Genomic DNA, 55,990 nt, shown 5'->3' with positions numbered 1-55,990 from the left:
CGGCACGGGGATCGACTTACGGAATGTCTACCAGCCCCGTCTCGCCTGCATCGCTGCGAGCGGTGCCGTCACAGAGCGCCTACAGAACATCTTCATGTGACGGCGAGAGTCTTAGGTGGATGATGACGTCCCACCGACCTTCAGCGCTCTGATTAGACGTCGTGGTCAAGGTAGGCACGAAATGCGCAGGCGGCAAGCACTCTGTGTAGCCAGTATTCAACGGGGCCTCCGGACGCTCTCGTCTCCATTCGCGGCAAGGAGGGTCTGCAGAAGCGAAGCGAGCAATGCGCGCTCATCAGCCGACAGCGCCTCAAGCTGCCGCTCTTCGGTCGCTAGATGGCCTTCCACAACTTCGTCCACCATCTTCCGGCCCTCCGGCGTCAGCGTCACGATAACTTCACGCCGGTTCTGCGGGTCGGGGTGCCGCGTCAGGAGGTCTTTGGCTTGCAATGCGCTGAGCCGGTTGGTGACTGTCGCCGCGCTGGACATCGTTGCCGCCACGAGATCTTTCGGGGTGAGCTGAAACGGCGGACCGGACCGCCGCAAGGTGGCGAGAACGTCGAACTCGGAGTGGGTCAACCCCTGCGTCGCGAAGTACTCACGTTGCGCCCTACCGAGGATCTCTGCCGCTCGCTTGATCCGGCCGTGGATGCCCATCGGCTCGACATCGAGGTCAGGCCGCTCCCTGTGCCACTGGTCCAAGTAGTCACTCACCCGGTCCACACTGCTCCACCTTTCATCACTGAATAATTTGCCCCTAAACTATTTAGTGTACTACCCTGCCGTCAAGGCGACCATTTACTCTTGAAAGATTCGGTGATGAACTATGCGGCGTGGTGTTGGTCTCACGTTGGCGACGGCCAGTGCCCCTGCAGTGTGGGGTACGACGTACGTCGTGACGACGATGGCCCTTCCAGCGGACTCCGCACTGTGGTCAGGGGTGATCCGCGCGCTGCCCGCCGGACTGATCGCACTGCTCCTCGCCCGCACCCTCCCGCGCGGCGAGTGGTGGTGGAAAGCAGCGATTCTCGGGATTCTGAACATCGGGGCTTTCTTCCCCCTGCTGTTCGTCTCCGCGTATCTTCTTCCCGGTGGTGTGGCCGCAGTCTTCAGCGCAACGCAGCCGCTATTCGTCGCAGCCCTGGCCTTGCCGCTGCTGGGTGAGAAGCCAACGCTGTGGCGTCTTGGCTGGGGAGTGATCGCCGTAGCCGGCGTGTCGCTCATGGTGCTGGGACCGGAGGCCACGCTCAGTCCTGCGGGAATCCTTGCCGGACTTGCAGGCACGGCGTCGATGGGTGCAGGGACCGTGCTGTCGAAGAAGTGGGGCAGGCCAGTCGGGCCAGTCGCGTACGCCGGGTGGCTCCTCACTGCTGGCGGGCTGTTCGGCCTTCCCTTGGCATTCGCGTTCGAAGGGGCACCCCCACTGCTGGATGCGTACGCACTTCTCGGATACGCATGGCTTTCCCTTATCGGGGCGCTACTCACTTACGTCCTCTGGTTCCACGGGGTCGGCGGACTCCCCGCAGGCGCAGTCTCGTTCCTACCGCTGATCTCGCCGCTAGTCGCAGCAATCCTCGGCTGGGCACTCCTCAGCGAGACGCTCACCCTGGTCCAGATGCTCGGGTTCGCGATGGCGCTGCTGGCTGTTTCGGCAGCGCAGCGGCCCCCCGGCAGCGCCCAACCACCCCTCCCTCGGGAGATGACGACAACCCGAAAGGAAACAACACAGTGAAGATTCTGGTCATCGGCGGGACCGGCAACGCAGGACACCGCATCGCCCAGGAAGCACTCGGCCGCGGCCACTCGGTCACCCTCGCTTCCCGAGGAGGCGGTAGTAGCCCTCATGCGGGCAGTGAAGGACTTACTTCCTTGATTCTCGACTCAGCAGACGCCGAAGCGGTGACCGTAGCAGCACACGGCCACGAACTGATCGTCGGCGCTACCCGCCTAGCCGTCGGGAGAGAGGCAGACATCGTCGCCTCAACACGCGGACTTGCCGTAGGAGCACGCAACGCCCGGGTCCGTCTGCTCGTCATCGGCGGTGCAGGCCCGCTCCTCGTACCTGGAACGGACCGTCTGGCCATAGATGACCCGCGGTGGGTTCCCAGCGAGATCAGACCGATCGCGACGGCCAGCAACCAGCAGCTCGAGATCCTCCGCAAGCACCCCGACGCCGACTGGACCTACCTCGCACCGGCCGCGCACTTCGCCCCCGGCCACAGGACTGGACGGTACACGACAGCGGACAGCGAGCTCGTGATTGCATCCGACGGCTCCTCAATGATCTCTATAGAGGACTACGCCATTGCCCTGATGGATCTGGCCGAGGCTCCAGACGAACGGCACCGCGTCATCGCGGTAGGCCCTTCCGACTGACGATTCGTCGGCGTGCAGTTCATCGGAAGGGGATCGCTCATCGGGACAAGCGTCGAACGTAGCCAGCTTGACTCTGCACTAGGGGCCCCTGGTATCGAGCGGCCGAACTTCACGCAGGCCCGTCTCGGAATACGAAGCGATCGTCGCGAGACCACTGGTGCTCGTTGTCGCAGCGGTATCCCCGCAGCCACGCCTGCCTATCGACCACGCGGAGATAGAACCCCTTCGGGTACTCATCGTCATCGCTGATTGGGGCCGAAGCTATTGTCAGCGAGCCTTCCGGTGCATACCCCGAAGACATCAGGGGGTTGGACGATGTCGTCTGCTCGTGCAAGGCGAGGCGCAGATAAGGCCCGGTGTCTACAGGACAGAGTGACAAGCCCTGTTGCTCGGCCGCCCAAAAGATACGGGAAAGCGGCGCACCGTTGGCCAGACCGAGTTCGGCCACCGTAAGCTCGGTGACCACGATCGGTCGTGCCACCCGATCATCGAACGATTCGCTCGCGAGGAGAGCTTCTGCGTAGGCGTTGAGATGGATGCCGTGCGAACTCAGACTGCCCAGCAACTGAGATCGGGAGAGCCCTCCCACCCAGACCTCACGCTGTTCGACGCGCAGGGACTCAGACACGACACTCGTCGCAGTAGGGGGCCGCTTCACGCCAACATCTCATTGCAACAGTCTGACATCAATGCCTGACTAAGAAGTGTCCCTCTGGACACGAAGTGGACTGTGGATTTGATCGCTAAATGGCGGTCTTCTGCGATCACTTGGTGGCGGTTCGGGCCATGGACTCAGGCGTGTCCATTTGGGGATCCGCCACTGGGCGATCGGCTGCGTTAGGTTCGACGGTTCCGGTTAATCGCACGGAAGTACAGGACGGTTCCTGCGACCAGGGCTACGAGGCCCGCTGTAGCTGCAAGCACTCCGAATGTTCCGAGGAGGGTCGAACCGCCTGCACCGAGCATCAGGGCGAACCCGAAGATTAGGACGGCCGTGCCTATCGATCCGTACGTAGAGGCTCGATCCTTCATACGTTGAGTCTATCGGCCGGGTGCGTGTTCGTTAGCCGTTCCGCCGTTAGGCCACCAGCGGCATGATTTCGAGTCAACGACGCAGCGCTGTCCCGCGTGCCGTATGAGGAACCCCATCGGACGCATCCTCCGCTCACCTGGAGTAACAGCAACGAGCCTTGCGGAGCGTGCCGTAGGACCCGTCCGGTGATTTGTCCGGTCAGCGGGCGCTCTGTGACACATGTTTGGACAGGTCTGTTAGCCGCAGGGTGCAACCTTGGTTGCGCCGGTGACCATCACCCCGGTTGCCGGATGGTCAGCGGCCGAACCGCAGACGGTTAGGGCCGCAGCGGCATCCATTCGGACAGGTTGGCGCGGGAGCCGGAGGCGAGCACCTTCCCGGTCCCGACGGCGGCGTCCCAGTCTGTGAGTCCCGTGGCCAGTTCCAGCCAGGTCGCCGGATCCATCTCGATGACGTTCGGGGGAGTGCCGCGCGTGTGGCGCGGGCCCTCGACGCACTGGCAGACCCCGAACGGTGGGACCCGGACCTCCACGGAGTTCCCCGGTGCCCGGGTGGCCAGCTCCTCCAGGGTGTAGCGGACGGCGGTGGCCCGGGTGCTGCGGGGCAGGGCGGCGGCGCCCTCCGCCCCGGCCCGTCCAGCCGAGCGGGCGCTGGACCAGGACGCGAGGGCGGCGCGGCCGTCGTCGTCAGAAATGCGGCGTTTGACGGACATGACTGCTGCCGTGCCGTTCAGTCCAGCAGATCCAGGACGGGGCGGGCCAGCTGGACCCGGCCGACGGGCTGACCGCGGCCGAGGATCTTCGGAGCCACGGAGTCCAGGACGCCCGGCAGGGCCTCGAGGTCGATCTGCTCGGGGGCGAACTGGGCCAGCAGGACCAGGGCGACGAGGTTGCCGGCGCGCGTGCCGCCGTCGAGCGCCTTGACGGCCACCGCCGTGCCGTCCGGCGCGGCCATGACCATGACACCGTCCGCGCCAAGCTTGGCCAGCACCCCGAGCTCGCGGATCACCACGGTGTTCGTGTTCGTCTCGCCGTGCACGGCCCAGGGGTGCTCCAGCATGGCCGTGGCCACGGAGGCGGCATGCACCTCGGAGTCGCGGCGGTGCGGGGCCGCGGCGACGGTGCCGATGCCGCGGGCCAGGCCGGTCAGGGAGAGCACGGGGGCAGGGGCCCCGCAGCCGTCTACGCCCCAGTGGGCCACCGGTTCCCCGCAGTACTCCTCGAGGACGGCGGCCACCTCACGCTGGATGGGGTGGTCGAGGTCCAGATAGGTGCCCACATCGTGACCGCCGTGCTTGGCGGCGGAGAGGAAACCAGCGTGCTTACCGGAGCAGTTGTAGGCCAGCGGGGTCTGGCGGGGGCCACCGGGACCGGCGTCCCCGGCCATCTCGATGATGCCGGCGGGATCCGCGGGCCAGGCCGGTGGGCACTGCAGGAAGGACTCGTCCATGCCGGCGTAGGACAGGACCGTGGCGGCCGTCTGGCGGTGGCGGGCCGTCCCGCGGTGCGACCCGCACGCCAGCGCGATCTGTTCCTCGACCAGCCGGGCCCCATGCCGCAGGGACGCGATGGCCTGCAGCGGCTTGAGCGTGGAGCGCGGGTAGACCAGGGAGTCCGGGCTGCCGAGGGAGGCCAGCACCGAGCCGTCCGGCGCCGTCACCACGGCCGAACCGATGGTGCGGGACTCGATGAACCCGTTGCGGACCACGTGCACCAGTTCCACGGCCTCGTTGACCGTGAAGGTGGCCGAGGGCTTCCGAGCGGACTGGTGGGACTCGAACTGATCGGGATGCTGCTGGGGTGCGGGCATGGTCACTAGCTTGTCACTACTTCAGGCGGAGAGCACCCCGAGCACCGGTTCCGCGAGTTCGGCGCAGCCGACCGGCTGGCCGCGGCCGAGGACCTTCGGTGTCACGGCGTCGAGGACGTTCCGCAGCGCCGGCAGGTCCACCTGGTCCGGGGCGAAGCGGGCCAGGAGGTTCAAGGCCACGAGGTTGGTGGCCCGGGAGGCCCCGTCCAGGGTCTTGACCGCCACGGCGGTGCCGTCCGGAGCCGCCACCACCAGGACGCCGTCCGCCCCGGACTTGGCCAGCAGGCCGAGCTCACGCATAATCCGGGTGTTCGAGCTGTTCCGGCCCTGGACGGCCCAGGGGTGGCGGAGCATGGAGACGGCCACCTGGATGGCATGGTCGTCGATCGGCAGCCCGCGGCCGGCCCGTTCGGGCGCGGAGGCGACGCGGCCGAATCCGCGCGCCAGCCCGGCCAGCGCCAACCGGGGGGCGGGGCCGCCGCAGCCGTCCACGCCGACGTGCACCGGTTCCGTGCCGCAGTAGTCCTCGATCACCCGGAAGACCTCCTGCTGCAGTGGGTGGTCCGGTTCCAGGTAGCTCTCGGTCTCCAGACCGGCGGCCACGCAGGCGGACAGCCAGGCGGCATGCTTGCCGGAGCAGTTGAAGGCCAGCCGGTTCGGGCGGGGGCCGTCCGGGCGCCGGGTGCGGGCGGCCATCTTCAGCAGCTCGCGGCGGTCCTTGGGCCAGGCGCGCGGGCACTGCAACGCCGTCTTGTCCAGGCCGGCCGCGGCCAGGATCTCCCGGACCAGGGCGCGGTGGCGGGAGGAACCGCGGTGCGAGCCCGAGGCGATGGCGATGTGGCGGCTCTCCAGCGGGGCGCCGAGCCGCAAGGAGGCGATGGCCTGGAGTGGTTTGAGGGCCGAGCGGCCAAACACCACGGCGTCGGCCGGACCCACCGTGGCCAGCACGCCGCCGTCCGGGCCGGTGACCACGGCGGCGCCACTGTGACGGGACTCCACCTGTCCGTTGCGGGTCAGGTGGACCAGCTCTGCGGCGTCCTGCTGGGCGAAGACGCCGGGCGTGGTGCTGGACGCGCCGGGCGTGGTGGTCATGCTGTTGGTGAGGGCCATGCGCTCATCGTGCTCGAGGAGCATGAGCCCCAGATGAGGGACGCATGAGCTAACCCTGAGAACCCTGGCGGAAAGGGGTCCTGCGGGCGCCGCCTCAGCGCCCGCGGCGGGTGGCCCAGACGGTCACGGCGAGGGCCCCGGCCAGGGAGACCACGAGTGAGACCACGGCGGCGCCCACGTCCCCGCGTTCGAAGCCGAGCAGCCGGGTCCCGAACCACATGATCACGGCGCAGGTCAGCCAGACGATCACGAAGGTGTAGGTGGTGCGCAGGAGCTTTCCGGAGCCCCCGGAGCCGGCGAGGCGGGGTGCGCGGCCGTACGGGTGGCCGTACCGCTGCTGCCCTCTCTCGTGCCCGTCCGGGCCCTGCTCCCCGGGGCGGCCGCGGTGCTCCGGGAGGTGCCGGCCGTCGTCGGGCCCGGGCTGAGGAGACGTCATGAGCCCATCGTACGGACCGGTGCGGCCGGGGCGGGCGCACACACGCGCGCCCGGACGGCGCGGACGGTCTAGGCTTGGGCACCGTGAAGATCCTCGTCCTCGGCTCCGGCGGCCGCGAACACGCCCTCATCCGCGCCCTGCAGCTGGACCCTGAAGTCCAGGAGGTCCATGCGGCCCCCGGCAACGCGGGCATCGCCCTCGATGCCTCGGTGCATGCCGTGGACGCCACCGACGCCACCGGCGTCACTGTCCTGGCCGGTGAGCTGAACGCGGACCTGGTGGTCGTGGGCCCCGAGGCCCCGCTGGCGGCCGGGGTCTCCGATGCCCTGCGGCAGGCCGGGTTCACCGTCTTCGGCCCCTCCAAGGCGGCCGCCGAGCTCGAGGCCTCCAAGTCCTTCGCGAAGGACGTGATGGCCCAGGCCGGCGTTCCCACCGCCGCCGCCCACACGTGCTCCACGGTCGCGGAGGCCGAGGCCGCCCTGGACGCGTTCGGCGCCCCCTACGTGGTCAAGGACGACGGGCTGGCCGCCGGCAAGGGCGTGGTGGTCACCACCGACCGCGCCGAGGCCCTCGACCACGCCCGGTCCTGCTTCGACGTCAACGGCACCGTGGTCATCGAGGAGTTCCTGGACGGTCCCGAGGTCTCCCTCTTCGTCATCTCCGACGGCACCAATGCCGTCCCCCTGGTCCCGGCACAGGACTTCAAGCGCATCGGCGACGGCGACGCCGGACCGAACACCGGCGGCATGGGCGCCTACACCCCGCTCGACTGGCTGCCGGAGGGCTTCGTGGACGAGGTCATGGAGGCCGTGGCCCGCCCTGTCATCGCCACCATGGCCGACCGCGGCACCCCTTTCGCCGGCGTGCTGTACTGCGGCCTCGCCCTCACGAGCCGCGGCCTCCGCGTCATCGAGTTCAACGTGCGCTTCGGTGACCCGGAGACCCAGGCCGTGCTGGCCCGGCTGCGGACCCCGTTCGGCCGGTTCCTGATGGACGCCGCCACGGGCTGCCTGGCCGGGGTGCAGGAGCTGGACTGGTCGGAGGACTACGCCGTGGACGTGGTGGTGGCCGCCGCCGGCTACCCGGAGTCCCCTCTCAAGGGCGGTGCGCTGTCCGGCGTCGCCGCGGCGGATGCCTTGGAGAGCGTCTCGGTCCTGCACGCGGGCACCTCCACCGCGCCCGCCGGCGGACTGGTCGCCGCCGGCGGCCGGGTGCTGGCCGTCGTCGGGCTCGGGGAAGACCTCGCCGCGGCGCGGGCCCGCGCCTACGCGGGGGTGGACCTGATCTCCCTGGAGGGATCACAGCACCGCACCGACATCGGTCTCAAGGCCGAGCGCGGCGAGATCTCACTCCCGGACGGAAAGGCACGCTGATGACCGGATTCTCTCAAGGCTTCGACGCCCAGGCTGTGGAGCTGCCGGGCTGGCGGCACGCCTATTCGGGCAAGGTCCGGGACCTCTATGAGCCGGCCGATGCGGCACCGGGGGAGTCCGAGACGCTGCTCGTGGTCGCCTCGGACCGGATCAGCGCCTACGACTTCGTGCTGGAGACCGAGATTCCAGACAAGGGCGCGGTGCTGACCCAGCTGTCCCTGTGGTGGTTCGAGCAACTGCAGGTGCCCCACCACGTGGTGTCCCTGGACGTGCCGGAGGCCGTGGCGGGGCGCGCCATGGTGTGCCAGCGGCTGGACATGTACGAGGTCGAGTGCATCGCCCGCGGCTATCTGACCGGCTCCGGGCTGGCCGAGTACCGGGAGTCCGGCATGGTCACCGGGATCGAGCTGCCGGAGGGGCTGGTGGACGGCTCGAAGCTGGACCCAGCGATCTTCACCCCGTCCGCCAAGGCTGATGTGGGCGAGCATGACGAGAACATCACCTTCGAGCAGATGGCCCGGCTGATCGGGGACACCCCCGCCCAGCGACTGCGTGAGTTGACCCTGGACGTGTACCGCCGGGCCGAGTCGATCGCCCGGGACCGCGGGATCATCCTGGCGGACACCAAGGTGGAGTTCGGCCTGGATGCCACCGGGCGGATCGTGCTGGGCGACGAGGTCCTGACACCGGACTCCTCCCGGTTCTGGGATGCCGCCCAGTATGATCCGGGCCGCGCCCAGCCCTCCTTCGACAAGCAGTTCGTCCGCGACTGGCTGACCGGTCCGGACTCCGGCTGGGACCGGGCGTCCGGCCAGGCGCCGCCGGCCCTGCCGGCCGACGTCGTGGCCAAGACCCGCGCCCGGTACATCGAGGCCTACGAGACCCTGACGGGCCAGGCCTTCACCCCCTGACCACGCGGCGTAGCCACGCTGTGCGGGCCATCGTTGTGGGTCAGTGTTTTGCGGGCAATAGTTATGGGTCAGTGCGTGATGGTCGTCTGCTGGTAGAGCGTCATCCGGAGACGGCCCTCGTCCAGCCGGTAGTGGCTGGACATCAGGGCGGTGAAGGGCTCCGGATCACCGGGCCGGGTGGCCGTGGCCGTGTACACCAGAGCAGCTGAGTCCATCCCCGTGGGAACCAGCCGGGCACCATCCAGGTGATATTCGGACCACGGTGGAGCCTGGTCCAGGGTTGACGCCACGGCGTCCCGGTCCAGGACCATGCCGTTGACCAGCACCATGACGGCGTCGCCGGTCATCAACTCCCCGTAGAAGGTGCCGCCCCGGGCCGAGCACAGCGCGTCCCAGCCCCCGTGTTCGAGGGCCAGGAGGTCGCTGAAGGTCAACGTGGCCATGCCTTCAGGCTAATGGGCCCGCTCTCAGCCGACCAGGGAGTCCTTCCACGCCGCGTGGAGTTCGGCGAAGCGGCCGCCGGCCGCGATCAACTCGGCGGGGGAGCCGTCCTCCACGACCCGCCCATCGTGCACCACGAGCACGCGGTCGGCGATCTCCACGGTGGACAGCCGGTGGGCGATGATCAGCGCGGTGCGGTCACCCAGCAGCCGGGTGAGCCCCTGCTGCACGAGCCGCTCGCTGGGCAGATCCAAAGAGGAGGTGGCCTCGTCCAGGATGAGCACGGCCGGATCGGCGAGGAAGGCCCGGGCGAAGGACACCAACTGGCGCTGGCCGGCGGAGAGCCGCCCGCCGCGCTTGGTCACGTCGGTCTCGTAGCCCTCCGGCAGGGACAGGATGAACTCGTGGGCGCCCACGGCCTTCGCCGCGGCCTGGATCTCGGCGTCCGAGGCGTCCGGCCGGCCCAGGGCGATGTTCTCGGCCACGGAGCCGGAGAACAGGAACGCCTCCTGCGTCACCATGACCACATGGCGCCGCAGATCGGCCGCGGAGAGCTGGTCCAGGTCCACCCCGTCCAGTGTCAGGGAACCGGAGGACAGGTCGTAGAACCGGGCGATCAGCTTCACCAGCGTGGACTTGCCGGCCCCGGTCTGGCCGACCACGGCCACCGTCTGACCCGCGGGGATCGTCAGGTCGAAGCGTGGCAGGATCACCTGACCGTCCCCGTAGCCGAACTCCGCCTCCGCGAACTCGATCCGCCCGGCAACCTCCGGCAGGGGCACCGGATGCTCGGCCTCCCGCACGGTGGGCGCCTCCTCCAGCAGCCCGGACACCTTCTCCAGCGCCGCGGTGGCGGACTGGAAGGAGGAGTAGAACATGGCGACCTGCTCCATCGGCTGGAACACGCGCTTGCCAGCCAACAGCAGCGCCACGAGCACGCCCACGGCCAGGGTGCCGTCCAGCACCCGGAACCCGCCGAAGAGCAGCATGGCCACCACGGTCAGGTTCCCGGTGATCACCAGGGTCGGCTGCAGGATGCCGAAGAGGTTCAGGGACTTCAGCATGTCATCGCGGTACTTGCCGGCCAGCGCCTCATACGTCCGGTCATTGGCGTTTTCCTTGCGGAATGCCTGCACGGCGCGGATGCCGGTCATGGTCTCCACGAAGTTCACGATCATCCGGGCGGAGGACACCCGCGACTCCCGGTAGACCGCCTCGGAACGCACCTGGTACCAGCGCACCGCGATCGTCACCGGGACGAACGCCACCAGCAGGATCAGCGCCGAACGCCAGTCGAGGACGACGATCGAGATGCCCGTGAACAGCATGAACATCAGACCGGACACGAGCGAGGACACCCCTTGGTCCAGCAGCTCGCGCAGCGAGTCCAGGTCCGAGGTCTGCCGGGAGATCACCCGGCCGGACGTGTACTTCTCATGGAACTCGAGACTGAGCCGCTGCGTGTGCCGGAACACCCAGACGCGCAAGTCCAGCAGCATCGCCTGGCTCACCCGGGCCGCCAGCCACGTGTAGGTGCCCAGCAGCAGTCCCGCCGTCAGCGCGGCTCCCACATAGGTGCCCCCGACGGCGGCCACCACGGGTGCCGCGGAGCCGCCGGCCTCCAGCGTGGAGACGACCTGCGGCAGCCCCCAGTCGATGCCCCACGCGATGATCAGCGGGAACGACGCGCGGGCGGCATTCGAGATCACCACGAGCAGCGCCGTCAGGATGAGCTTCCACTTCACCGGCCGGGCCAGGTCCTTGAGCAGCACCCAGGAACGGGCCCTGACGTATTTCCGCTCCTGGACACTGAGGTCCAAGCGCTCCTCGCCCTGGGTGCCGAGAAGAGTCGGGTCGGGCCGCTGGGCCCCGCCGCGGGTGGAGGCATCAGCCGACTGACGGCCGCGGCGTTGAGTCCGGTCCGAGCGGCTCATGGTCGGTCCCCCTCGGTGCCGGTGCCGGTGCCGGTGCTGGTGCCTTGGTCTGCGTCCTTGTCCTTGCCCTGGCGAGGGTCGCCACCGCCGCCGCCGGACGGTTCAGGCGTGGGAACCACCGGTGTCATCCCGGTGATCACCCCGGAATCCATGACGGACTCAATGGACTGGTCCTCCTCGAAGCTGGAGATGATGAAGCGGTATCCCGCCGACCGGCCCAGCAGCTCGACGTGCGTGCCGACGTCCTGGATCGCCCCGTCGTGGAGCACCGCCACGCGGTCGGCGAGGGCCACGGTGGAGGGCCGGTGGGCCACGATCAGGGTGGTGGTCCCGGCCAGGACGGTGCGCAACCGTTGGGTGACGACCTCTTCGGTGCGGACGTCCAGTGCGGACAGCGGGTCGTCCAGGACGAGGATCTCCGGTTGGGCGGCGATGGCGCGGGCCAGGGCGATGCGCTGGCGCTGGCCGCCGGACAGGCTGAGCCCCTCCTCACCGATCTGGGTGTCCACGCCCTCGGGCATGGCGTAGGCGAACTGGGCCTGGGCGGTGTCCAGGGCCAGCGCCAGCAGGTCCTCGGCGGCCTGCGGGTCGGCGGCACCCGGACCGGCGATCTCCGCCGGGGCTCCCAACAGCACGTTGTTGCGGATCGAGTCGGAAAACAGGGTCGCGTCCTCGAAGGCGATGGACACCGTGCGCCGCAGGTCCAGCAGCGGATAGTCCCTGACGTCCACCCCGTCCACCAGCACGCGCCCGGACGTGGCGTCGTAGAGTCGGGGGACCATCTGGACGAGCGTCGACTTGCCGGAACCCGTCAGCCCGACCAGGGCCATCGTCTCCCCGGGCTTCAGGTGCAGGGTCACGTCCCGCAGGATCGGCACCGACTCCGCAGTGGCGTCCGGGTAGTGGAATCCGACCCCCTCGAAGGCGAGGCTCGAACCACTGCGTCCGGATCCGGACCCAGAATCGGGATGAGCGCTTGCGGCCGGATCCGCGATGTCGACGGTGGTGTCCATGACCTCGAAGTGACGGTCGATGGCGGTCTTCGCGGACAGGGACATGCCCATGAGCTGACCGACGGATTCGACCGGGCCGGCGAGCACCGCCGTCGTGGCGAAGAAGCCCGCGAGGGCACCCACGGTGAGGTCCCCGGTGGCGACGAGGTAGACGCCGACGGCCAGTGAGATGCCGATCACGGTCTCCGGTAGGGCGACGATCAGGGCGATGAACTGGGAGAGCACCGTGGCCTTGCGGACCTCCGTGCCGCGCAGGGTGTCCGCCTGGCCGCGGAACCCCTCCAGGGCCTCCCCGCCGCGCCCGAACGCCTTGAGCACGCGGATGCCGTGGACCGATTCCTCCACGGTGGTGGCGAGGTCCCCGGCCTGGTCCTGGGAGAGGCGGGACGCGCTGCGGAAGTCGTTGCGGAAGGAGAAGGAGCGCCACATGATCGGCACGGCACCGGCCAGGTAGATCAGCCCGAGGATCCAGGAGGAGTTGAGCAGCAGGCCGATGCCGACCACGATCGTGACGATCGAGACCACGAACATCACCGTGCCGAAGGCGATCCAGCGGCGCAGCAGGGACAGGTCTCCGACCGAGCGGGAGAGCAGCTGTCCGGAGGGCCAGGAGTCGTGGAAGGAGACCGGCAGTCGCTGCAGCCGGGTGAACAGGGCGATGCGGGCCCGGTTCTCCACCCCGGCGGCGGGCGGCAGGATGAAGTAGCGGCGGCCGAAGATCAGCAGTCCCTCGGCGATGCCCAGTCCGGCCATGAGCCAGACGGCACCCCACACGTCCGCCGGGGACCCGCCGGGACGCAGCACGGAGTTCACCAGTTGCTGGATGACCTGCGGGATGGACAGGGCGACCAGCCCGGCCAGCATGGCCGAGACGAGCCCGGCGACCCAGCGCCCACGGATACCGTCCAGGTAGGGGGAGAGGCGGCGGATGGCCTCGAGCATGGACCGCTCCCGGCCACCTGGGCCGCGATCATCCCGACGTTCAGTGGAGCCGCCGCGTCCATCCGGTGGTCCCTGACGGCCCGGCGTGCCACGCGATGAGTCGGTGCGGGCAGGCGTGGGCAAGGCAACCCCTCCAGACGTCGAACACGTGGCCGGCATCAAGGGATGCGGCGATCCACCATCCTACGGTCGCCGGGGGAGTTCTGAAAGACTCCTGCAATAACCCGTCCAGGCATCCCGGTCTCACGAATTGACCCTCTGGCGCCCCGGACAGCACCACTAGGTGCGACTTAGATGCGGGGGGCGGGGGAGACCACGTCCAGCACCACGGCCTCGGGGCGGCACGCGAAACGGACGGGGGCCTTGGGCGAGGTGCCGATGCCGGCGGACACCTCGAGCGGCACCGTCCGCCCGCCGGAGGACCACTCGGTCAGGCCGGAGGCCTGCCAGGTCGGCAGGTCGCAATTGGTGACGAGGGCGCCGTACCAGGGCACGCAGATCTGGCCCCCGTGGGTGTGGCCGGCCAGGATCACATCAGCGCCGCCGTCGGTCATGGCATCCAGGACCCGACGGTACGGCGCATGGGTGACCCCGATCCGCAGGGAGCGGGCCGGCCCGGCACCCGCCCCGGGGAAGCCGGGCCACTGGTCCCGGCCCAGGTGCGGGTCGTCGGTGCCGGCGAAGTCCAGCCGGATCCCGTGGAGCACCCGGGAGAAGTGCTGGTTGGACAGGTTGAGCCAGCCCCGGGCCTCGAAGGTGCTGAACAGGTCCTCCCACGGCAGCTCGGTCCGATTCGGATCCTGCCGGGACGGCCCGGCCAGGTAGCGCAGCGGGTTGGCCGGCTTGGGCGCGTAGTAGTCGTTGGATCCCGGGACGAAGACCCCGGGCACGTCCAGCAGCGGATCGAGGGCCCGGAGCAGGGGAGCCACGGACGCGGCCGCACCGATGTTGTCACCGGTGTTGACCACCAGGTCGGGCTTCAGGGCAGCCAGGCCGGACAGCCAGTCGAGCTTGTCCTGCTGGGACGGGATGAGATGGATGTCCGAGAGATGCAGGATCCGGAACGGGCGGGCCCCCGGCGGCAGGATGCGCAGCTGCTCGGTGCGCACCGCGAAGTTGCGGGCCTCCACGAGCCCACCCCAGGCCACCAGGCCGGCGCCGGTGGTGGCCACGGCGCCGGTGACCACCGCGGCCGCCTTCGCGGCCGCAATCCACCGTGCCCGACGGCGGCCGGCGGCCTGGCGCGCGGCCCTCACCTGTGCCTTCCCCATGATGGCCTCAGTCCTCGGTCGAGACGACGGCGTCCGGGTCGTAGTACGGCTGGGGGCCGGGGCGCCTGTCGACCCGGATGGTCTCTCCGCCCTCGCGGGAGCCCATGGTCCGGGGATCGGAGGCCGGGCCGTCATAGGCCGTGAACTCGTCCGTGGGGTAGGCCTCGGCCACGGTCCCCATGTAGTCGGCCCACATCGGTCCGGCGATGATGGAGCCCCACACGTCCTCATATTCGACGCCGCCGATGGTCTCGCCCTCCAGCGAGTCCAGGTCCCGGAAGTTGCCGACCCAGGAGGCGGTGGTCAGGCCCGTGGTGGTGCCGATGAACCACGTGGAGGACGAGGAGTTGTTCGTGCCGGTCTTGCCGGCGATCGGGAAGGTGATGTCCTGGGCGATGCGCTCCGAGGCGATGGCCTTGAGCGTGTTGTTCAGCTCCGCGACGTGCTGGGTGTCCGCGACCTTCTCGCAGGCCACCGGGGGCACCTGGTAGGAGTTGCCGCGGGTGTCCGTGACCTCGGTGATGACGCGGGGTTCACAGTAGTTGCCGTCGTCCGCGAAGGTCGCGTAGGCGGCGGCCATCATCAGGGGGGAGACCTCTTCTGAGCCCAGGACGAAGGACGGGTTCAGCGGGTTGATGGTCTCGCCGGTGCCGGCGTTCTGGATGCCCACGCGGCCCATCAGGTCCGTGATGCCGCAGAGGTCCTGCGCATAGGCGGCGGCCACCGTGGCCGTGTTGATGGACCAGTAGAGGCCGTAGTCGGCGCGCATCGGCTTGTTCATGTCCGCAATGGCGTTGCGGACGGTCCAGGCCGGGCGGTCCAGCAGCAGGGGGATGGTCCCGGACTGGCCACAGGAGCCCTGGAATTGGGTCCGGTTCGGGTAGGTGTTGGTCCGGGCGTCGAGCGTGTCCGTCATCGAGTTGCCGGACTCGATCCAGGACAGGAAGGTGAAGGGCTTCATCGTGGAGCCGGCCTGGAAGCCCGCGCCGCCGCCCATGGGCCGGTCCACGCTGAAGTTCAGGGTGGTGTTGGCATCGCCTTCCGCGGCCGGATCGTAGTTGGTGTTCTGGGCCATCGCCCGGACGTTGCCCGTGCCCGGCTCCACCGTGACGAGGGAGGCACCCACGGCGTCGTTCTCGCCGAACTCGGTGTACGGGGCGTTCTCCCGCGCGGCGCGCTCCGCCTCCTGCTGCAGGGTGGAATCCAGGGTGGTGGTGATCTGCAGGCCGCCGCGGTCCAGCAGGCGCTGGCGCGACTCGGCGTCCGGACCGAAGGCCTCGGACGTCAGGACGGTGCGCTGGACGTAGTCGCAGAAGTAGTTGCCGTAGTCGGCGGACATGCAGCCGGAGGCCAGCGGCGTGACGTCCAGGCCGAGATCGGACGCCACGGCCTCGTCGTACTCCGCCTGGGTGATGACCTCGTTGCCGAGCATGGCGGTGAGCACCGTGTTGCGGCGCTCGGTGGCGCCCTCCGGGTTGTTGACCGGGTTGTAGCCGTTGGGGGACTGCACCATGCCGGCGAGCATGGCGGACTCCGGCACGTTCAAGTCTGCGGCGTTCTTGTTGAAGAAGTAGCGTGCGGCGGCCTCGACGCCGTACACGCGGCCGGAGAAGAGCACGATGTTGAGGTAGCCCTCGAGGATCTCCTCCTTGGACATCTCCTTCTCCACGGCCACGGCCAGCTTCATCTCGCGCAGCTTGTCCGCCACGGTCTTGGTGCCGGAGATGGTGGTGCGCTCATTGTTCAGGTACTGCGCGTTGACCAGCACGTTGTTCACGTACTGCTGCGTGATGGTGGAGGCGCCCTGGGTCGAGTCGGAGGTGGCGTTGTTGACCAGGGCACGGGTCAGGCCGCGGGCATCCACACCGCCGTGCTCGTAGAAGCGCTCATCCTCGATCGAGATGATGGCGTCCTGCATGTTCTGCGAGATCTGGTCCAACTCGACCGGGACGCGGTTCTCGGCGTAGAAGGTGGCCAGCACGTTGCCGTCCTTGTCCAGGACGCGGGAGGGCACCGAGAGCGGCTCCTCCTTCAACTCGGCGGGCAGCTGGTCCAGCATCTCCCCGCCGGCGGTGGCCGTGGCCCCGCCCACGGCAGCCATCGGCAGCATCAGGCCGGCCGCAAGCACGCCGCACAGCGCACTGACACCGAGGAAGGCGACGATCTTGCCCAGCGTGGTGGCAGTGTCGAAGAAGGGGGACTTGCGATTGGCCATAATCACGATTCTACCGGCCGGATCACCCTCCGTGACGGACCTGAAGGAACGGGCCTCCCTGCGGTTAGGGTAGGTCCATGACAACCTGGGAATACCTCATCACGCCGCTGCCCCTCCACACGCCCAAGCAGGTGCTGGACATGCATGGTTCCGAGGGGTGGGAATTGGTCTCCATCGTCACCGGTCCCGAGGGCGGTTCCGTGGCCTACCTGAAGCGCCCGAAGCAGTGAACGGGCCAGCTTCCACCGACGCTGGCGCCGCCGGCACCATCGAGGCGCGCCTGGCCGAGCTCGGCCTGACCCTTCCACCGGTGGCGGCCCCCGTGGCCGCCTATGTCCCGGCCGTCATCGACGGGAACCTGGTGCACACCTCCGGCCAGTTGCCGTTCCAGGGCGGCCAGCTGCCGGCCACGGGCAAGGTCGGTGCCGAGGTGGAGCTGGAGGAGGCGGCCGAGCTGGCCTCCATCTGCGCGGTCAACGCCCTCGCCGCCGTCAAGTCCGTCATCGGGGACCTCGACCGCATCGAACAGATCGTCAAAGTCGTCGGCTTCGTCTCCTCCGATCCGTCCTTCACCGCCCAGCCCCAGGTCGTCAACGGTGCATCGGAGTTGCTGGGCCGGGTCTTCGGTGACGCCGGCGCCCACGCCCGCTCCGCCGTCGGGGTGGCCGTGCTGCCGCTGGACGCGCCGGTCGAGGTCGAGATGACCGTCCGGTTCCGCTGACGACGCCGGCCCCGCGCCGCACCATGGCCACGTCACCCTCCGAGCCCCGGCCGCCACAGTCCGGATCGTCGGCGTCCCGGCCCTCGCCGACCCCGCCGCCCGCCCGGTTGCCTCCGGCACGGACGCCAGCGCCGACGTCTGCACCGTCGTCTGCCCCGTCGTCAGCCCCGGCGGCTCCGCGGACCGGGCTGGCCGTCGGTCACGGGCCGGTGCGCCGCGCCGAGCGTGCCCTGGTGTCCCGGCTCTTCGAGCTGCCGGAGGATCAGTATGCGGCGGCCCGCAGCTGGTGGGTGCACGGGGAACGGCGGCCGCGGGCCGCGCGTCGCGCCTCCTCGGTGGCCGTGGTCCGGGACGGTCTGAACGGGGTGGAGACCCTCCTGCGCTACCGGGCCGGGCCCACCCCCCTGGGCTCGGTGGCGTTCCCGGGCGGGTCCCTCGACGCCGCGGACGAGGACGACTGCCCGTGGTTCGGCCCGACTCCGGCCCAGTGGTCCCGGGTCCTCCGGGTGGACGACCACCGGCTGGCCCGCCGGCACGTGGCCGGGGCGATCCGCGAACTGTTCGAGGAGACCGGGATCCTGCTGGCCGGGCCGGACGCCCACGCCGTGGTCACCCATCCCGGCGGTGGCGAGTGGATGCAGGCCCGAGTGGCCCTCGACCGTCAGGAGCTCTCCCTCCCGGACCTGGTCAACCGTCGCGGCTTCGGCCTGCGCACCGACCTGCTGCGCGCCGTCGGGCGATGGCACAGCCCGTACTTCTCCCACCGCCGCTTCGACACCCAGTACTTCGCGGTGGCAGTTCCCCACGGCCAGGACACCTCCCTGATGGAGGGCAAAGGCGTCTGGTCGGCGTGGGTGCCGGCCCGGTGGATCGTGGCTGGACGGGACAGCACCGTGCTGGGTGACGCGATCGGCCAGGAGGAGACGGTCGGCCGGACGCTGGGGCGTCTGACGGTGCCGGCGGTGGAACTGTTGCTGGAGCGGATGGCCGAGGCGGGATCCACGGTGGAGTTCCTCATGGACCTCACCATCCGCGGCGGCGTGCCCGAGTTCACGCCGGAATTGCACGGCGGCCCGGAGCGGACCACCTCGGCGGTGTCGACGGCGCCGGGGGACGACGGCGGCGACGACGGCGACGGCGGCGGCGGGTTCAGCCTGTCCGTCGACTTGCCCGGCGGCCAGTGGGCCCGTGCCTGAGCGTAGCTCGAGGGTTGAGGGAGGCTCACTGGTGAACCGACGCAGTGCGGCCGGAGCGGCGGGAGCGCTCTGACCCTCAGAAACGACTGAGGGGCCGCCGTGGCGGCCCCTCGAGGTCAGTTCAGCAGTGGCTCAGCACTGGTTCAGCCGTGGCCAGCCGGAGTCCGGTTCCGGCCGGTTGACTAGCGTGAGCGCTGGCGCAGGCGCTGCAGGTCCAGCACCACGACAGCACGGTTCTCCAGGCGGATCCAGCCGCGCTGGACGAACTCGGCGAGGGCCTTGTTGACGGTCTCGCGGGAGGCGCCGACCAGCTGGGCCAGCTCTTCCTGGGTGAGGTCGTGGGCCACGAGCAGGCCGTCGTTGGCCGGGCGGCCGAAGCGGTCCGCCAGGTCCAGCAGGGCCTTGGCCACCCGGCCGGGCACGTCAGAGAAGACCAGGTCGGCCAGGGACTCGTTGGTCTTGGACAGGCGCTGGGCCAGGGCTCGCAGCAGCTGAATGGAGACCTCGGGGGTGGACTGGATGACCTTGCGCAGGTTGTCATGGCGCAGCCCGGCCAGGCGGGCAGCGGACACGGCCGTGGCGGTAGCGGTGCGCGGGGCGGGGTTGAACAGCGCCATCTCGCCGAAGACCTCACCCGGGCCGAGGATGGCCAGCAGGTTCTCCCGGCCGTCCGGGGCGGTGCGGCCCAGCTTGATCTTGCCGGACATGATGACATACAGCTGGTCGCCCTGATCACCCTCATGGAAGGCGGAGGCGCCGCGAGAGAGCTCTACCTCGGTCAGCTCGGAGGTCAGTGCAGAAAAGACCTCGTCATCCAAGTTGGTGAACAGCGGGGCCTTGCGCAGTACCTCGAGATCCATGTGTCCTTCGTCCTCACTGTCGACTGGCATGCCGGACATCTGCGACATGCGGGGAGTGTGTGTGATCCATTCTGCCCCATCTGCGGCAATGGTAACGGTAAAGTGGGACGCTACGCGTATACGGGGGCGGACGCAGGAAGAGAGACTCCTTGTTTTTAGGACTGACCGTGCTGGACTGGGTCCTGATCGTCGTCCTGTTCGTGTTCCTGATGGCCGGCTACCGCCGCGGGTTTTTGGTGACCCTCGGGACCATGGTCGGACTGGTGGCCGGGGCGATCGCCGCGTTCTTCTCCATCCCGCTGGTCTCAGCCTGGATCACCGAGCCCGGGTGGCGCATCCTCGCCATCGTGGCCGCTGCGCTGGTCCTGGTGCTGCTGGGCCAGGGGATCGGCGCTGCCCTGGGGCGGGCCATCCGCCTCCGCATGGCCCTGCCGGCACTGCGGACGGTGGACCGGCTGGGTGGTGCGGTGGCCAACACGGCCGTGGCCGCGGCGCTGATCTCCCTCGTGGCCTTCTCCGCGTCCTCCATGGGTCTGGCGCCGGTGACCTCGGCGATCTCCGAATCCCGCGTCATCACCACGATCAACGACGCGGCCCCCGAATCGGCCAAGTCGCTGGTCGCCCGGGTGCGGGCCGCCGTCGCCGGCACGGACATGGTGCCGGTGCTGCCCGAGCCCGTCACCACGGAGACGCCGGCGGCCGCGACGTCCACCCCCGCACCAGGACAGGCGCTGCAGGAGGCTCGCGCCTCCGTGGTGCGCATCTCCGGAACCGCCCTGGTGTGCGGCCAGAACCAGACCGGATCCGGTTTCGCTGTGGCCCCTGACCGGGTGGTCACCAACGCCCATGTGGTCTCCGGACTGACCGAACCCTCGGTCGAATCCGCGGACGGTGCCGTGCACGCCGGGCGGGTGGTGCACTTCGACGCGGCACGGGACGTGGCCGTCATCGCCGTGGACGGGGCAGACCTGCCGCCGCTGGACGTGGGCGCCGAGCTGGCGGACCAGGAGGCCGGCTACATCATGGGCTACCCCTCGGGCGGACCCTTCCAGATGGACCCGGCCCTGGTCCAGGCCCGCGGCGAGGTGACCGTCAACAACGTCTACGGCGCCGAGCCCGGGCTGCTGGACATCTACCAGCTGGAGGCCGACGTCCAGCTGGGCAGCTCCGGTGGTCCGCTGTTGACCCCGGACGGCGACGTGGCCGGTATCGTCTTCGCGCGCGCCACCGGGGACATCGAGGTGGGGTACGCCATCACCGGTGAAGAGGCCGAACAGGCGCTGACGGAGGCCGAGGAGATGGTGGACACCGTGTCCACCGGTCAGTGCATTCAGGGCAACTGAGCGCTGCTTTGCCCAGCAATCTCCGGCTGACTAGTGTCAACCGGTGTCCACATCGTGCATGAACGGCCTGACTGGTCTAACGTGGTCGCCATCACATTTTCGCACCGTACCGCCGACCCGCCGCCGTATCACCCTCAGAACTGCACCGGGTCGCGTGGGCTGGGTTACTGACCGGGAGGATCTCCGTGTCAACGCAGACCGCATTACCCCAAGGTGGCAAGGCGAGCCGCGAGCAATTCGCGACCCGCTGGGCCTTCATCTTCGCCGCCATCGGCTCCGCCGTGGGCCTCGGCAACATCTGGCGCTTCCCCTACGTCGCCTACGAGAACGGCGGCGGCGCCTTCATCGTCCCGTATCTGATCGCGTTGCTGACCGCGGGCATCCCGTTGCTGTTCTTCGACTACGCGATCGGCCACCGCTTCAAGGGCTCGCCGCCACTGGCCTTCAAGCGCCTGAGCAAGTGGACCGAGTCCATCGGCTGGTGGCAGGTGCTGATCTGCTTCGTCATCGGCGTCTACTACGCGGCCATCATCGCCTACGCCGCCATGTACACCTGGTTCTCCTTCGGGGAACGCTGGGGCGATGACCCGGAGGCCTTCTTCTTCGGTGAGTACCTGCAGGTCCCGGAGGGGGTCGCCCCGACCCTGGAGTTCGTCCCCGCGGTCTTCTGGCCGATGCTGGGGGTTTGGGTGATCCTGCTCGTGGTCCTCGGTGCCGGAGTCAAGAAGGGCATCGCGATGGCGTCGCTCATCGGTATCCCGGTGCTGGCCGTCATGTTCATCATCCTGGTCATCGTGGCCCTGTTCCTACCGGGCGCCCCTGAGGGCCTGAACGCCCTGTTCACCCCGAACTGGTCGGTGCTCACCGATCCGCAGGTGTGGATCGCCGCGTACGGTCAGATCTTCTTCTCGCTGTCCGTGGGCTTCGGCATCATGATCACCTATTCCTCGTACCTCAAGCGCCGGACCAACCTGACCGGTTCGGGACTGATGGTCGGTTTCTCCAACTCGAGCTTCGAGATCCTGGCAGGCATCGGCGTGTTCTCCGCCCTGGGATTCATGGCCCAGGCCAACGGTGTGGCCGTCGCGGATGTGGTCACCGATGGCATCGGACTGGCGTTCATCGCCTTCCCGACCATCATCTCCCAGGCGCCCGCAGGGGCCCTGATCGGGGTGCTGTTCTTCGGTTCACTGGTGTTTGCCGGCTTCACCTCGTTGATCTCCATCCTCGAAGTGGTGGTCTCGGCCGTGAAGGACAAGCTGGGTTGGAGCCGCGTGACGACCGTGATTGTCGTCGTGGGAATCTCCGGGATCATCTCCCTGCTGCTGTTCAGCACCACCTCCGGCATCAACGTCCTGGACGTCACGGATGCCTTTGCCAACAGCTTCGGCATCGTGGGTGCTGCCCTCGTGGCTGTCGTGACGGTCTCGTGGGTGCTGCGCCGGCTGGACCGCATGGTCAGGCACCTGAATGCGGTGTCCTCCTTCCGTGTCGGCTGGATCTACAAGGCCCTGGTGGCCGTGGTCCTGCCGATCGTGCTGGCCTACATCTGGATCTCCGACGTGGTGCTGAAGGCCACGGAGGGCTATGGGGACCTGCCGGCCTGGTTCGTGGGCACCTTCGGCTGGGGCATGTCGATCGCTCTGGTCGTGGTGGCGATCCTGTTGTCCCTGCTGCCGTGGTCGCAGAAATCGGCCCTCCACAGCGAACTCAATGACAACCTCGGCCCGGAATCAGTCGCCGGGGACGAGGACCTGGTGGGTGCCACCGCCGGCGACCGGGCGGTGGGAGCCAGTCACGGCCACAGCGGCCGGGGCCGTCATGCCGACACCCCGTCCCACCCTCAGGGTGCGGGCAGCGCGGAGCGACCGCACGGCAGCCCGACCCAGCCCGAGCACCCCGAGAAGGGAGTCTGACATGGACCCGATTGCCATCGTGTTCCTGATCATCGCGATCGTGGTGGTGTGGGGCGGCATGGTCGCTTCCCTCATCCACCTGCTGAAGAACCCGGACCACCTCTCCGGCGACGAGGCGGCCGCCGACCGGACCTGACGCCAGCACACAGAGTGAGGCCACGCAGTGAACGTCACTGCGTGGCCTCACTCTGTGTGCGTGGACAGCACATCCTGAGTTCATCGGTTGCTCGTCAGTGCCCCGCCTTTCCCGGTGATCGTGGTGTTTCCCCGTCATCATGACCGGGAATCCCCACGATCGCCGGGATTCCTCGCGTGGAGCAGCCCTCCTGCGGACGAGATGCCTTTGGCGCCGCTCCGGGTCGCTCCTACGTCCGCAGCGACTGGGCGATCTGCTGCATGATCGTGGGATCGGACAGGGTGGACGCATCGCCGGGATCCCGGCCCTCGGCCACGTCCTTGAGCAGGCGGCGCATGATCTTGCCGGAGCGGGTCTTGGGCAGCTCCGGCACCACCATGATGTGCTTGGGCTTCGCGATGGCCCCGATCTCGGAGGCCACGTGGGCCCGCAGATCGGCCTCGGTCTGAGCCGGGTCGGCCGCTCCGTCCACCTGGGATTCCTCGGTGAGGATCACGAACGCCACCACGGCCTGGCCGGTAGTGGCATCGGCGGCGCCGACCACGGCGGACTCCGCCACGATCGGGTGGGAGACCAGGGCGGACTCGATCTCCGAGGTGGAGAGGCGGTGGCCGGAGATGTTCATGACGTCATCCACGCGGCCGGTCACCCAGACGTCCCCGTCCTCGTCCCGGCGGGCGCCGTCCCCGGCGAAGTACATGCCCTCGAACCGGGACCAGTAGGTCTCCTTGAAGCGCTCGGGGTCGCCCCAGATGCCGCGCAGCATGGCCGGCCACGGATCCCGGATCACCAGGAACCCGGCCCCGGCGCCCTCGAAGGGCCGGCCGGTCTCGTCCACCACGTCCACCGTGATCCCCGGCACGGGAGTCTGCGCCGAGCCGGGCTTGGTCGCCGTGACTCCGGGCAGGGGCGAGATCATGTGGGCTCCGGTCTCGGTCTGCCACCAGGTGTCCACGATCGGGGCGGGGTGCTCCTTGCGGGCCCCCGGGGTGACGGAGCCGTCGTCGTTCTTCGTGCCGGCACCGGCGTTGCCGCCGATGACCTCCCGGTACCACATCCAGGCCTCGGGGTTGATGGCCTCCCCGACGGATCCGAGCACGCGGATTGAGGACAGGTCGAAGGCGTCCGGCACCTGCCGGCCCCACTTCATGCACGTGCGGATCGCGGTGGGGGCGGTGTACATGATGGTGATGCCGTACTTGGCCACGATCTCCCACCAGCGGCCGGTGTGCGGGAAGTCGGGGGTACCCTCGTAGATCACCTGGGTGGCGCCGTTGATAAGGGGCGCGTAGGTGACGTAGGAGTGCCCAGTGACCCAGCCGACGTCGGCGGTGCACCAGTACACGTCCGTCTCGGGATGGAGATCGAAGGTGTCCCGGTGGGTGACGGCGGTCTGCACCAGGTAGCCGCCCGTGGTGTGCAGGATGCCCTTCGGCTTCCCGGTGGTGCCGGAGGTGTAGAGGATGTACAGCGGGTGCTCGGAGTCGTGCCAGACCAGCTCGTGCTCGTCCGACTGCTCGCCCAGCACGTCGTGCCACCACAGGTCCCGGTCTGCGGTCCACTCCACGTCCTGCTCGTTGCGCCGGACCACGAGGACATGGGCCACGGAATGGCCGGGTTCGGCGAGGGCGGCATCCACCGCCGGCTTGAGCATGGAGGGCTTGCCGCGCCGCCAGGAGCCGTCCGCGGTGACCACGAGCTTGGCCTCGGCGTCGTCGATGCGCGAGCGCAGGGCATCGGCGGAGAAGCCGCCGAAGACCACGGAGTGCACCGCACCGATCCGGGCGCAGGCCAGCATGGTGATGACGGTCTCGGTGATCATCGGCATGTAGACGGCCACGCGGTCGCCCTTGGTGACCCCGAGCGATTCGAAGGCGTTGGCGGCCCGCCGGACCTCGGTGGCGAGCTCTGCGTAGGTCCAGGAACGGGAGTCGCCGGGTTCGCCCTCGAAGTGGATGGCCACGCGGTCGCCCAGCCCGGCCTCCACGTGGCGGTCCAGGGCGTTGTAGGCGGCGTTGGTGGTGCCGCCGACGAACCACTTCGCGAACGGGGCGTCCGACCAGTCCAGCACCTCGGTGAAGTCCTGGTCCCAGTCCAGCACCTCCCGCGCCTGATGGGCCCAGTAGCCCAGCCGGTCCGCGGCAGCCTCCTCATAGCGGTCCGCCCCGGCCACGGCCTGCGCGGCGAACTCCGCCGAGGGCGGGAAGCTGCGGTGCTCGTGCGAGAGGGTGTCCATGGTGCCGCCGCCGTCGGCGGATGCGGCGGGGGAGGCCGATTCGTTGGACGCTGTTGTGCTCATGCGTACTCCTTGGTGGCGCGGTCGACGAGGACCACCGTGATGACACCCGGGTGTAACCGGAGTCACAGGCGGCTTCGTCTTTAGCCTAACGCCACTGCTGTCGGTGTGAAGCCGCGCACGTCAAACTGGGGGGACAGGGTCCGGTGTGACTGGTTGAATGGTGCAGAGACCATCCATAGGGGAACCGGCGAGCACCGTCCGGTCTGGATCAATCGCTGGGGAGTCGCCCGTTCCGGGCGGCACAGGAGGAACCACATGAGCATCGCACCGGATTCATCCGCTAACGCACCGACCGGTGGTCCCGGCCCAGGGCTCAGGCTGTCCAGCTGGGACGTCGGCTTCCTCGCGTCGGTCCTCGTGGTCCTCGCCGGGTCCATCGTCCCCCTGAGCACCTCGCGGTGGGGCCTGAACCTGTGGGGCAGCACCAACCTCTTCTTCCTCGGCATCGGGGTCCTGATGCCCCTCGTCGCGGCCGGCTTCATCCTGGCCCGGGCCACCTCCGCCGGGAAGCCCACCGGCGACGCCGGCCCCCGCCTGGGTTCGCTCGGCACCGAACAGTTCGCGCACGTCACGGCCTGGTTGGCGCTGTCCTACTTCTTCATCACGTTCGTCACCACCCTGGACCCCGTCCTGCTCATCGGCCTTGCCGGCGCCTTCGGCCTGGTGGTCACCTCCCCGATGCGCGCCCTCATGGCGCCGCTCTTCGCCGGGTCCACCGCCCAGCCCCGCACCGCGCCGCACGGTGCCCTCCAGCCCGGCACCGGAGACCAGTGGTCGACGCCGGCCGCCTCACCTGCCGCCGCCGCCGGCGATGCCAGCCGTCCGTGGGCCGGCGCCGTGGCTGCCGGGGACGCGGACGCCGGGGGCGCGGTGGCGGCCGACGGCCAGGCCCCGGTTTACGGTCAGGCCCCGGTTTACGGCCAGGCCCCGGCCTACGGCCAGGCTGCCTCGCAGGAGACCCAGGAGGAATTCCGGTCTTCGCCGGAACCCGCGGGAACCTCCGGATCCGGCACGGAGGAGGCGCCGCTATCCGCGGTCGACTCCGATGAGGACCCGGATGACAGCCTCGGGATGACCCGCGTGCGCCCGCGGTCCACGGACGAGGCCGCCGCCTCGGCGACCGCCGCGTTCGGTGCACCGGCCACTGCGGAGCCATCGGAGCCGTCAGGACCGTCAGAGTCGTCGGAACGGCCAGGGTCGTCAGATCCTGTCCAGCCGTCGCTGTCGCCGTCGTCATCGGTGCCGGAGGTGCAGCACACGGAACCGATCGATCCGCTGGACTCCGGACCATCGGCCCCGCGGGGCACGGAACCGGCCGAGTACGAGGCGTTCTGGTTCGCCGTGGGATCACGCCGCACGGCCGTGAACCCGGAGGACGGCAGGCCGGCCTTCGGACTCGAGCCCGGCGGCTGGATCCTGGCCCTCGAAGACCGTGGCCACGAGTTCCTCGTGCAGAACACGGACGGCCGCACCGGCGTGCTCGAGGATCTCACGGACATCGAGCGCGCGTGACGGACCAGAACCCCGTCCCGGCCGGCGTCGTCAGCGCCGGGGAAAGCGCCCTCGCCCTGAAGCGCCGGGCCCGGAAGATCAACCGGGTGCTGGCCGAGGCCTACCCCTACGCTGTCGCCGAGCTCGATTTCACCAACGCTTTCGAGCTGCTGGTGGCCACCGTGCTCTCGGCCCAGACCACGGACGTGCGGGTCAATGCGACCACCCCCGGGCTGTTCGCCCGTTTCCCGGACGCCGAGGCCATGTCCCACGCGGACGAGCGCGAGCTGCAGGAGATCGTGCGGCCCCTGGGCTTCTACCGGAACAAGGCCACCGCCATCCAGGGGCTCTCCCGGGCCCTGGTCGAACACCACGGTGGAGAGGTCCCCGGCACCGTGGACGAGCTGGTGAAACTGCCCGGAGTCGGCCGCAAGACGGCCTTTGTGGTCCTGGGCAATGCCTTCGGGGTTCCCGGTCTCACCGTGGACACCCACTTCGGGCGCCTGGCCCGGCGGCTCGGATTCACCGCGCAGCAAGACCCGGTCAAGGTCGAGTACGAGGTCGCCGAACTCTTCGAGCCGCGCGACTGGACCATGCTCTCCCACCGGCTGGTGTTCCACGGTCGCCGCGTCTGCCACGCCAAGCGCCCCGCGTGCGGGGCCTGCCCCGTCGCCCGCTGGTGCCCCTCCTTCGGGGTCGGGGAGACCCATCCGGAGGCGGCGGCGTCGTTGCTGAAGTACGAGCTGGCCCCGGGCCGGGACGAGCTGCTGGCCAAGATGCTCGCCGGAGCCACCCGCGCCGAGCTGCGGGCCGAGGGCTTCGGCCTGGGGGCATGATGCAGATCGACGGAGCGCTCGCGGACCTACGCTCCCTCGTGGAGCGCTACGGGACCCTGGACCCGGGCCTGGCCGTGCGGCCGCCGTCTGCCCCGGCTGCGTCCCGGATTCCCGACGACGACCGGGGCTGGGACTTCGGCCTCACCCTGGTGCCGCCGGTCTCGACCGAGGAGCCGTCGGACTCCGCCGTGCTGGTGCTGTTCGGGGCCCTCGACGGCCAGCCGGCGCACTTCCACGGGACCGCCGTGCCGGAAGACCTGGACCTGCTGCTCACCCAGCGGTCCTTCGCCCTGCGCCACCACCCCGGCCAAGTCGCCTTCCCGGGTGGCCGCCGCGACCCCGAGGACGTGGATTTCAGTGATTGCGCCCTGCGGGAGGCGGAGGAGGAGACGGGTCTGGACCGGAACGGCGTGCGGGTCATCGGGACCCTGCCGCCGGCACCGCTCACGGTCTCGAACTTCCGGGTGCATCCGGTGCTGGGCTGGTGGGACCGGCCGTCCGACGTCTTCGTGGTGGACGAGGGGGAGGCGGCCCGCGTGTTCCGGGTCCCCGTGGCCGACTTGGTGGATCCCGCCAATCGGATCACCACGTCCCTGTCCCGGGGCGTGGCGGGCGGCACCCGGCGGTTCAGGAGCCCGGCCTTCCTGGTGTCCGGCACCCTGGTGTGGGGTTTCACGGCCATCCTGATCGACCGGATCCTCGACCTGCTGGGGTGGACCCAGGATTGGGACCGCGGCCGGATCGTGGACATCACGAATTGGGACGCGTCCATGCCGGTGCCCCGCGCCGACCTGTAGGCCCCCGGGTCCTCCACAGGCAGCGGAACCCGGGCCGGTCCTCCACAGTGGCCGGCCTGCGAGGAGCGGGCCGAGGGCCAGACGGACAGGCTGGGAGCATGGCCGTCCGAGCATCCTCACCGTTAACCATCCTGTTCGTCGCCCCACCGGATCGGGATGGACCGGTCCCGCAGGGCCTGGTGGGCAGCAGCCCACTCTGGTCTGAGCTGCTGTGCGCCGAGGTGGCCGCCTGTGCCGCCGCCGTCGGGCACCGGCTACGCGTCGTACCGCGCTCCGAATGGCCGTCCGCGGGGCAGGCCCACCGGGCCGCCCCGGCGTCCCCGGCCCTCATCCTCTGGGGGCTCGCCCCCGGGGAGACGGCCGGCCCGGAGCCGGCACCGGACATCGGACAGGATCCGCCGGCACCGCCCATCGCGGCTGTCATCCTGGACGGGGCGTCCGCACCTCCGGGTGTTCTCAGCCTGCCTTCCCGGTCTCAGCAGCTCTGCCGCGTCCTGGCCCGGACCCGTCCGGCGAACTCCGAGCCTCCTGCCCGGGGGCGGGCTGCGGTGGTGGTCCACGATGGCCCGGGCGCCGACGGGGACGGGCAGTGGCCCGGTTTGTCCTGGGCCCTGACGCTGTTGCTGTCCGGACCCGGGCGAGGCCTGCTCGTGGATGCCCAGGGCCCCCACGGGAGCCTGAGCGCACGGCTCCGCGCCCTGTCCCCGCCAGCGGATCGATGCGTGAGCTGGGACGGGATGCAGGACCTGCCGGTGCCCGGACCGGCGCTGGCCTCGCACCTGCCCGGCGCCGGTGGCGTCCGGTGGTGGGGGTGGACCTCATCGTCGCCCTCCGACGGCCCCTGGACGGGTGACGCCTGGGTCCAGGTGGCGGTGGAGACGTTTCCCTGGACGGTCATCGACGTCGGCAAGGACCAGGACCGGGCCCGTGACTGGGCCGAACGGGGGATGGGCCTCCTGCTGTGCACCGATCGCGGGCCGGCGGCCGGCCGGCAGCTTCCGGCGGACGTGCTGCTGCAGGCCTCGCCGCGTCAGCGGCCACCGCACTCATCAGGGTCCGGTGCCGTCCGTCGAGGATCAGCCCGGACGAGGGAACCCGCCGGGTCTGTGCGGGTCGACGCGCAGGATTGGGACGGTTCGTCGTTGGCCTCCTGGGATCGGTCGAGTCGGCGCGGTTCCGCCCGGAGAATGGCCGCGGAGATCGAACTGCGGCTGGACGGAGCCGGGGCCCTGAAACCCCGCTGGCACGTGGCCGGAAGGGCCCGTCCATGAGCCGCGGATGGTCGCCGGAACCACCGCCCGGAGCGGGCCGGCGTCTCGTCACCGGGACCTCCGCAGGTCGGCAACGGGCCCGCCGATGGCTCGCCGGTCGCCTCGCAGACCCGGCCCGTCACCAGGCCCCTGGTGTTCCGTCCCGGTCCGAGACCGTGCCGCCGGAGCTGGTGGCCGAGGCCGTCCGACGGCACCTGCCGGTGACCACCCCGCGGGAGGCATCCGCCCAGATGACGGCGTTGACGGATGATCTCACCGGACTGGGCCCCCTCGCGGCACCGGCCCGGGGCGCCGGCGTCACCGACGTGCTGGTGGACGGCTCCGGCACCATCTGGACCGACGGCCTGGACGGCCTCCGTGACACGGGCCGGTGCCTGCCCGCCGAGGACGCCCGTCGACTGGCCGTCCGACTGCTGGCCCAGGGCGGCCGGCGGCTCGACGAGGGCCAGCCGTTCGGTGACGCCCAGGTCACCGGTGCCCGGGTGCACGCCATCCTGCCGCCACTGGCCTCAGGCGGAACCCAGATCAGTGTCAGACTGGCCGCGCCGGAGCCACCGTGCCTGGAGGACCTGGCCCGGCGCTGGCCCCACGGGACGCAGTGGCTGGCCGCCCTGCGGCACCTGCTGCACATCCGCGCCAACGTGCTCATCAGCGGCGCCACCGGTTCCGGCAAGACCACCCTGCTCTCCGCGGTGCTAGCGGAGGTCCCCGCAGACGAACGGATCATCACCGTGGAGGACACCCGCGAGCTGCGTCCGCGGCACGGCCATGTGGTCTCCCTGCAGGCCCGCTCCGGCAACTCCGAGGGCGCCGGCACCGTCGAATTGTCCGAACTCGTCCGGCAGGCACTGAGGATGAGGCCCGACCGGCTCGTCGTGGGAGAGTGCCGTGGGGCGGAGGTCGCGGACTTCCTCGCCGCCATGAACACCGGCCACCGGGGTGCCGCCGGAACACTGCACTCGAATTCCGCCTCTGACGTCCCGGCCCGACTGCAGGCGATGGGCGCACTGGCCGGCCTCGGGTCGGAAGCCCTGGCATTGCAGGCTTCCAGCGCGGTGGATGCGGTCCTCCACCTGGAGCGGACCGACGCCGGACGGCACCCCGTGGAACTGGCCGTGGTGGACCGGGACACCAGCCGGACCGGCACCCTGCGCGTTATCCCCGCGCTCACCCTGGTCGGAACCGTCCTGACCGCCGGGCCCGGTCACGGGGCGCTGGACGGCCTGTCGACAGCCGGAGTGCACCGAGACCCGGGGTTACGGCGGAGTGGGGGCCGGCATGCCATCGGGACGTGAACGAGGAGGCCGGTCGCGGTGGTGGCGCTGGTGGCTGCGGTGGCTCCCGGGGCAGGTGCGGCGCCGGCGTGAGCACGAGACCGAGGAATTCGTCGGCCTGCTCCGTCGGGCGTCCGCCCTGTTGCAGGCCGGCCGTCGCCCGGAGCGCGTCTGGGTGGAACTGTCCGGACTCTACGAGCCGTGTCCAGGCGGGAAGGGCGGACCGGGCGGGAAGGACGGACCAGGCGGACCAGCCAGACGGGCGGGGTGCTGCCTGCATCACGTCCTGGTCGCGGCTGACCTGGAGGTCATGCTCGGCGGCGAACCGTTCGCCGCCGTGGAGGCGCCGGGGCAGGGCCGTCACTGGCGCCAGCTGGACGGATGCCTGGCGGTCTCCCACCACGCCGGGATCCCGCTGGCCGGGCTGCTCGAGCGTCTCGCCGACGCCCTGGAGGAGGGTCAGGACGCCCAGCAGGCGCGGGATGCGGCAGCCGCCGGCCCGCGCTCCACGGCACAGCTGCTGGGCTTCCTGCCGCTTGCCGGGATCGCGATGACGGCCCTGGTCGGAGTGCCGCCCACCGAGTTGCTGGCCGGACCTCTCGGCTGGCTCGTGATCGGCACGGGAGTGGGACTGGCGGTGATCGGCCAGCTCTGGACCCGCGCGTTGATCCGCCGGTCGGAGGAGAGCACATGACCCCGAGTGCGACCTCCCGGCCCGGCGCCGCAGCAGTACCGGACACCCTGGACGCCGCACTGGCGATGGATCTGGTGGCGGGGCTGCTGGAAACCGGGCAGGGTCTCGTCGCCGCGCTCGGCCTCCTCGGCAGTCATGTCCCCGGGGCGGCGCCGGTCCGGAGGGTGGCCGCCCTGCTGCGGGCCGGTGTCGACTGGGATGACGCCTGGTCGGCCCATGAGCCCGAAGCCAGTGATCCGGACCTGCAGGAGTTGGCCGGCGAACTCCGCTTCGCCTACGTCACGGGGGCGCCCACGGCTGCCCTGCTGCGGTCCACAGCATCGACGCTCCGCCGTCATCGGAAACGCCGGGCCGAGCAACGGGCCGCAGAACTGGGTACCCGTCTGGTCCTGCCCCTGGGACTCTGTCAATTGCCCTCGTTCCTCTGCCTGGGCGTGGTGCCACTCGTCCTGGCCCTGCTGCCCTGATGCCCGGGAAACCAGCGCGGTCCTCCACACCGGTCCGAAGTGCCCCAGCCATCCAGATCTGCGGGCCACCGCACCCCACGGAAGGGGACATCGCCGCAGGCTAGAAACAGGCGACCACACCGGCCGCCGTCACACCAGAGGAGACACCATGACCGCCACACTGCAGCACGAACACCCTGTCCCACGAAGGGCCAGCGGAGTCCACCGGCCTGGGAGCACTGCCGACACCGTCGGAGCCGCCTCCAGCGCCTCTACCGCCTCCGCAGCCTTCACCGCCGTGGCCGGGCAGGGCCGTCGCGCCTCGGTCCCTGACTGGAGCGACGAGACCGGCGCGCAGACCGCCGAGTACGGCATCGTCACACTTGCCGCCGTCGGGTTCGCCGGAGTCCTGGCCGTGGTCCTCGCGGGGACCGACGTGCAGGGACTGCTGCTGGACATCGTCAAGAATGCCCTCAGCTTCGGCTGAGAGGCCTCTACCGGCCACCGGGTCCCGCCGCCACCTTTCCCGGCGGGACCCGGCACCGGTGGCGGGAACCGGCCGATCAGCCCATGGCCGGACTCTGCCGAATCGTGCCGCCCACCCGCACTGATCCCGTCCCGTCCGAGTAACACCCGAAGACTCGAGGAAGCCATGGACAGCAGCCCTCTGACCGAACATCCCCCGTTGACCGGGCCTGCCGATCCTGGCCGCCCCCGGGGCTCTGAGCATCCCTTCGGGCCGGCCGTCGCCGCCAGCGCTGCCGGGGCCGAACGAGGATCGGTCACCGCCGAATACGCGGTCATGCTGCCGGCAGCGGCCCTGGTGCTGGTGGGCGCGCTGCTCGCCGGTGCCGCGACCCTGCAGCAGGTCCGGCTGGAGGAAGCCGCGGCGGCCTCGGTCCGCGAGCTGGCCCGGGGTGAGAGCGAGTCAGATGTTCGCTCCACGGCCCGGCGCATGGCCGGTGAGGCCACGGACCTCAGCAGTGACCGGAGCACCGGCTGGGTGGCCGTGACCGTCGCCCATGCCCCTCCAGGACCTCTGGCGTGGTGGGACGGGTGGGAACTGGAAGCCACGGCCCACGCCCCGGACCAGTGGGCCGTTCCACCCACGAGAACACCATGAACCGGCCACCCGCCCGCCGGACAGGCGAGCAGAGTCAACAGGAACAGCGCGAACAGCGTCAACAGTGTGAACACGGCGCCGGCAGTGTCACCGTGCTGGCCACGGTGTTCCTGACCCTGGCGCTGCTGGGGGCCGCGGCGGCGCTGGGCACCGCGGCCACGGCGGCGGCACGGGCCTCCGGGGCCGCGGACCTCGCCGCGCTCGCCGCCGCCGATGCCGCCCGTGGCCTCGTGCTGGCCGATCCCTGTGCCCTGGCCGCCCAGACGGCCGATCGCCACGGGGCCACGATCACCGCATGTGCTGCCGCCGGAGACGGCACCGTACACGTGCGCACCCGCTATGAGTCGACGCTTCCGTGGCCCTCCGAAGGGGTGTCTCGGGCCGGTCCTCCGGCGTCGACGGTGCCGCGGTGAGCGCCGGCCCGTCGCGACCGTGCCGCCGCGATCCGGATGCCCTGCAACACGAAGGTCAGCAGGGTGGCGGCCCCGGCCTTGTCCAGCGGGTTGTTGCGGTTGCCGCATTTGGGGGACTGCACGCAGGACGGGCAGCCCGAGGAGCAACTGCAGGAGAGCACCGTGTCCAGGGTGGCCTGCAACCAGGTCGCCGCCTCCGCGAAGCCCCGCTCGGCGAAACCGGCACCGCCGGGGTGACCGTCGTAGACGAACACGGAGGGCTGGCCGGTGTCCGGGTGCAGGGCCATCGACACCCCGCCGATGTCCCAGCGGTCGTTGGAGGCGACGATGGGCAGCAGCCCGATCATCGCGTGTTCGGCGGCGTGCAGGGACCCCGGCAGTCGGTCCATCGTCAGCCCGGCGGCCACGAGCACCTCCGAGGGGCAGTGGAACCAGACGGCCGTGGTGAAGAGGTCCCGGGCGGGCAGCTCCAAGGGCTCCTCGCCGAGCACCTCCCCGGAGACCAGGGCCTTGCGCTGGTAGGAGACCACCTGGGTGGTGACCTTCACCGGTCCCGTGCACCATTGCAGGTCACCCGCGTCCACGCGGTGGACCGTGTCCAGGATCTCGATCTCGGTGATGTCCCGCGCCTGCGTGAAGAAATCCGGCCACGCCCGCGTCACCAGGACGGCATGGGCGTCCTCGTCGAGCTCCTCCACGAGATAGGTGCGGTCCTGGTGGACGTACACGGCACCGGGATGGGCTTGGTAGTGGGTTTGCGGGGAGCCCATGGAGCCCAGCAGGGCGCCGGTCTCGGTGTCGATGATGTTCACCGGTCCGCCGCCGTCGTCGCGCAGGGACACCAGTCCGGCGGCATGTTCGGGATGTGTCCAGAACCAGCCGGCCGGACGGCGCCTCAGGTACCCCTCCTCGACGAGCTGTTCCACCAGGCCGCGGACCTCCTCCGGGTCTCCGAAATCACCGAGCCCGTCCGGGACCAGGGGGAACTCGGCGGCGGCGGCGCACAGGTGTGGGGCGAGGATGTGCGGGTTGGTCGGGTCCGTGACCGAATCCTCCACGGCCAGCTCGAAGACAGCCTCCGGGTGGTGCACCACGTAGGTGTCCAGCGGGTCGTCCCCGGCCACATAGAGCGCCACGGATTCCTGCCCCGACCGTCCGGCGCGTCCCACCTGCTGGAAGAACGACGCGCGAGTGCCCGGCCAGCCGGCCACCAGCACCGCGTCGAGTCCGGCGATGTCGATGCCCAGTTCCAGCGCCGGCGTGGAGGCCACCCCCAGCAACCGTCCGGTACGCAGAGCCGTCTCCACCTCACGGCGTTCCTCGGGCAGGTAGCCGGCCCGGTATGCCGCCACCCGGGGCGGCAAGGACGGGTCGACCTCGGCGAGCTCACGTTTGGCGGCGGAGGCCATCGCCTCGGCGCCGCGGCGCGAGCGGATGAAGGCAATGGTTCTGGTTCCGGTGACGGCCAGGTCGGCCATCATCCCGGCTCCCTCGGCCGTGGCCGAACGCCGCACGGGTGCCCCGTTCTCACCGCGCCGGTCGGTGAGCTCCGGTTCCCAGAAGCCGACCGTGACGGCCCCGTGGGGGGAGGCGTCCTCGGTCACGGCCACCGCGTCCGCGCCGATCAGGCGCGAGAAGGACCCGGCGGGGTCCGCACTGGTGGCCGAGGCTCCGATGAACACCGGGCCCGGTGTGCCCGCGCCCTCGGCCCCGTCACGCCGCCCGGACCGGTAGTGCGCGCAGACCCGGGCCAGCCGGCGCAGCAGTACGGCCACGTGGGAGCCGAAAACCCCCCGGTACACGTGGGCCTCGTCCACCACCACGAAGCGCAACCGCCGGAAGAACCGGGACCAGCGTTCGTGGTGCGGCAGGATCCCGACGTGCAGCATGTCCGGGTTCGTCAGCAGCACGTTCGCGTGCTCACGAGCCCACTTGCGGTCGGCGATGTCCGTGTCCCCGTCATAGGGGGCCGGCCGCAGCCAGGTGGCGCCGTCCCGGGCCAGGGCGCGCCAGGCGTTGAGCTGGTCGGCCGCGAGCGCCTTCGTCGGGGACAGATAGAGCACGGTCCCGGCGGGGTCATCGTGCAGGGCGGTGCCGGCCGCCAGTTGGTAGCCGAGGGATTTGCCCGATGCCGTCCCCGTCGCCAACACCACGTTGGTTCCGGTGGCCGCGAGGCCGGCCGCCTCCACCTGGTGCTTCCACGGTTCCAGGGCCCCGGAACCCCCGAGCGCGAGGATGAGTCCGTCCGGGGTGCCCTCCGGCCAGGGCACCGTGACGGCCTGCCGTTCGGGCAGGTGCCGGACGTGGAGCAGCTGCGGCGGAATGGAGCGGCGGCCGAGCGTGCGGCTCAGGGCCTCAGCATCCCGGGGGTCGTCCGTGCGCGGTCCACCGGCCGGCCGTTCAGGGCCCTCTCCGGTACCGTTCCGGGGCTGTTCCCCGCGGGGGTCCACTCAGCCGGCGTCCGAGTGGGACGGGTTCTCGGTGTCGTCCTCCAGGGCGCCGTAGACAGTGACGTCGGCGAGCTCGGTCCAGCCGAGGTGGCCGTAGAGGGCCTGCCCGTCGGCGCTGGCCACAAGCAGGCCTTCCTCGACGTCGTGCTCCAGGGCCAGCGAGGCGAGATAGCGCATCACCAGCGAACCGAGGCCTTGCCGGCGGAAGTCGGGGGAGGTCCAGATGCGGTCGAACACGGCGTAGCCCTCCACCGCGGCCACCCGGCCGCGGGCGGCCACCGCGCCCTCGCCCTGGGGATGCTCCTCCGTGCTGATGATGGTGACGAGGAACCAGTCCGGGTCCTTGCGTTCCACGGTGGCCTCGAATTCCTCGGGCACGAGGGGAGCCTCGACATCCTGGCCTCCCATGTCCACCACCATGAGCTTCTCGCCGGTGGAGAGCGCCTTGAGGGGGACACCGGCCGGCACGGCGGGCGGCGGTCCGACCACGGTCAGCAGCCGTCCGGGGTGGTTCTGGACCTCGGCGGACACCGCGGTGAGGGCGGTCTCGTCCGGGTGGGCCAGGACGTACTCCCAGTCCTGTCCGTCACCGGCCTGGACTCCACTGCGCAGGGATGCGTGGACCACGCCGTCATGTTGCACGTCGTAGTTCCGGCAGCGGGACCAACCGGTCACCCAGGTGCTGACCAGCGCGTCATTCAAGGCAGAAGTCATGGGACGAGACTAGCCCGAGCCACAGGTTGCCCGCACCCGCCGGACCAACATGCAGGCCAAATCGTCATCTGCCGCTCTCCTGCGGTTCCCGTCAGCGACGCCGGCCCCGGACGGACCTCGTGGGCGGGGGCGTCGCGGACTACCCTTGATGCAGTGAGCCAGTCCAAGATCGCCCTGTACTACCGTTTCGCCCCGTTGGCCGATCCGGAGGCCGTGCGCCTCTGGCAGCATGCCTTGGCCTCGCGCTGGGGGCTGACCGGGCGCATCATCGTGTCCCCGCACGGAATCAACGGCACCGTGGGCGGCCCGCTGGACGCGGTGAAACAGTACGTCAAGACCACCCGCGCCTACGGCCCCTTCTCCGGTCTGGAGGTCAAGTGGTCCGACGGTTCGGCGGAGGACTTCCCGCGGCTGTCCGTCAAGGTGCGGCCCGAGCTGGTGGCCTTCGACGCCCCGGACGAGATCGTCGTCACCGAGGACGGCGTGCAGGACACCGGCGTGCACCTGACACCCGAGGACCTGCACCGACTGGTGGAGGAGAAGGAATCGGCCGGGACCCCCGTGGTGTTCTTCGACGGGCGCAACGCCGTGGAGGCCAAGATCGGCCGATTCGCCGGGGCCGTGGTGCCGGACACCGTCACCACCCGGGACTTCGTCTCCGAACTGGACTCGGGTGCCTATGACCATCTCAAGGACCAGCCCGTGGTCACCTACTGCACGGGCGGGGTGCGCTGTGAGGTGCTGACGGCGCTGATGCACCACCGCGGTTTCGGGGAGGTCTATCAATTGGACGGCGGGATCGTGAAGTACGGCCAGGCCTATGGTGACTCCGGCCTCTGGGAGGGATCCCTGGCCGTCTTCGACCAGCGCATGCGGGTCCAGTTCTCGGAGCAGTCCGCGACGATCGGTGAGTGCAGCCTCTGTGCGGGTCCCACCTCGGAACTGCGCAACTGTTCCGATCCGTCCTGCCAGACCCTGGACACCGTGTGCGATGCCTGCGCCCTGGCCGTCCCGGACCGCACCTGCGCGGTGTGCCCATGAGACGCCGGGCTGCCGGGCTGATCCTCGCGGGGCTGCTGCTGACCGGTTGCGGGGCGCCTGACCCGGCGGACACCCCACCCCAGTCGGAGGAACAGCTCCGGGCGATGCTCCTGACCATGGAGGAGTACGGGCTGGAGGGAGCCGACGGTCCCGGGGAGCAGATCGACCCGAGTCTGATTGCGACCGTGGTCGACGACCCCTCCCAGGCCGAGGGCCCCTGCGCTGACGCGCTGCAGGCCCTGCAGTCCGCCTCGTTCGAGACCACCGCCGGCGCGGCCGAGGCCGTCAGCGTGGTGGAGGGCTACGAGGACGCCTACCTGCCTCCCGTCCTGTCCACCGCACTGTTCGCCCGTGAGGACGGCGACGGTCCGGAGCCGGGCCCGCTCTACACCGCGGTGGGCCGGGACTGCGAGGGAGCGGAACTGCGTCAGGGCGAGGCCACGGTCACCGTGGAACCCCTGCCGGGAGGCCGGGACGGGGTGGTGGCGCACAGCAGCGGAGACGAGTTGCTCGGGGACGCCAGCGTGACCATCGCGGTGGAGACGGTGGGCCATCACCACGTCATGGTCAGCGGCATCCTCGTGGAGCCTGAGACCGTGGTGGCGGCCTTCGACCGGCAGGTCGAGAAACTCCGGCAGGGACTCCTCGCGGCGGCACCGTGAGGCCGGGCCCAGGGTGATGCCGGTGCGGCGCCGGCCACGCATCACAATGGAGTCATGACCGATCCGCGTCCCAGCACCGTCAACGCCGTCAACACCGCCAACACCGCCAGCACCGTCAGCACCGAGCCCTTCAACCACGGGATGGTCGATCCTCCGCGGTGGGACCGGAACGCCGCCTCCGCCTCCGCCTCCTCCACCGGCTCCGTTGCCGCCGTCGCTGACCTGGCCGCCGATCTGCGCGCCCTGCCCTACACCACGGACGCGGTCGGGGACCTGCTGGGGGTCATGGCCACCGCCGCGCTGGAGCGCGAGCAGGCCGAGCCGGCTCGCCGCCGCCTCGCCCAGGTGATGCGCGACGCCGGCTCCTCCGCCTCCCAGCGCGCGCTCGCCGCCGTCGTCGCCTCTTGGATGCTCGGTGACCCGGTGCCGACAGCCGCGCTGGACGCTGCGCTGCCCACGCTGACGGCCGCCGGTGCCGCTGCGCTCAACCTGGGCTGGATCCGGGACGGCGCCTTCCATCCGGTGGTCGACCTCTCGCCCTACTCGACCGATGACCTCGGTGAGGTGTGGGTGGCCAGCGACCAGACCGCCCTGCAGACCCGGACGATCCTGCCGTCCTGGCACGTGCTCGGCATCGGCCGGGCGTCGATGACCCTGGCGGGCAACGTGATCCGCCGTCCGGTGGCCAGGGCCCTGGACCTGGGCACCGGCTGCGGCATCCAGACCCTGCACCTGCTGGCCCACGCCGACCACGTCACCGCCACGGACCTGTCCCTCCGGGCGCTCGAGTTCACGGCCTTCAACCTGGCTCTCAACGCCGAGGCGCTCGGCCTGGACCGGGACCTGGACCTGGGCCTTGCTGACGTCCAGGAGCGGGGCGTTCAGGCGCAGGGGCGCCGCAGCGGATTTCCCCTCACACTCGGCGGGCGCGTGACCCTGCTGCAGGGGGACCTGCTGGAGCCGGTGGCCGGCTGCCGCTTCGACCTGGTCGTTTCCAATCCGCCGTACGTCATCACCCCGCGCTCGGGATCGGAACCGGACCGGTTCACCGGGGAGATCGAGGACGGGATCAACACGTACCGGGACGGCGGCCGCCCCGGGGACCGGCTGTTGGCTGAGCTCGTGGCTACCCTGCCGGACCACCTCGAGCCCGGCGGCATGGCGCAGATGCTCGGCAATTGGGAGATCCACGGCCTCCCGGACCACACCGTGGAGGGCGGACCGGGCGGCGCCACGGACAGCACCACGGACACCGCCACGGACACCGCCGTGCATGGCGGGCTGAGCAGCGCCACGGGCCGCGACACGGACCGGGTGGCCGGGGCCGCGAGCCCCCAGCTGCCCGGCTGGGAGGTGCGCCCGCGCTCCTGGGTGCCGTCCGGCGTCGACGCCTGGTTCATCCAGCGCGACCTCCTGGACCCGGCAGGCTACGCCGAGACCTGGCTGCAGGACTCCTCCGAGCAGCTCGACCCCGCGAGATACACAGCGGGGTACCGGCGTTACCTGGAGGACTTCGGGGAACGGGGCGTGGCAGCCGTCGGGTTCGGCTACGTGTGGCTGCGCCGCCCGGCCGCACCGCGGGCCGGCCGGATCCGCGCCGAGGTCCTGGAGTCCGAGCTGCAGCAGCCGCTGGGACCGGCCTGGGGTGCGGCGGTGGACCGCTGGGACCTGGTGACCGGAGACGCGGCAGACACCGGAGACCTGATGGCGCTGAGGGAGTTGCACGTCACGGTCCCCGGTGATGTCACCGAGGAGCGCCACCAGCGCTTCGGTTCCGACCACCCGGAGATCATCCTGGCCCGCCAGGGCGGCGGTTTCCGGCGGACGGCCCACGTGGACACCGCCACCGCCGGGTTCCTCTCCGCCGCGGATGGCGAGTTCTCGGTGGGACAGCTGACCGGTGCGGTGGCCGGGCTGCTGGACCTGGACGAGGCGGGGGAGCGGGCCCTGGTGGCCGCGGTGGCCGAGCTGCTCACGGACGGATTCCTGACCGTTACCGCACCGATACCGTCCGGAATGTGAACGGGGACACGCTAAATCTGAAAGAACTGCCTAGAATCTTGGTCCATGACTGAACTAGACACCGCTCCGACCCCCGGGAGCGGAACGGTGCCGGCCGCCCGACGGCCGGTGGTCATCTCCGATCCCCAGGCCATCCGGGCCCTCGCCCACGAGGCGCGGCTGGAGGCGCTGGAAGAGCTCTACGCCTCGCAGTCCACCCGGACCGCGACCGAACTGGCCTCCCGGTGTGGTCTCACCCCCTCGGCCATGAGCTACCACCTGCGAGCCCTGGAGAAATACGGCTTCGTGGAACGCTCCCCCTCGGAGGGAGACGGCCGAGAGCGGCGCTGGAAGGCGGCCGGCTACTCGCTGCTCGTTGACTCCCTGAACCACACCCCGGCCTCCAAGCAGGCGTTCATCGACGTCCAGCTGAACACCTTCCGAGACCGGATCATGAAGGAGGTGGCGCGCCGTGAGGCCGAGGACAAACTCCTGCGTCAGGCGGCGGAGGAGGCCGTGGCCACCGCTCGGGACGCCAACGCGCCCCTGGACGCACGGGACATCGGCGTCCACGAGCCCGGCCGGCGCCGGCCCCCGGTGCTGTCGACCGGCATGGTGTTCGTCAACGCCGAGCAGCGCGCCGAGTTCCAGCGACGCCTCGCCGCGCTGATCGACGAGTTCGAGGAGCTCAACCCCGCCTCCGAGCGCTCAGTGGACGCCGAACGCGTGTATTACCTCGTCTCCGTTCTGGCAGACTCGGCCCCGGAAACCCCCGGTCACGCCTGATCGGGAGCCCGGGGCGCGCCGACGGTCGAGGACCGAGGGCGCGGTGCCGTTACATTAGTAGGGCACCGGGCGGTCCGCCTGGAAGTCACAGGCGGCCATCCACTGGGCCAGCCGGGCCCAGTGGACCTGTTCCCCGCCCGGCGACGAAAAGGAGCCCGAGTGTCTGAGAAGACGTCCAAGAAGACCACCTCCTCCGGTGACGGAACGAAACTGGTCATCGTGGAGTCCCCCGCCAAGTCCAAGTCCATCGCCAAGTACCTCGGCGAAGGCTGGGTGGTGGACGCATCGGCGGGTCATATCCGGGATCTTCCGCAGCCGTCGGACCTGCCGGCGGACATGAAGAAGGGCCCCTACGGCAAGTTCGCCGTGGACACCGCCAACGGCTTCGACCCGTACTACGTGGTCTACCCGGACAAGCGGAAGCGCGTCGCCGACCTCAAGCGGCTGCTCAAGGACGCCTCCGCCCTCTACCTCGCCACGGACGCCGACCGCGAGGGCGAGGCCATCGCGTGGCACCTGCTGCAGGAGCTCAAGCCGAAGGTCCCCGTGTACCGGATGGCGTTCACGGAGATCACCAAGGAGGGCATCGCCCGCGGTCTCGAGAACGTCCGCGAGATCGACGCGGACCTGGTGGACGCCCAGGAGACCCGGCGCATCCTCGACCGCCTCTTCGGCTACGAGATCTCCCCGGTGCTGTGGCGCAAGGTCCGTCAGGGCCTGTCCGCGGGCCGCGTGCAGTCCGTCGCCACCCGCCTGGTCGTCGAACGCGAGCGCGAGCGCATGGCCTTCGTGCCGGCGTCGTACTGGGACCTGGACGGCACCTTCACGGCCAACGAGGGCAAGGGCGCCGGCGATTCCTTCACCGCGCGCCTGAACGCGGTGGACGGTCAGCGGGTGGCCACCGGACGCGACTTCGACGACCGCGGCCAGCTCAAGAAGTCCGCCGCCGGCAAGGTCGCCACCCTCACCGAGGCCACGGCTACCGAGCTGGCCGCGGGCCTGCAGGGGGCCACCTTCACCGTCGACTCGGTCGAGGACAAGCCCTACACGCGCCGGCCGGCCGCCCCGTTCACCACCTCCACGCTGCAGCAGGAGGCCTCCCGCAAGCTGCGGTTCTCCTCGCGGATCACCATGCAGGTGGCGCAGCGGCTGTACGAGAACGGCTACATCACCTATATGCGTACCGACTCGGTGATGCTCTCGGACGAGGCCATCACCGCGGCCCGCCGGCAGGCCACCGAGCTCTACGGACCGGACTCCATCCCGCAGGCCAAGCGGGTCTACAAGGCCAAGAACGACTCGGCGCAGGAGGCCCACGAGGCCATCCGCCCCGCCGGCGACTCCTTCCGCACCCCCGGGCAGGTCTCCGGCGCCCTTCGGGGGGACGAATTCCGCCTCTACGAGCTGATCTGGAAGCGCACCATCGCCTCCCAGATGGCCGACGCCAAGGGGTACACCGCCACCATCAAGCTCTCCGGCACCGCGCTGGAGACTCCCTCTTCCGGCGAGATGGCCGGACGGCTCGCCGGCTTCAGCGCCTCGGGCACCGTCATCACCTTCCCCGGTTTCCTCGCCGCCTACGAGGAGGGGCGCGACGCCGGCTCCGAACCCGCCGAGGGCGCCTCCGGTGGCACTGGCGGCAGCGACGGTACGGGCGGCAAGGACAAGCGCCTGCCCGAGGTGTCCTCGGGCGAGTCCCTCACCGGGAGTGACGTCATCGCCTCCGGCCACGAGACCTCCCCGCCGCCGCGGTACACGGAGGCCTCGATCGTGGCCGAGCTGGAGAAGCGGGAGATCGGCCGGCCCTCGACCTTCGCCCCGACGATCTCCACGATCATGGACCGTGGGTATGTCAGCAAGCGCGGCAGCGCCCTGGTCCCGTCCTGGACGGCCTTCAGCGTGATCCGGTTGCTCGAGGAGCACTTCGGCAAGTACGTCGACTACGACTTCACGGCCCGCATGGAGGACGACCTGGACCGGATCGCCGCCGGCGAGCTCCAGCGTGAGGCCTGGCTGCAGCACTTCTACTTCGGTGCCGAGTCCAAGGCCGAAGGCCTCAAGGCCGTGGTGGACAACCTCGGTGACATCGATGCCCGCGCCGTGAACTCCATCCCGGTGGCCGAGGGCATCACGTTGCGGGTGGGCAAGTTCGGCCCCTACCTGGAGAAGGATGTCCCGACGGGTTCCCCGGAGGGCACCGATCCGGAACGAGCCAACGTCCCCGAGGACCTACCCCCGGACGAGCTGACCGCGGAGAAGGCCGAGGAGCTCTTCGCGACCGCCGGCCCGTCCGAGCGCGAGCTCGGCACGGACCCGGAGACCGGGCGCACCATCATGGCCCGGGATGGCCGCTTCGGCCCCTACGTCACCGAGGTCATCCACGAGATGAACGAGGAGGAGCTGGCGGCCTGGATGGAGGCCCAGCCCACCGAGTACTACAAGAACGGCAAGCCCAAGCCGAAGAAGAAGCCGGCCAAGGAGAAGCCGCGCACCGGCTCCCTGTTCAAGTCGATGTCCATCGAGACCGTCACCCTTGAGGACGCCCTCAAGCTGATGAGTCTGCCCCGCGTGCTCGGTCAGGATGCGGAGGGCGTGGACATCACCGTGCAGAACGGCCGCTTCGGCCCGTACCTGAAGAAGGGCACGGACTCGCGGTCCCTCGAATCCGAGGAGCAGATCTTCACCATCACGCTCGAGGAGGCCCTGGCCATCTACGCCCAGCCCAAGCAGCGCGGGCGCGGGGCTGCGAAGCCGCCGCTGGCCGAATTCGGCGAAGATCCGACGTCGGGCAAAAAGGTGGTGGTCAAGGACGGCCGTTTCGGTCCCTACGTCACGGACGGCGAGACGAACATCACCGTGCCGCGAGCCATGGACCCGGAGTCACTGACGGCCGAGCAGGCCTATGAGCTGCTGGCGGACAAGCGGGCGAAGGGCCCGGCGAAGAAGCCGGCCCGGAAGCCGGCCGCGCGCTCGAAGTCCACGTCCGGTGCCGGCGCGTCGGGCAAGAAGTAGCGGAAGACGAAGGCAGACACCATGCGCCTGGGTGTGCTGGACATCGGTTCGAACACCGTCCACTTGTTGCTGGTGGACGCGCATCCCGGCGCGCGTCCCTCGGCGTTCGCCGACCACAAGCGGTCCCTGTCCCTGCTCCACCACCAGGACGGGGACGGACGCATCAAGGAATCCGGCCAGGATGCGCTGGTGACCTTCATCCGGGAAGCGGTCGCCTTCGCCGTGGCGAACGGTGCTGAGGACATGATCGCGTTCTGCACCTCCGCCATCCGGGAGTCCGGCAACGGTGCGGCGGTGCTGGAGAGGGTCACCCGGGAGACCTCGGTGCACCTCACCGAGCTATCCGGTGACCAGGAGGCCGCGATGACGTATTTCGCGGTGCGCCGATGGCAGGGCTGGGACGTCGGCTCGATCCTGAATTTCGACATCGGCGGTGGATCCTTCGAGATCGCCTACGGCACGGACGAGCTGCCCAGCTACGCCGTGTCCATCCCGCTCGGCGCCGGGCGGCTGACCCGGGACTGGCTGCCCGCGGACCCGCCCACGCCGAAGTCCACCAAGAAGCTGCGCAAGCACATCAAGGCCACCATCGCCGAGGCGGCCGAGGGCTTCCCGCTGATGACGGCGCCCGTGCTGGTGACCGGCACCTCGAAGACCTTCCGCTCCCTCGCCCGCATCGCCGGCGCGGCGCCCCTGGCCGCCGGACCGTTCGTCAAACGCCACCTGCGGCGGGAAGATCTCACACTGTGGGTCAACCGGATGGCCGCGATGACCGCCAAGGAACGGGCCGGGCTGCCCGGGGTGTCCGAGATCCGTGCCGCCCAGATGCTCGCCGGCGGCATGGTGGCGGAGGCCGCGATGGACGCGTTCGGCGTCACCCAGGTGGAGATCTGCCCCTGGGCCCTGCGTGAGGGGCTCATCATGCGCCGGCTGGACGCCCTGGTCCAGGAGGGCATCCTCGGCCGGGAGAACACCCCGGGCGTCGGGAACGTCTACCTCAACCCGGACCCCATGCTGCCCGGCTTCTCCGTGGGGGTGACCAGTGACTGGTCCGGCTGAGATTCCCGTGACCCTGTCCTCGTCCTCCGTGTTCCCCCTGGGCACGCAGGATGTGTTCGCGATGGCCGAGGACCTCGGCTACGACGGGGTCGAGGTCATGGTCACGCACAACGCGTGGTCCCAGGACCCCGTGAAGCTGAACCGGCTGTCCGAGAAGCACGGCATGCCGATTCACTCGATTCACGCCCCGACGCTGTTGTTCACGCAGCAGGTGTGGGGCTCGGCGTGGAACAAGCTGGCCAAGAGCGCGGACCTCGCCCGTGAGGTGGGAGCCGAGGTGGTGGTGGCCCACCCGCCGTTCCGGTGGCAGGGCAACTATGCGTCCGGCTTCGCCGAGGGCATCCGGCAGATCATGGACGCCACCGGGGTGCTGATCTGTGTGGAGAACATGTATCCGTGGCGGGCCGGTGGTCGCGAGGCCAAGATGTACCTGCCGCACTGGGACCCGGTGCCGGAGGACTACGACTACGTCATCTGGGACTTCTCCCACGCCGCCATCGCCCAGGAGAACTCGCTCGACGCGTTCCGCTCCCTCGGCGACCGGCTGCGCCATGTCCACCTCACGGACGGCACCGCCAACGGCAAGGACGAGCACATGCTCCCCGGTGACGGGGACCAGCCCGTGGCCGAGTGCATCGAATACCTCGGGGAAACCGGCTGGGACGGGGCCGTGTGCGTGGAGGTCGGCACCCGCAAGACGAAATACGCCGGGGAGCGTGAGGAGATGCTGATCTACTCGCTCGAGTTCGCCCGTCACCACCTCGCCGCCGGGGCCGCCCGCTCGGCCGCCCGCTCGGCCGCTCGCTCGGCCGCTCGCTCCGCCGCCGGCGGAGATCCAGAAGACCCAGAAGATCCAGACACTGATCAGGACACTGGTCAGGACACTGGTCAGGACACCGTCGAAAGGTCCCCCCTTCCATGAAGATCGCCCTGCTCGGACTCGGGAACATGAACGGCGCCATCCTGGCCGGGATGCTCGCCGCCGGAACGGACGCCGCCTCGGTGCGCGCCACCGGCCACTCCGCCGAGCGGGCGCGGGAGAACCAGGAGCGCTACGGGGTCACCGTGGCCGCCACCGAGTCCGATCCCGAGGCGAACCGCACCGCGGCCGCGGGGGCCGACCTCGTGGTCCTGGGGGTCAAGCCGAAAGACATCCTGGCCCTGTGCCGGGAGATCGACGGCGCACTGCGCCCCGGGACCGTGGTGGTGTCCGTGGCCGCCGGGATCCCGCTGGCGGCCATGGAGGCGAACCTGCCCGAGCGGCAGCCGGTCGTGCGGACCATGCCGAACACGCCTCTGACCGTGGGCATGGGCGTGGTCGGGCTGGCCGGGGGGACCGCCGTGACCGAGCACCACGTGGACCTGGCCGCCGGGCTGTTCCGCGGCTCGGGTTCCGTCTATCAGGTCGAGGAGTCCCAGCTCGACGCCGTGGCCGCCGTCTCCGGGTCCGGGCCCGCCTACGCCTTCCTGCTGGCCGAGCTGATGGCCGCCGGCGGAGCGGGCATGGGCCTGGACGAGGACCTGGCGAAGGACCTGGCCCGGGCCACCGTCGCCGGGGCCGGCCGGATGCTCGCGGAGCCGGACGTGGACCCGGCGGCGCTGCGCCGGGCGGTGACCAGCCCCCACGGCACCACGGAGGCTGCGGTCAACTCGTTCCTGGACTCCGGGCTCGCCGACCTGATCTCGAGGGGCATGCGGGCCTCCGCCGCCCGCGGGCAGGCGATGAGCCGCGAATACGGGTCCTGAGTCTCAGGGGCGGGAGGCGAAGCGCTCCAGCAGGTCGGTGTGGCCGGAGACGATGAGCGTGTCCCGCGGCCCGACCTTGGTGTCCGGCTGCGCGTAGGTGAAGTCCTCGCCGGGGGTCTTCACGCCCACGATCGTCACCCCGTACTTGGCGCGGATGTCCGACTCGGCCAGGGTGAAGCCCACGGCCTCCGCCGGCGGGTACATCTTCACGATCGCGAAGTCGTCGTCGAACTCGATGAAGTCCAGCATGCGTCCGCCCACCAGGTGGGCGGCCCGGACGCCGGCGTCGTGCTCGGGAAAGATCACGTGATGTGCGCCGATCCGGCGCAGGATCTTGCCGTGGGCCGGGGTGATGGCCTTGACCCAGATGTGCTCCAGACCCAGGTCCACCAGGTTCACCGTGATGAGCACGGAGGATTCGATCGAGGTGCCCACTCCCACCACGGCCGTGGCGAACTCCTGGGCGCCGAGCTGGCGCAGCGCCTGCAGGTCGGTGGCGTCGGCCTCCACCACGTGGGTCAGCGTGCCGGCCCATTTCTGCACCAGGGCCGCGTCACGCTCGATGGCCATGACCTCGCGGCCCTGAGCCACCAACTGCTCGCCGACGGCTGCACCGAAGCGGCCTAGGCCGATCAGCAGCACGGGGGCGTGGGGATCCGGACGGTTCTCAGCCAATGATCGGCCTTTCCTCGGGGTACCGGAACAAGATGCGGCGCTGACGCAGGGCCAGCGCGGACGCGAACGTGATCGTACCAACACGGCCCGCGAACATCAGGACGGTCAGCACGTACTTGCCCGCCGGCGGCAGCTCGGCCGTCAGCCCCGTGGTGAGCCCGCAGGTGCCGAACGCGCTGAGCACCTCGAACAGCGGGCGCTGCAGGGACTCGTCGCTGATGGCCACCAGGGCCATGGTGCCGACCAGGATGAGCGTGGCGCCCAAGGCCAGGACGGAGATGGCCACCCGGACCGAGCCCGGGGTGATGGTGCGTCCATGGGCGGTGACCTCCCGGTCGCCGCGGGCCTCGGCCACGATGGCCAGGAACATCACCGCCAGAGTCGTGACTTTGATGCCGCCGGCGGTGGACGCCGAACCGCCGCCCACGAACATCAGGGCGTCCGTCAGCAGCAGGGTCTCGGGCGACTGCTCGTTGATGTCATAGACGGAGAAGCCCCCGGACCGGGACATCACCGAGCCGAACAGTGAGTACTGGATGCGCTCGGCGACCCCGAACTGGCCGAGCGTGGCCTGATTGGACCACTCGAAGATCCCGATCAACAGGGCTCCGCCGAGCACCAGGGCGGTGGTGGTGGTGACGGTCAGCTTGGTGTGCAGGTTCCAACGGGACCACCGCCAGCGCTGCTGCATCAGCACCATGACCACCGGGAAGCCCAGGGCGCCGGCGAAGACCCCGGCCATGAGGGTCCAGATGATCCACGGGTCGTGCATGAAGGATTCCAACCCGTCCGTGTGGAGGGTGAAACCGGCGTTGTTGAAGGCGGAGACGGAGTAGAAGATCCCGTTCCACAGGCCGTCACTCCACGAGCCGGTGTGCACCATGAACCGCGGTACGAGCACTACCGCCAGGACCGCCTCGAAGAAGAACGTGGTGCCGACCACCACGCGCAACAGGGACCCGACTTCCCCGATCCTGCCGGTGGTCATGCCCTCCTGCGTGATCAGCTTGGACCGCACGCCCAGGCGTTTGGACACGGCCAACGTCAGCAGCGCGGCCATGGAGAGGATTCCCAGCCCGCCGATCTGCAGGGCCACGAGGATGACCAGCTGTCCGGCGAAGCTCCAGTGCTCCGCCGTGTTCACCGGAGTCAATCCCGTGACGGAGACCGCGGAGGTGGCCACGAACAGGGCGTCGTGGAAGGCGGTGACGCGCCCCGTCCTTGAGGCGAAGGGCAGCGAGAGCAGGGCGGTGAACACCAGGATGACGACGGCGAAGGCCAGCAGCGCGGCCCGCGCCGGTGACGCTCCGGCCACCGTGGAGACGAACAACCGGAGGCGTTCGAGCACCTCGCGGAGCCCGGAACGGTCCGGACCGCCGGCCGGGGGACCGACGCGGGAGGACAGGGCCCTGCGCAGCGCGGAAGGCGGGCGGACCACGCGGCCCCCCGACGGCGTCGGGATCCGGCCTCCGGTGCTTCGGCGGGCCGGCAACCGGGACAGGGAGCGAGGCAGGGAGCGGGGACGGGGGATGCGATGGTGCCGGATCATGCGCCGGTGATCACGTCCCTTCTGTTCCGCCTGTTCCTGCCTGGGCTGCCTGTGCCGCCTGTTGCGTCCCTTGTCATGAAGGATCCCATCATCCACCATCCGGTGCGAGATCCGGTCCATGACGTCATCACCTGCCAGTGGTGACGCGGGAAGCATAGTCTGTGTGGTGATGACCAACACACCGAACGACGCGGCCAGCACCGTTCCGGGTGCCGATCCAGGTACCGAACCGAGCGCCGTGTCCAGTCCCGCCCCCAGGGATGCGCCCGTCCCGGCCCCCGACGTCCGCACCCCGTTGATGACGGCCGTGGTCTGGGACGAGGCGCTGCTGGGCTACAAGTTCAGCACCGACCATCCCATGGACCCGGTGCGCCTTGACCTGACCCACCGGCTCTCCCAAACTCTCGGCCTGCTCGACCGGCCCGGAGTGCGCCTCATCAAGCCCGAGGTGGCCTCTGACGAGGTTCTGGCCTCCGTCCACGACCCCGAGTACATCCGCGCCGTCCGTGCTGTCAGCACGGGCGAGGTGGCCGAGGACCTGGAGCGGGGGCTGGGCACCGACGACAATCCCGTGTTCCCCCACATCCACGAGGCCTCAGCCCGGATCCTGGGCGGCTCCGTGGCGGCAGCCGAGGCCATCTGGGCAGGGGAGGCCCTGCACGCCGTGAACTTCGCCGGAGGGCTGCACCACGCCGGCCGTGGCAAGGCCAGCGGGTTCTGCATCTACAACGACTGCGCCGCGGCCATCCAGCGGCTGCTCGATCGAGGGGCCCGGCGGGTGGCCTACGTGGACCTGGACGCCCATCACGGGGACGGCGTCGAGTCCATCTTCTGGAACGATCCGCGGGTGCTGACCATCTCCATCCACGAGACCGGCATCTCCCTGTTCCCGGGCAGTGGCTTCGCGAACGACTCCGGCGGGCCCGAGGCGCTCGGCTCCGCCGTCAATGTGGCACTGCCCCCGGGCACCGGCGATGCGGGCTATCTGCGGGCCACGCACGCCGTGGTCCCGCAACTGCTCCGGGCCTTCGACCCGCAGGTCCTGGTCACCCAGCATGGCTGCGACGGCCACGGGGAGGATCCCCTGACGAACCTGCGGATGTCCGTGGAGGGCCAGCGCCAGCTGGCCCTGGACGCCTCCGACTGGGCCCGCGACTTCGCCGGGGACAGATGGCTGGCCACCGGGGGCGGTGGCTACAGCCCCTTCTCCGTGGTCCCGCGGACCTGGACGCATCTGGTGGCCGCAGCCACCGGACAGCCCCTCCGGACCACCACGGTCATTCCGCAGGCCTGGCGCGACTACGCCGCACGGGCTGCCGGGATGGGACCGGGCGAGGAGATGGTGGGGATCCCGGCCACCATGTCGGACGGGGTGGATGTCTGGTGGCGCTCCTGGGAGGTCGGCTACGATCCCTCAGACCCCGTGGACCAGACCATCATGGCGACGCGGAAGGAGCTCTTTCCGTATCACGGGCTGGATCCCTGGTTCGACTGACACGCCGTTGTATGCTCTGGGGGTGGACCTGTGGTGACGCGAGTGCACCGTGTGTTCGATAGGATGTCTGAGAATGCCACGCCTAGCGCGGTAGATGTACTGTGCCGCCAGATCGAGACCGTTCGAAGCAGGGCAGTGGAAAAGGGGAACGCAAGTGGTTGATGCCGGTAACTTCGCCGACACGCGCTTCATGACGGTCACGGAAGTGGCCGAGATGATGCGCGTGTCCCGTATGACCGTCTACCGGATGATCCATGCCGGCGAGCTCCCCGCTGTGCGCTTCGGCCGTTCCTACCGGGTGCCCGAGTCCGCCGTCGAGCAGATCCTGCAGACCGGCGCCACGGACCACCGGGCCACCGGGACGGATGGCCGCGGTGCCTGACCTCGCCTGGCTCACCTGATGTCTGCCGGCCCCTGTGCCGGCATTCTGGCCGGACCTGACGCCGGCCGATGTTCCCGGTTCGTTGCCACACCCGAGTGCAGGGTAAGGTGTTAGGGAACGTTTTTGACCAAAGATGTACGGATCTTCAACAGGCGTCTGTTGCGGATTCACCAACCACACAAGAGGTTTCCCTATGGGTTCAGTGATCAAGAAGCGCCGCAAGCGGATGTCCAAGAAGAAGCACCGCAAGCAACTGCGCAAGACTCGTCACCAGCGCCGCAACAAGAAGTAGGCGCTGCACCGCGAGGTCTCGCTGTATTCGGGGCCGTCCCGCCGCAAGGCAGGACGGCCCCGAATCTGTTTAAGCCGCTCGGAGCCGGTGAACCTCTGCCCGGCCTACGATGGAGCCGATGACTGACATGCAGCCCCCACCGGCAACCCGTCCCGCCCCTGCTCCCGCCCCTGCCGTGGAGCTCCTCGTCAAGGACGGCTGCCACCTGTGTGCGGACGCCCTGGCCGTGGTGGCGGAGGTCTGTGGCCGGCTCGGGGTGGACTGGCACGCCGTGGACATCGCCGGGCGTCCGGATCTGGCGGAGCGGTATGCCGAGGAGATCCCTGTCCTGATGGTGGACGGCGTGCAGCGGGACTTCTGGCGCATCGACCCGGTCCGCCTGGAGCGGATGCTGGCCGCGGACCGGCCATGAGCGGTGACGGTGTCACCGACGACAGCGGCAGAGGCAGCGGCACCAGCGCCAGCGCCGGCATCGGTCAGGGGCCGGGGTCCGGCCTCTCCCGTCCCACCGTGTCCCGTTTGCCCGGTTATCTGCGCGCCCTGACCGCGTTGGCCCGGGCCGGAACCGTCCGCGTGTCCTCCACCGAGCTGGCCCGGCACACCGGGGTCAGTCCGGCGGTGCTACGGCGGGACCTGTCCAGCCTGGGCCAGCTGGGCCGCCGCGGGGTCGGCTATCCCGTGGCCGCGCTCCAACAGGCCATCAGCCGCGCCCTTGGCCTCGTGGAGGACCAACCCGTGATCCTGGTCGGAGCCGGGCACCTCGGCTCGGCGCTGGCCGGCTACGCCGGCTTCGGGGAGCGCGGGATGCGCCTGTGCGCCGTGCTCGACGCCGACCCCCGCCTGGTCGGGGAGCGGCGCGGTTCCGTGGTGGTCCGCCCGCTCGAGGAGCTGGAGGAAAACGTCGCCGAGTCGGGGGCGAGGCTGGCGATCATGGCGGTACCGGCCGGCGTCGCGCAGTCCGTGGCCGACCGTCTGGTGGCGGCGGGGATCCGAGGACTGCTGAACTTCGCCCCCGTCGACCTGGTGGTGCCCCGCGGAGTGACGGTGCGTGCCGTGGACCTGTCCACCGAGCTACAGATCCTGGCCTTCCATCAGGCCGAGCTGCGGCAATAGACAGCTCGGCCTGGGAATGTGGGCGTCCCGCGGAGGTGGGTGGGCGTTAGCGGCGCATGGCCTTCTCCCACGCCTTGGCGCGGAGGTACTCGCTGGAGGGGCGCAGGTACGCGAAGACGATGCCGGCGACGCCCAGGGCCACGTAGATGAAGCCGAAGCCGAAGGCGGACGTCAGGGAGAGCACGGCGAAGATCGTGCCGAAGATCCGGGCCACGTTGGAACCGCGGCGGATTCCGGTGGCGATCAGCCAGTACAGCACCGCCAGGAGCGCCGTGAAGACCACGGCGAAGATGCGCACCGAGGCCAGGAACGACTCCATCTCGATCGCCAGGCCGGCCGCGTCCATCTGCTCCTGGTAGAGGTCCAGCATCTCCGGGGTCAGCCCCATGTTCGGCGAGAACAGGGCGAGCAACTCGATGACCAGGAACGCGAGGCCGGCCGCGAGGATCAACCAGTAGGACCGGTCGATCGTGGCCGGCCGGGTGATGGGACCGAGCTGCTGCGGGGCGCCCTGACCCGGATAGCCGTATCCCGGGCCCGGCTGGTTGACCGGCGGCTGCCCGTAGGCGGAGTAGCCCTGCGGGGGCTGTCCATAGGGAGATGATCCGTAGGTGTTCTGCCCCTGCGGCGGCTGGCCGTAAGGAGACTGCCCCTGCGGCGGCTGGCCATAGGGCGGGGCCGGATGCTGGCCCTGCTGGTTCTGCTGGTTCTGCCGTTCCTGCTGGGCCTGGCTCAGCCGGGCCTGGTGTTCGGCCTGTTGCTCCGGCGTCAGACGGATGCCGTATTGGGGGCGATCGTCCCGTGGCTCGCTCGGCTCGCTCGGCTCGCTCGGCTGACCGGGCTGTCCCGGTTGCTGGGGCGATGCAGGCTGGTCGGGCCGATGGGGGTGCTCGGGGTGTTCGGGATGCTGCGCGTTCATGGCGGGCCCTTCCTGCGGGACTCTCGGGTCGAATGGTCTTGGGTCAACGCTATCGCCCGATTCTGACAGTATGGACCCATGCCTTCTGCGACCGTTCACCTTGTCCGCCACGGAGAAGTCCACAATCCGGACAGGGTCCTCTACGGTCGGATCCCGGGTTATCACCTCTCGGAACTGGGGCATCGGATGGCCGCGGACCTCGGCGACTGGTTCGCCGGTGAGGCCCGCGCCTCAGGGCGGGCCCCGACCCTCCTCGTCTCCTCCTCCCTGCAGCGTGCCCGGGAGACGGCGGCCCCCATCGGCCAGGCCCTGTCCCTGGAGCCGGGCATCGATGACCGGTTCATCGAGGCCACGAACCACTTCGAGGGAGGGTCGCGGGTGGCCAGGCAGCTCTGGAAGCCTCGCCACTGGCCCTTCCTGCTCAACCCGATGCGCCCGTCCTGGGGGGAGCCGTACCGGTCCCAGGTGAGCCGGATGAGCGAGGGCATCCTCGAGCTGCGTGACCGCGCCGTGGAGCTCGGGGGAGAGGGCGCCGAGGCGATCGTCGTCTCCCACCAGCTGCCCATCTGGGTCACCCGGCTCTCGGCCGAGGGCAGGCCGCTCTGGCACGATCCGCGCCAGCGCGAGTGCACCCTGACCTCCGTCACCTCACTGCACTTCGAGCCGGGCCGGTCCGCCCCGCGGGTCGAGTATCGGGAACCCAACGCCGCCCTGCTGGCCCACGCCTCCAACCTGCCGGGCGCCTGACGCGGCACCTCGCAGCCCCCGCGACCGTGGCCGCCCACGCCACCCCGGCCGCTCTCGCCGTCCCGGCGGATTCCGCCCCCGTCTACTACAGGCGGTAGAATCCAACAGACGCCCAATCCCCACTGGAGTATCCGAGCTGCCATGACCGTTCCACATCAGCCCCGACCTGCCCACGGCCCCGGTCCCCGATCCGGGACCGGCCCGAGCCGGCGCAACGTGCTGGCCGGGCTCGCCGGGCTGGCAGCATTGCCGCTGCTGGCGGCCTGCTCGACCGAGGACCCACTGGCTGCCCAGGCCGGGAACGCGGACGGCAAGAACTACATCGCCGGTGACGGCTCCGTGCTGGAGATCGCCGCCGAGGACCGCGGTGAACCCGTGCAGTTCGAGTCCACCGCCTTCTCCGGCGAATCCGTGAGTTCTGCGGACTGGCTCGGGGAGCCCGTGGTGCTGAACTTCTGGTACGCGGCATGCGCCCCGTGCCGCGTGGAAGCACCGGACCTGCAGTCCCTGCATGAGGAGTGGGAGCCGCAGGGGGTGCGGTTCGTGGGCGTGAACGTGCGGGACACCGCCGGCACCGCCGAGGCCTTCGAGCGGAACTTCGGGATCACCTACCCCTCGCTGGAGGACAGAGGCGGCCAGGTGCTGCTGGCCATGACGGACTACGTGCCGCCGCAGGCGGTGCCCACCACGATCGTCCTGGACCGCCAGGGCCGTGTCTCGGCCCGCATCCTCGGGGTCGCGGAGCGTTCCACCCTCAAGACGCTGATCGCCACCGTGGTCGATGAACCGGCCGACCCTGCCGACGCGCAGGCCTGAGCCGCCCGATGCTGCAGGCAGCCATCGCCACCGCCACGACCACTGTCAACAATCCCTTTGCCGAGATCGTCATGGACGGCTCGATGCTGCTGGCCGTGCCCATCGCCCTGCTGGCCGGTCTGGTCTCCTTCCTCTCGCCCTGCGTGCTGCCGCTCGTGCCGGGCTACCTGGGCTACGTGACCGGGCTGACCGGAGCGGATCTGCAGGACCAGAAGCGTGGCCGGATGCTCCTCGGCATCGCCCTGTTCGTCCTGGGCTTCTCCGCGGTGTTCGTGCTCGTGGGAATCGTGTTCTCCCAGGTGACCATCTGGCTGCAGGGGGACGGCGAATGGCTGACCCGCGTGCTCGGCGTGGTGGTGATGGTCCTGGGCGTGGTGTTCATGGGCGGGCTCGACCGGTTGCAGCAGGACCGTCGGCTGCACGTCCAGCCCCAGGCCGGCCTGTGGGGCGCCCCGGTGCTCGGCGTGACCTTCGGCCTGGGTTGGGCCCCGTGCATCGGCCCGACCATGGCCGCCGTCCTGGCCATGTCCACCGCCGGGTCCAGCAACCCCGGCAAGGGCGCGCTGCTGGCGTTCATCTACTCCCTGGGCCTGGGCCTGCCGTTCCTGCTCATCGCCCTCGGCCTGCGCCGCGGCATGGGTGCCATGGCCTTCTTCCGCCGGCACCGGGTGGCCGTGATGCGCTTCGGCGGTGGACTGCTGATCGTGCTCGGCGCGCTGATGGTGTCCGGGCTGTGGAACTCCTGGGTCGTCCAGTTGCAGACCTGGTTCGCCAACGAAGTGAGGCTGCCGATTTGAGTCAAGAAGACAACCTGCGGGCCATCCGGGCCGAGGAGGCCCAGTCGGGCCGGA

Annotated in this window: 54 protein-coding genes; 36 read left to right on the top strand and 18 right to left on the bottom strand. The window is 70.1% G+C overall.

Annotated elements, in window-relative coordinates:
* Positions 1-216: 216 nt before the first annotated feature.
* On the bottom strand, positions 217-714 hold the full coding sequence (locus tag AB0333_RS15730) for a MarR family transcriptional regulator (protein WP_366219627.1): 498 nt from the start codon (positions 712-714) through the stop codon (positions 217-219).
* Positions 715-904: 190 nt separating this feature from the next.
* Here AB0333_RS15730 and AB0333_RS15725 point away from each other — a divergent pair, with 190 nt between their 5' ends.
* Positions 905-1,732 (top strand): EamA family transporter, encoded by an 828-nt coding sequence (locus AB0333_RS15725; RefSeq protein WP_366219633.1) that lies wholly within the window; start codon positions 905-907, stop codon positions 1,730-1,732.
* Positions 1,729-2,376: an NAD(P)H-binding protein gene (locus AB0333_RS15720; protein ID WP_366219626.1), complete on the top strand. Its 648-nt coding sequence runs from the start codon at positions 1,729-1,731 to the stop codon at positions 2,374-2,376. The genes AB0333_RS15725 and AB0333_RS15720 overlap by 4 nt, the downstream gene beginning before the upstream one ends.
* A gap of 109 nt (positions 2,377-2,485) precedes the next feature.
* On the opposite strand, the gene AB0333_RS15715 is transcribed toward AB0333_RS15720, so the two are convergent.
* From AB0333_RS15715 to AB0333_RS15695, 5 genes are all read right to left on the bottom strand, one after another.
* Positions 2,486-3,004 (bottom strand): hypothetical protein, encoded by a 519-nt coding sequence (locus AB0333_RS15715; protein ID WP_366219625.1) that lies wholly within the window; start codon positions 3,002-3,004, stop codon positions 2,486-2,488.
* Between the two features lie 721 nt (positions 3,005-3,725).
* Complete coding sequence (locus tag AB0333_RS15710) at positions 3,726-4,121, bottom strand: sterol carrier family protein (RefSeq protein ID WP_366219624.1); 396 nt, start codon at positions 4,119-4,121, stop codon at positions 3,726-3,728.
* 17 nt (positions 4,122-4,138) lie between these two features.
* Positions 4,139-5,218 (bottom strand): asparaginase, encoded by a 1,080-nt coding sequence (locus tag AB0333_RS15705; RefSeq protein WP_366219623.1) that lies wholly within the window; start codon positions 5,216-5,218, stop codon positions 4,139-4,141.
* A 21-nt stretch (positions 5,219-5,239) separates the two neighbouring features.
* On the bottom strand, positions 5,240-6,310 hold the full coding sequence (locus AB0333_RS15700; RefSeq protein ID WP_366219632.1) for an asparaginase: 1,071 nt from the start codon (positions 6,308-6,310) through the stop codon (positions 5,240-5,242).
* A 112-nt stretch (positions 6,311-6,422) separates the two neighbouring features.
* Positions 6,423-6,764, bottom strand: a complete 342-nt coding sequence (locus AB0333_RS15695; RefSeq protein ID WP_366219622.1) for a hypothetical protein — start codon at positions 6,762-6,764, stop codon at positions 6,423-6,425.
* 83 nt (positions 6,765-6,847) lie between these two features.
* On the opposite strand from AB0333_RS15695, the gene purD reads away from it, so the two are divergent.
* Positions 6,848-8,137, top strand: coding sequence for a phosphoribosylamine--glycine ligase (gene purD / locus AB0333_RS15690; RefSeq protein WP_366219621.1), 1,290 nt, complete (start codon positions 6,848-6,850; stop codon positions 8,135-8,137).
* A complete protein-coding gene (locus AB0333_RS15685; RefSeq protein ID WP_366219620.1) occupies positions 8,137-9,048 on the top strand; it encodes a phosphoribosylaminoimidazolesuccinocarboxamide synthase in 912 nt (303 codons plus the stop codon). Before purD ends, AB0333_RS15685 begins: the two co-directional genes overlap by 1 nt.
* 68 nt (positions 9,049-9,116) lie before the next feature.
* Here AB0333_RS15685 and AB0333_RS15680 read toward each other — a convergent pair whose 3' ends face one another.
* The 5 genes from AB0333_RS15680 to AB0333_RS15660 form a co-directional block, all read right to left on the bottom strand.
* Positions 9,117-9,491 carry a nuclear transport factor 2 family protein gene (locus AB0333_RS15680; protein WP_366219619.1) on the bottom strand — a complete coding sequence of 125 codons (375 nt, stop codon included), beginning with the start codon at positions 9,489-9,491 and terminating at the stop codon, positions 9,117-9,119.
* 24 nt (positions 9,492-9,515) lie between these two features.
* Positions 9,516-11,423 (bottom strand): ABC transporter ATP-binding protein, encoded by a 1,908-nt coding sequence (locus AB0333_RS15675; protein WP_366219618.1) that lies wholly within the window; start codon positions 11,421-11,423, stop codon positions 9,516-9,518.
* Positions 11,420-13,378: an ABC transporter ATP-binding protein gene (locus AB0333_RS15670; RefSeq protein WP_366219617.1), complete on the bottom strand. Its 1,959-nt coding sequence runs from the start codon at positions 13,376-13,378 to the stop codon at positions 11,420-11,422. Before AB0333_RS15670 ends, AB0333_RS15675 begins: the two co-directional genes overlap by 4 nt.
* A 290-nt stretch (positions 13,379-13,668) precedes the next feature.
* A complete protein-coding gene (locus tag AB0333_RS15665) occupies positions 13,669-14,649 on the bottom strand; it encodes a metallophosphoesterase (protein WP_366219616.1) in 981 nt (326 codons plus the stop codon).
* 7 nt (positions 14,650-14,656) lie between these two features.
* Positions 14,657-16,864 carry a transglycosylase domain-containing protein gene (locus AB0333_RS15660; RefSeq protein ID WP_366219615.1) on the bottom strand — a complete coding sequence of 736 codons (2,208 nt, stop codon included), beginning with the start codon at positions 16,862-16,864 and terminating at the stop codon, positions 14,657-14,659.
* Between the two features lie 77 nt (positions 16,865-16,941).
* On the opposite strand from AB0333_RS15660, the gene AB0333_RS15655 reads away from it, so the two are divergent.
* From AB0333_RS15655 to AB0333_RS15645, 3 genes are read left to right on the top strand one after another with little or no spacing between them, the layout of a single operon-like run.
* Complete coding sequence (locus AB0333_RS15655; RefSeq protein WP_188805902.1) at positions 16,942-17,094, top strand: hypothetical protein; 153 nt, start codon at positions 16,942-16,944, stop codon at positions 17,092-17,094.
* Positions 17,091-17,585 carry a RidA family protein gene (locus AB0333_RS15650; RefSeq protein WP_366219614.1) on the top strand — a complete coding sequence of 165 codons (495 nt, stop codon included), beginning with the start codon at positions 17,091-17,093 and terminating at the stop codon, positions 17,583-17,585. Before AB0333_RS15655 ends, AB0333_RS15650 begins: the two co-directional genes overlap by 4 nt.
* 23 nt (positions 17,586-17,608) lie before the next feature.
* Positions 17,609-18,781: an NUDIX hydrolase gene (locus AB0333_RS15645; RefSeq protein WP_366219613.1), complete on the top strand. Its 1,173-nt coding sequence runs from the start codon at positions 17,609-17,611 to the stop codon at positions 18,779-18,781.
* A gap of 182 nt (positions 18,782-18,963) precedes the next feature.
* Here AB0333_RS15645 and AB0333_RS15640 read toward each other — a convergent pair whose 3' ends face one another.
* Positions 18,964-19,641: a Crp/Fnr family transcriptional regulator gene (locus AB0333_RS15640; protein WP_366219631.1), complete on the bottom strand. Its 678-nt coding sequence runs from the start codon at positions 19,639-19,641 to the stop codon at positions 18,964-18,966.
* A gap of 149 nt (positions 19,642-19,790) precedes the next feature.
* Here AB0333_RS15640 and AB0333_RS15635 point away from each other — a divergent pair, with 149 nt between their 5' ends.
* The 3 genes from AB0333_RS15635 (at position 19,791) to AB0333_RS15625 (ending at position 23,036) form a co-directional block, all read left to right on the top strand.
* Positions 19,791-20,984 carry a MarP family serine protease gene (locus AB0333_RS15635; RefSeq protein ID WP_366219612.1) on the top strand — a complete coding sequence of 398 codons (1,194 nt, stop codon included), beginning with the start codon at positions 19,791-19,793 and terminating at the stop codon, positions 20,982-20,984.
* Positions 20,985-21,169: 185 nt separating this feature from the next.
* Positions 21,170-22,900 (top strand): sodium-dependent transporter, encoded by a 1,731-nt coding sequence (locus AB0333_RS15630; protein ID WP_366219611.1) that lies wholly within the window; start codon positions 21,170-21,172, stop codon positions 22,898-22,900.
* 1 nt (position 22,901) lies between these two features.
* Complete coding sequence (locus AB0333_RS15625; protein ID WP_366219610.1) at positions 22,902-23,036, top strand: methionine/alanine import family NSS transporter small subunit; 135 nt, start codon at positions 22,902-22,904, stop codon at positions 23,034-23,036.
* Between the two features lie 229 nt (positions 23,037-23,265).
* Here AB0333_RS15625 and acs read toward each other — a convergent pair whose 3' ends face one another.
* A complete protein-coding gene (acs, locus tag AB0333_RS15620) occupies positions 23,266-25,335 on the bottom strand; it encodes an acetate--CoA ligase (protein ID WP_366219609.1) in 2,070 nt (689 codons plus the stop codon).
* A 255-nt stretch (positions 25,336-25,590) separates the two neighbouring features.
* Between acs and AB0333_RS15615 the strand changes: the two genes are divergently transcribed.
* The 10 genes from AB0333_RS15615 (at position 25,591) to AB0333_RS15570 (ending at position 33,680) form a co-directional block, all read left to right on the top strand.
* Positions 25,591-26,847, top strand: coding sequence for a hypothetical protein (locus AB0333_RS15615; RefSeq protein WP_366219608.1), 1,257 nt, complete (start codon positions 25,591-25,593; stop codon positions 26,845-26,847).
* Positions 26,844-27,662, top strand: a complete 819-nt coding sequence (gene nth / locus AB0333_RS15610; RefSeq protein ID WP_366219607.1) for an endonuclease III — start codon at positions 26,844-26,846, stop codon at positions 27,660-27,662. Before AB0333_RS15615 ends, nth begins: the two co-directional genes overlap by 4 nt.
* Positions 27,659-28,459, top strand: a complete 801-nt coding sequence (locus AB0333_RS15605) for a CoA pyrophosphatase (RefSeq protein WP_366219606.1) — start codon at positions 27,659-27,661, stop codon at positions 28,457-28,459. Before nth ends, AB0333_RS15605 begins: the two co-directional genes overlap by 4 nt.
* Before the next feature lie 98 nt (positions 28,460-28,557).
* Positions 28,558-29,730 carry a hypothetical protein gene (locus tag AB0333_RS15600; protein WP_366219605.1) on the top strand — a complete coding sequence of 391 codons (1,173 nt, stop codon included), beginning with the start codon at positions 28,558-28,560 and terminating at the stop codon, positions 29,728-29,730.
* Positions 29,727-31,025, top strand: a complete 1,299-nt coding sequence (locus AB0333_RS15595; protein WP_366219604.1) for a TadA family conjugal transfer-associated ATPase — start codon at positions 29,727-29,729, stop codon at positions 31,023-31,025. The genes AB0333_RS15600 and AB0333_RS15595 overlap by 4 nt, the downstream gene beginning before the upstream one ends.
* Positions 31,009-31,698, top strand: a complete 690-nt coding sequence (locus AB0333_RS15590) for a hypothetical protein (protein WP_366219603.1) — start codon at positions 31,009-31,011, stop codon at positions 31,696-31,698. Before AB0333_RS15595 ends, AB0333_RS15590 begins: the two co-directional genes overlap by 17 nt.
* Entirely contained in the window at positions 31,695-32,165 is a 471-nt protein-coding gene (locus AB0333_RS15585) for a type II secretion system F family protein (protein WP_366219602.1), read from the top strand. Before AB0333_RS15590 ends, AB0333_RS15585 begins: the two co-directional genes overlap by 4 nt.
* A 148-nt stretch (positions 32,166-32,313) precedes the next feature.
* Entirely contained in the window at positions 32,314-32,631 is a 318-nt protein-coding gene (locus AB0333_RS15580) for a DUF4244 domain-containing protein (protein WP_366219601.1), read from the top strand.
* 165 nt (positions 32,632-32,796) lie between these two features.
* On the top strand, positions 32,797-33,267 hold the full coding sequence (locus AB0333_RS15575) for a TadE family protein (RefSeq protein WP_366219600.1): 471 nt from the start codon (positions 32,797-32,799) through the stop codon (positions 33,265-33,267).
* Positions 33,264-33,680: an Rv3654c family TadE-like protein gene (locus AB0333_RS15570; protein WP_366219599.1), complete on the top strand. Its 417-nt coding sequence runs from the start codon at positions 33,264-33,266 to the stop codon at positions 33,678-33,680. The genes AB0333_RS15575 and AB0333_RS15570 overlap by 4 nt, the downstream gene beginning before the upstream one ends.
* Here the strand turns inward: AB0333_RS15570 and AB0333_RS15565 are convergent.
* A complete protein-coding gene (locus AB0333_RS15565; RefSeq protein ID WP_366219630.1) occupies positions 33,605-36,031 on the bottom strand; it encodes a DEAD/DEAH box helicase in 2,427 nt (808 codons plus the stop codon). The two genes, AB0333_RS15570 and AB0333_RS15565, sit on opposite strands and share 76 nt — an antisense overlap.
* Positions 36,032-36,130: 99 nt before the next feature.
* Positions 36,131-36,844, bottom strand: coding sequence for a GNAT family N-acetyltransferase (locus tag AB0333_RS15560; protein ID WP_366219598.1), 714 nt, complete (start codon positions 36,842-36,844; stop codon positions 36,131-36,133).
* Positions 36,845-36,997: 153 nt separating this feature from the next.
* Between AB0333_RS15560 and AB0333_RS15555 the strand changes: the two genes are divergently transcribed.
* From AB0333_RS15555 to proC, 8 genes are all read left to right on the top strand, one after another.
* Positions 36,998-37,885 carry a rhodanese-related sulfurtransferase gene (locus tag AB0333_RS15555; protein ID WP_366219597.1) on the top strand — a complete coding sequence of 296 codons (888 nt, stop codon included), beginning with the start codon at positions 36,998-37,000 and terminating at the stop codon, positions 37,883-37,885.
* A complete protein-coding gene (locus AB0333_RS15550) occupies positions 37,882-38,547 on the top strand; it encodes a hypothetical protein (protein WP_366219596.1) in 666 nt (221 codons plus the stop codon). Before AB0333_RS15555 ends, AB0333_RS15550 begins: the two co-directional genes overlap by 4 nt.
* A 54-nt stretch (positions 38,548-38,601) precedes the next feature.
* Positions 38,602-40,569 (top strand): methyltransferase, encoded by a 1,968-nt coding sequence (locus AB0333_RS15545; protein ID WP_366219595.1) that lies wholly within the window; start codon positions 38,602-38,604, stop codon positions 40,567-40,569.
* Between the two features lie 45 nt (positions 40,570-40,614).
* Positions 40,615-41,334, top strand: a complete 720-nt coding sequence (locus AB0333_RS15540) for a winged helix-turn-helix domain-containing protein (RefSeq protein ID WP_366219594.1) — start codon at positions 40,615-40,617, stop codon at positions 41,332-41,334.
* A gap of 159 nt (positions 41,335-41,493) precedes the next feature.
* Positions 41,494-44,346 (top strand): type I DNA topoisomerase, encoded by a 2,853-nt coding sequence (gene topA / locus AB0333_RS15535; protein WP_366219593.1) that lies wholly within the window; start codon positions 41,494-41,496, stop codon positions 44,344-44,346.
* Between the two features lie 21 nt (positions 44,347-44,367).
* Positions 44,368-45,405, top strand: a complete 1,038-nt coding sequence (locus tag AB0333_RS15530; protein WP_366219592.1) for a Ppx/GppA family phosphatase — start codon at positions 44,368-44,370, stop codon at positions 45,403-45,405.
* Between the two features lie 7 nt (positions 45,406-45,412).
* Positions 45,413-46,327, top strand: a complete 915-nt coding sequence (locus AB0333_RS15525) for a sugar phosphate isomerase/epimerase family protein (RefSeq protein WP_366219591.1) — start codon at positions 45,413-45,415, stop codon at positions 46,325-46,327.
* Positions 46,324-47,151, top strand: a complete 828-nt coding sequence (gene proC, locus AB0333_RS15520) for a pyrroline-5-carboxylate reductase (protein WP_366219590.1) — start codon at positions 46,324-46,326, stop codon at positions 47,149-47,151. The genes AB0333_RS15525 and proC overlap by 4 nt, the downstream gene beginning before the upstream one ends.
* A gap of 3 nt (positions 47,152-47,154) precedes the next feature.
* Here proC and AB0333_RS15515 read toward each other — a convergent pair whose 3' ends face one another.
* Together AB0333_RS15515 and AB0333_RS15510 are read right to left on the bottom strand one after the other, a co-directional pair.
* Positions 47,155-47,826, bottom strand: a complete 672-nt coding sequence (locus tag AB0333_RS15515; protein WP_366219589.1) for a TrkA family potassium uptake protein — start codon at positions 47,824-47,826, stop codon at positions 47,155-47,157.
* A complete protein-coding gene (locus AB0333_RS15510) occupies positions 47,819-49,375 on the bottom strand; it encodes a potassium transporter TrkG (protein ID WP_366219588.1) in 1,557 nt (518 codons plus the stop codon). The genes AB0333_RS15515 and AB0333_RS15510 overlap by 8 nt, the downstream gene beginning before the upstream one ends.
* 298 nt (positions 49,376-49,673) lie before the next feature.
* Between AB0333_RS15510 and AB0333_RS15505 the strand changes: the two genes are divergently transcribed.
* The 5 genes from AB0333_RS15505 to AB0333_RS15485 all read left to right on the top strand — a co-directional run bounded on the left by AB0333_RS15505 (position 49,674) and on the right by AB0333_RS15485 (position 52,657).
* The gene (locus AB0333_RS15505) at positions 49,674-50,870 is read left to right on the top strand and encodes an acetoin utilization protein AcuC (protein WP_366219629.1); all 1,197 of its coding nucleotides are present in this window, start codon (positions 49,674-49,676) and stop codon (positions 50,868-50,870) included.
* A 154-nt stretch (positions 50,871-51,024) separates the two neighbouring features.
* Positions 51,025-51,252, top strand: coding sequence for a helix-turn-helix domain-containing protein (locus tag AB0333_RS15500; protein ID WP_366219587.1), 228 nt, complete (start codon positions 51,025-51,027; stop codon positions 51,250-51,252).
* 193 nt (positions 51,253-51,445) lie between these two features.
* Complete coding sequence (locus AB0333_RS15495) at positions 51,446-51,544, top strand: AURKAIP1/COX24 domain-containing protein (RefSeq protein WP_009882927.1); 99 nt, start codon at positions 51,446-51,448, stop codon at positions 51,542-51,544.
* 118 nt (positions 51,545-51,662) lie between these two features.
* Positions 51,663-51,956, top strand: a complete 294-nt coding sequence (locus AB0333_RS15490) for a glutaredoxin family protein (RefSeq protein WP_366219586.1) — start codon at positions 51,663-51,665, stop codon at positions 51,954-51,956.
* The gene (locus tag AB0333_RS15485) at positions 51,953-52,657 is read left to right on the top strand and encodes a redox-sensing transcriptional repressor Rex (protein WP_366219585.1); all 705 of its coding nucleotides are present in this window, start codon (positions 51,953-51,955) and stop codon (positions 52,655-52,657) included. The genes AB0333_RS15490 and AB0333_RS15485 overlap by 4 nt, the downstream gene beginning before the upstream one ends.
* A 46-nt stretch (positions 52,658-52,703) precedes the next feature.
* Here AB0333_RS15485 and AB0333_RS15480 read toward each other — a convergent pair whose 3' ends face one another.
* The gene (locus tag AB0333_RS15480) at positions 52,704-53,576 is read right to left on the bottom strand and encodes a hypothetical protein (RefSeq protein ID WP_366219584.1); all 873 of its coding nucleotides are present in this window, start codon (positions 53,574-53,576) and stop codon (positions 52,704-52,706) included.
* A gap of 78 nt (positions 53,577-53,654) precedes the next feature.
* On the opposite strand from AB0333_RS15480, the gene AB0333_RS15475 reads away from it, so the two are divergent.
* The 3 genes from AB0333_RS15475 (at position 53,655) to AB0333_RS15465 (ending at position 55,936) form a co-directional block, all read left to right on the top strand.
* Entirely contained in the window at positions 53,655-54,323 is a 669-nt protein-coding gene (locus AB0333_RS15475; RefSeq protein ID WP_366219583.1) for a histidine phosphatase family protein, read from the top strand.
* 141 nt (positions 54,324-54,464) lie between these two features.
* Entirely contained in the window at positions 54,465-55,139 is a 675-nt protein-coding gene (locus AB0333_RS15470) for a TlpA disulfide reductase family protein (RefSeq protein WP_366219582.1), read from the top strand.
* Positions 55,140-55,147: 8 nt separating this feature from the next.
* Entirely contained in the window at positions 55,148-55,936 is a 789-nt protein-coding gene (locus tag AB0333_RS15465) for a cytochrome c biogenesis protein CcdA (RefSeq protein ID WP_366219581.1), read from the top strand.
* Positions 55,937-55,990: the final 54 nt, after the last annotated feature.

The sequence above is a fragment of the Citricoccus sp. NPDC079358 genome, from assembly GCF_040702545.1.
In the GTDB taxonomy this organism is placed as follows: domain Bacteria; phylum Actinomycetota; class Actinomycetes; order Actinomycetales; family Micrococcaceae; genus Citricoccus.
The sequence above is the reverse complement of the archived record's forward strand: the minus strand, read 5'-3'. Positions and strand labels throughout refer to the sequence as shown.

Bases quoted from the DNA above. Each gene is read 5' to 3' on its own strand.
- AB0333_RS15725 (WP_366219633.1), top strand. From the start codon at position 905: ATGGCCCTTCCAGCGGACTCCGCACTGTGGTCAGGGGTGATCCGCGCG.
- AB0333_RS15710 (WP_366219624.1), bottom strand. From the start codon at position 4,121: ATGTCCGTCAAACGCCGCATTTCTGACGACGACGGCCGCGCCGCCCTC.
- AB0333_RS15705 (WP_366219623.1), bottom strand. From the start codon at position 5,218: ATGCCCGCACCCCAGCAGCATCCCGATCAGTTCGAGTCCCACCAGTCC.
- AB0333_RS15700 (WP_366219632.1), bottom strand. From the start codon at position 6,310: ATGACCACCACGCCCGGCGCGTCCAGCACCACGCCCGGCGTCTTCGCC.
- AB0333_RS15695 (WP_366219622.1), bottom strand. From the start codon at position 6,764: ATGACGTCTCCTCAGCCCGGGCCCGACGACGGCCGGCACCTCCCGGAG.
- AB0333_RS15685 (WP_366219620.1), top strand. From the start codon at position 8,137: ATGACCGGATTCTCTCAAGGCTTCGACGCCCAGGCTGTGGAGCTGCCG.
- AB0333_RS15680 (WP_366219619.1), bottom strand. From the start codon at position 9,491: ATGGCCACGTTGACCTTCAGCGACCTCCTGGCCCTCGAACACGGGGGC.
- AB0333_RS15675 (WP_366219618.1), bottom strand. From the start codon at position 11,423: ATGAGCCGCTCGGACCGGACTCAACGCCGCGGCCGTCAGTCGGCTGAT.
- AB0333_RS15670 (WP_366219617.1), bottom strand. From the start codon at position 13,378: ATGCTCGAGGCCATCCGCCGCCTCTCCCCCTACCTGGACGGTATCCGT.
- AB0333_RS15665 (WP_366219616.1), bottom strand. From the start codon at position 14,649: ATGGGGAAGGCACAGGTGAGGGCCGCGCGCCAGGCCGCCGGCCGCCGT.
- AB0333_RS15660 (WP_366219615.1), bottom strand. From the start codon at position 16,864: ATGGCCAATCGCAAGTCCCCCTTCTTCGACACTGCCACCACGCTGGGC.
- AB0333_RS15655 (WP_188805902.1), top strand. From the start codon at position 16,942: ATGACAACCTGGGAATACCTCATCACGCCGCTGCCCCTCCACACGCCC.
- AB0333_RS15645 (WP_366219613.1), top strand. From the start codon at position 17,609: ATGGCCACGTCACCCTCCGAGCCCCGGCCGCCACAGTCCGGATCGTCG.
- AB0333_RS15640 (WP_366219631.1), bottom strand. From the start codon at position 19,641: ATGGATCTCGAGGTACTGCGCAAGGCCCCGCTGTTCACCAACTTGGAT.
- AB0333_RS15625 (WP_366219610.1), top strand. From the start codon at position 22,902: ATGGACCCGATTGCCATCGTGTTCCTGATCATCGCGATCGTGGTGGTG.
- acs (WP_366219609.1), bottom strand. From the start codon at position 25,335: ATGAGCACAACAGCGTCCAACGAATCGGCCTCCCCCGCCGCATCCGCC.
- AB0333_RS15615 (WP_366219608.1), top strand. From the start codon at position 25,591: ATGAGCATCGCACCGGATTCATCCGCTAACGCACCGACCGGTGGTCCC.
- AB0333_RS15605 (WP_366219606.1), top strand. From the start codon at position 27,659: ATGATGCAGATCGACGGAGCGCTCGCGGACCTACGCTCCCTCGTGGAG.
- AB0333_RS15600 (WP_366219605.1), top strand. From the start codon at position 28,558: ATGGCCGTCCGAGCATCCTCACCGTTAACCATCCTGTTCGTCGCCCCA.
- AB0333_RS15595 (WP_366219604.1), top strand. From the start codon at position 29,727: ATGAGCCGCGGATGGTCGCCGGAACCACCGCCCGGAGCGGGCCGGCGT.
- AB0333_RS15590 (WP_366219603.1), top strand. From the start codon at position 31,009: ATGCCATCGGGACGTGAACGAGGAGGCCGGTCGCGGTGGTGGCGCTGG.
- AB0333_RS15585 (WP_366219602.1), top strand. From the start codon at position 31,695: ATGACCCCGAGTGCGACCTCCCGGCCCGGCGCCGCAGCAGTACCGGAC.
- AB0333_RS15580 (WP_366219601.1), top strand. From the start codon at position 32,314: ATGACCGCCACACTGCAGCACGAACACCCTGTCCCACGAAGGGCCAGC.
- AB0333_RS15575 (WP_366219600.1), top strand. From the start codon at position 32,797: ATGGACAGCAGCCCTCTGACCGAACATCCCCCGTTGACCGGGCCTGCC.
- AB0333_RS15570 (WP_366219599.1), top strand. From the start codon at position 33,264: ATGAACCGGCCACCCGCCCGCCGGACAGGCGAGCAGAGTCAACAGGAA.
- AB0333_RS15560 (WP_366219598.1), bottom strand. From the start codon at position 36,844: ATGACTTCTGCCTTGAATGACGCGCTGGTCAGCACCTGGGTGACCGGT.
- AB0333_RS15550 (WP_366219596.1), top strand. From the start codon at position 37,882: ATGAGACGCCGGGCTGCCGGGCTGATCCTCGCGGGGCTGCTGCTGACC.
- AB0333_RS15545 (WP_366219595.1), top strand. From the start codon at position 38,602: ATGACCGATCCGCGTCCCAGCACCGTCAACGCCGTCAACACCGCCAAC.
- AB0333_RS15540 (WP_366219594.1), top strand. From the start codon at position 40,615: ATGACTGAACTAGACACCGCTCCGACCCCCGGGAGCGGAACGGTGCCG.
- AB0333_RS15530 (WP_366219592.1), top strand. From the start codon at position 44,368: ATGCGCCTGGGTGTGCTGGACATCGGTTCGAACACCGTCCACTTGTTG.
- proC (WP_366219590.1), top strand. From the start codon at position 46,324: ATGAAGATCGCCCTGCTCGGACTCGGGAACATGAACGGCGCCATCCTG.
- AB0333_RS15510 (WP_366219588.1), bottom strand. From the start codon at position 49,375: ATGATCCGGCACCATCGCATCCCCCGTCCCCGCTCCCTGCCTCGCTCC.
- AB0333_RS15505 (WP_366219629.1), top strand. From the start codon at position 49,674: ATGACGGCCGTGGTCTGGGACGAGGCGCTGCTGGGCTACAAGTTCAGC.
- AB0333_RS15495 (WP_009882927.1), top strand. From the start codon at position 51,446: ATGGGTTCAGTGATCAAGAAGCGCCGCAAGCGGATGTCCAAGAAGAAG.
- AB0333_RS15490 (WP_366219586.1), top strand. From the start codon at position 51,663: ATGACTGACATGCAGCCCCCACCGGCAACCCGTCCCGCCCCTGCTCCC.
- AB0333_RS15485 (WP_366219585.1), top strand. From the start codon at position 51,953: ATGAGCGGTGACGGTGTCACCGACGACAGCGGCAGAGGCAGCGGCACC.
- AB0333_RS15480 (WP_366219584.1), bottom strand. From the start codon at position 53,576: ATGAACGCGCAGCATCCCGAACACCCCGAGCACCCCCATCGGCCCGAC.
- AB0333_RS15475 (WP_366219583.1), top strand. From the start codon at position 53,655: ATGCCTTCTGCGACCGTTCACCTTGTCCGCCACGGAGAAGTCCACAAT.
- AB0333_RS15470 (WP_366219582.1), top strand. From the start codon at position 54,465: ATGACCGTTCCACATCAGCCCCGACCTGCCCACGGCCCCGGTCCCCGA.
- AB0333_RS15465 (WP_366219581.1), top strand. From the start codon at position 55,148: ATGCTGCAGGCAGCCATCGCCACCGCCACGACCACTGTCAACAATCCC.